This is a genomic window from Paenibacillus sp. alder61, from assembly GCF_020179875.1.
GTDB lineage: Bacteria > Bacillota > Bacilli > Paenibacillales > Paenibacillaceae > Fontibacillus > Fontibacillus faecis.
Genome location: NZ_JAIUDG010000004.1, coordinates 230,687 through 287,503 on the forward strand (window position 1 = coordinate 230,687; position 56,817 = coordinate 287,503).

Sequence of the window (56,817 nt, forward strand, 5' to 3'; positions counted from 1 at the left end):
GCCGGAACGCGGGTCGATGATATGCTGGTACAGTTTGCCGTCTTCCACGAAGAAGCGCTCGTAAATCCCGGCGGTAACGACGGTTTTGTCTTCGACCCGGACGGTACCGATCGGATTGCCCCGTTCCTGCGAAGGATCTTGAATACCGATGTTCCAGGTGGAGCCGCCCGGCTTGCTGCCCATCGCAAAAATATTGCCCCCCAGGTCGATGATCGCGCTGCTGAAACCCTGTTCCGCCAAATAGTCGTAGATGGCGTCCGCGGCGTAGCCTTTTCCGTAGGAGCCAAGGTCGAGCTGCATCCCTTTATCACGCAGGTAAATCTCGTGTTTCTCCGGGTTAAGCTCGATCCTGCGGTAATCCGTCAGCTTGCGGGCGGCTTCGATGTCCGCGGCCGGTGGGACGTGGGCTCCCTCATGGCCGATGTTCCAAAGGCTGACGAGCGGGCCGATCGACGGGTCCAGCAGGCCGTCCGTTTTCCGGGCATAGTCGACGGCGAGCTGCACGAGTTCGAACGTATCCGGCGAAACCTCCACGGGGGCGATACCCGCTTGCGCGTTTACCTTATGGATCTCGCTGTCCTCGTTCGTCCGGCTGATTTTGCGGTCGATATCTTTCATCAGAGCTTCCAGCTCTTTAAAGTTGTTGGCGGTAGCCCGGTTATCGTAAATTTTGATGTTGACGACGGTATCAAATATAAAAAAGGTCTGCGCCAAAGGCTTTACGGAGGTTCCTGACTTCGACGAATCCTTCGCGGCGGAGGCGGCCCGCACATCGGCCGGGATGTCCGCCGCCTTCACATTCGCGGAATCGCCGTTTGTACAGCCTCCAAGCAGCGTCGTAATCATGGTCAGAGCCAGCAACAGGATTGCCGTTTTGTTCTTTTTCATATGCGTAGCCTCATTTCTCCCGTTATCTCGCCTTGATTTTAGCAGAAATAAAAATGAGCTAAAAGTACTTTTATTCACAAAGTAAGAATTATTCTCATAAACCGTCTTTTAAGTGAGGATTTTGTGAAATGGGTCCTAGATTGAGACATTTATCACATGGGAGTGAGGAAAGTTACAGGTATAATGGTTTCATCTAAGATTTATATAATTAAAAAATAAGATAAAGGAGTTAGCCATGAAACGTGGAGATATCCTGCTGATCGGGCTGATCGTTGTCATTGCCGCGGCGTTCTTGGTCCCCCGCTGGTTTGCCGGGGAATCAAGTGAAAAATATCACAACGAGACTCGCATCGCTAAAATTTCTGTAAACGGCAAACTGTTGCGCACGGTGGAGTTAACCGGAGAGGAACAGGAGATCGAGATTAAAACGGAGTACGGGTACAACCTCTTGAAGGTTCACGATTACGGGATTGAAATGATCGATGCGGACTGCCCGGATAAAGTGTGTTATACGTTTGGATTCATTGAGCGCAACGGCGGGACCATCGTTTGTTTGCCGAATAAGCTGCTCGTGGAAATCGAAGGGGCGCCCGGAGAAGGAGATGAGGTCGATGCCGTCGTTAAATGAACAATCCCATCTGGCCTTAAAAAGAACGGTCATCGTCGCCATTTTTGCCGCGGTAGCGGTTGTGCTCAGCCTGGTGGAAAGCGTGATCCCCGTGAATATGAGCATCCCCGGCGCCAAACTGGGGTTGGCCAACATCATGGTGCTGACGTGCCTTTATTTTCTCCGGGCAAGGGACGCCCTGATGATGGTGCTGTTAAAAACGCTGCTGACGGCTTTTATTTTCGGCACGTTTTCCAGCTTTTTATTCAGTATTATGGGGGCGCTGTTCAGCTTCGCGGCGATGTGGTTCCTGCTGCTGGTTGGACGCAAACGGCTTAGCGTCATCGGAATCAGCATCGTGGGGGGGATCGCCCATAACATCGGCCAGCTGACCACGGCGGCGCTGTACTTCAAAACGTCGAATATATTCTACTACTTGCCGATGCTGCTTCTCATGGGGGTATTGACCGGCATCGCGGTCGGTATCGCGGTTCGCTATCTGATCCCGTCTTTGTCCAAACTCGCGCTGTTCGACGGATTTTTGACCGAGAACGCCTAGCCAATTTATGGCCGGAGATCGGCCGGAAAGGGGAATGACGATGAATTCTACCGGGCTCGCGTATGAACTGCAGCAGGTCTCTTTTTCTTATGACCCGGAACATCCGGTCCTCAGCGATTTGTCCTTCTCCATCCCGCAGGGAAGCTGGGTTTCCCTCGTCGGTCCGAACGGCTGCGGCAAATCGACGCTGGCAAGGCTGCTCGGGGGGCTTCTGGCCGCCAACGCCGGCACCATTATAGTAGAAGGAACGCCTCTGCTTAAGGAGACCGTTCAGCAAATCCGGCCGCGAATCGGGATGGTGTTTCAGAACCCGGATAACCAGTTTATCGGGGCCACCGTCGAGGAAGATATCGCCTTCGGCCTGGAAGGGAGATGCCTGCCGCGCGAGGAGATGGTCGAGCGGGTTCACCGTTACGCGGAAAAGCTGGAAATCGGCCATCTGCTGTCCAAACACCCCTCCGAGCTGTCCGGAGGGCAGAAACAGCGGGTCGCTATCGCGGCGATTTTGGCGCTTGAGCCCGGAATTCTGATTTTTGACGAAGCGTCCTCCATGCTGGACGAACGGGCCCGGGGGGAATTGCTGGCCATTTTAAAAGAAATGAAGGGTTCCGGGAGGTACACCATGATCTCGATCACGCATGATGCCGATGAAATTCTGGCCTCGGATCGGGCGATCGTGCTCCATAAGGGCGGAATGGCCGCGGATCTGACGCCGCGGGAGTTGTTCGGGGACGAAGCGCTGCTGGATGCCTGCCGTCTGATCGCGCCCTACGGAATCCGCCTTTTGAACGAACTCCGCAAGCGGGGGATCGGCCTCTCGGCCGAGTCTCCGAAGGAGGTGGCAGACGCGATATGGCCATTGTATTCGAACAGGTGAGCTTCGCCTACGACGACCGCAGCCTCTGGCGTCAAAGCGCGTTGGAGGAGATCTCCCTGACGTTGGAGGAAGGCGTGTTTGCAGCCGTGGCCGGGGCCTCGGGATCGGGGAAATCGACACTGTTGCAGCTGTTCAACGGGATTCTGAGACCGACCGGAGGAAGGGTGCGGGTGCTGGATTGGGACATTCAGGCGGGGGAGAAACCGTTGCCCCTGCGCCATCTTCGCCGGCGGGTCGGACTTGTGTTTCAGTTTCCGGAACAGCAGTTGTTCGAGGACACGGTGGAAAAAGATCTCTGCTTCGGCCCGTTGAACTTCGGCATGACGCGAGCCGAAGCGAGAGTGCGGGCGAGCCGGGCTCTGGACATGGTCGGGCTGGACGATACCCTGCTTGAGCGGAATCCGTTTCACCTCAGCGGCGGGCAGATGCGCAAAGTGGCGATCGCTTCCGTACTGGCGATGGATCCCGACGTGCTCGTCCTGGATGAGCCGACCGCCACGCTCGATCCGCAAAGCCGGGCCGAGCTGGCGCTTCTGCTGTCCCGGCTGCATCGGGAACAAGGGAAGACGGTCATCGTCGTTACGCACCGTCTGCAGGAGATGCTGCCGTACGCGGGCCTGTGGATCGTCATGAAGGAAGGCAGACTGGCCTTCCAGGGCGGTGCCGCCGAATTGGTCCGGGAGGCGGAGAGGTTGGAGCGCGATTGCGGCCTGGCCGTCCCGGCTTGCATCGCCATGTGGAACGAAGTCGCGGGCAGGCTGGGCCTGAGCGGCGAGGAGCCGTGCTTGACGCCGGAGACGCTGGCGGAGCGCCTCGCCCGTTTGCTGAACGAACCGAGCGGGCCGGGAGTTGGCCATACGGGGAGAGGGGGATAACCGTGCGCAACAAACTGCTGTTCGGCCGCCGGATCGATACCGGCTCATGGGTTCATGGCCTGGATCCGAGAGCCAAGCTTACCGGCATGCTGCTGTATCTCGCGGCGATCGTGCTCGTCGGCTCATGGCGGGCGCTTGCTTTGGCCGCGCTCTTTTCCCTGACTTACATGACGGCGACACGGATCCCGCTCAAGTATTATGTCAAGGCCGCCAAGCCGCTCTGGGCGCTGATGGTGTTTATATTCGCGGTCCAATGCCTGACGGTGGATCGGGGACAAGTGATTTGGCGCCTCGGGTCCTGGGCGTTATATACCGGGGGCCTAAGCAGCGGATTCATCGCCGCCTCGCGTATGGCGCTGCTCGTTTCGTTCACGGCGATTCTGACGTTTACGACCACCCCCGGGCTCCTGAACCAGGGGCTGGCCGGCGTGCTGGCGCCTTTTCAGAGAATCGGACTGAAACCCCAGCGCCTTACGCTGATGATGAGTATCGCGCTGCGGTTCATCCCGACGATTTTGGAGGAAACGCAAAAGATATTGAAGGCCCAGGCCGCCCGGGGCGCGGATCTGAAGGAGCTGCCTTGGCGGGAGAAAGGGAGAATGCTCGTGTCCTTGCTGGTGCCCGTAACGGTCGGCGCTTTTCGCCGCGCGGAAGAATTGGTCCTATCGATGGAATCGCGGGGATATACGATCGGCGCGCCGCGCACGGAATACCATCGGCTTGGCTGGAGCCGCCGGGATACCTGGTTTGTGTTGTCTTATGTCGCCTTGATTGCGGCGGTACTGATGTTGAGATAAATAAAAACGCGCGAACTGGACGCGGAAATCTGGAGGAGGAGAACGGGGTGGCACGTTATTTTAACGGTAGAGAGGTCGAACTGCTTGCACCGGCGGGAACGTTTGAAATTTTCAGAGAGGTGATCGAGTCGAAGTGCGATGCCGTCTATTTTGGCGGTCCCAGTTTGAATATGAGGCTGATGCGCAAAGGCTACAACTTTTCCCGGGAAGAAATCACGGAGGCGGTCAAGATCGCCCATACTTTGGGAAAAAGAGCGTACGTCACGGTCAACAACTTGTTAAACGAAGGGGAGATTGACGAGGCTGCGGAATACCTGCGGTTTCTCGAGCAGGCGCGGCCGGATGCGATTATCGTTCAGGATTTCGCCGTCTTGGCGCTGATCCGGGAATTGAAACTGACGATTCCGGTGCATTCCTCGGTCATGATGAATGTACATAACGTGGAAATGGTCAAAGCTCTGAAGGAGCTCGGAGTTACCCGGGTCGTGACGTCGCGGGAAATGGATCTGCATACGACGCGTTATCTGCAGTCGGTGACGGGGATGGAGCTGGAGTATTTTGTGCACGGGGATATGTGTTCGGTTCACGGAGCGAATTGTTACTTCAGTTCGCTGGTGTTCGGCATGAGCAGCAACCGGGGCAAGTGCCTGAAGCCGTGCCGCTGGGACTACCGGGTCAAAAAGGACGGGAGTATTTACCCAACGGAATACCCGCTCGCCGTCAAAGATATGTTCATGTACGAGCATATCCCGGAACTGATTCACGGGGGAATCACCTCGTTCAAAATCGAGGGGCGGATGCGGGACAAAGCGTTTGTCATCATGCTGGTCAACGCCTACGGCGATGCGATCGACCGGTACATCGACGATCCGGCGGGTTTTGAGCGAAGCAAGGATACGCGGCTGCTGTACGATAACCGGAAACGCGATTTTTCCACGGCTTATGCTTTCGGGCGTCCGGGCTTGTCGAACATCAACAAGCGTTACGAGGGGACGGGCAAGTTCTACAGCACGGGAAAAGTGTTCAGCACACCGACCGAGGAACGGGAATTGGGCGTAAAACGGCTGGATGAAATTCGCGGACAGTGGGCCGCGCTGGCCGGTGCCGGAGGCGGGGAAACCGAAAAAAGCCTGCCCGAGATCTCGGTGCATGTCAACAACAAGGCCCAGGCGCTGGCCGCGCTGGAGGCGGGGGCGGACCATATTTACCTGTCCGGCGACGTGTTTGAGCCGGATCGTCCGTTCACCAAAGCGGAGATCCTGGAGCTGGCGGCGGTAAAGGGACGGGCAAAGCTGTATTTGGGCCTGCCGCGGATGATGACGGAGCTGCATTTCGACATTTACGATGCGCTGCTGTCCGGGGAACGGCTGCCGATCGACGGGCTTATGGTGACGAACCTTGGAGCGATTCGCCGCTTCGCCGGCAAGGGCTATCCGCTGGTCGGAGACTTTAACCTGAACGTATACAATCGGTTGTCGGCGGAATTTTACGCCGGGCTTGGCGTCCGGCGGCTGACCGCTTCGCTGGAATTGCCGCTGCTGGACTTTACGGCGCTGCTGGCTCACGCCCCGGTGCCGCTGGAAGCGATCGTGCACGGCTCGCCGGCCTTGATGTACATGGAGCATGACCTGTATGAAAATGCGGAGGTGTTCGAGCCGATCGGGGAGGAAGACAACCGGTTCGTCGACAACAGCGTGCTCGTGCTGATGACGGACAAAGGCGAGAACCCGGTGTACCGGGACGCGCACGGCCGCAATCATTTGACCATGGCCAAGGAGCTGTGCCTCCTGCCGCTGGTCAAAGAGCTGAAGGAAGCCGGGCTGGCCGTCTTCCGCATCGAAGGGGCGACCTACCGGCTGGAGCGGCTGCGCGAGGTCGTGGCCGCCTACAGAGCCGCGCTGGCGGAGCCGGATACGGCCGCCGAGCGCTTAGCGGGCCTGCCGCCGGTTTACGCCGGCTACACGCTGGGCGCGCTGCAGTTTGACGGCGGCGCGGAGGGGACGGCGAGTGCTGAGGTGGCGGAGCCGGCCGCGGCGGCGCGGGCGTAAGGCGCACCAGACCCCGCGCGGCTCTAGCCGCGCGTTTGGAAGAGCCGCGCGGGGAAGGCCGTAGGCCGTCGCGGCGACTGGGCGCACCGCGGGAGTGCACGCTACAGGCTTGCCGGCGGCGGCCGGCAAGCACCGCTGCTCTGCCCGTTGCCCTGTTTCGGCCAACTGCGACAATTAGCTGGAAAAACTCCCGCTAATTGCGCACGTAAGCTATCCATTTACCAATTTAACAGGAAAAACTGGAGTTAATTTTGCTATTTTCGCCGACATTTACAGGTTTTCTCTAAAATAACTCCAGTTTTTCCAGTTAATTCGGCTATCACCGGAATAACGGGTGAAATAGCTGGAGTTTTTCCCGCTAATTTTGTCTTAACCGTGTCAACAGGGCACCAATTAACGAAACCAAAGGAAAGAGGGCGGTTGAAGATGAAGCAAACTTATATCGGACCGGAGGGTGTGTTGGAGAAGCGGCGGAAGTATTTCTATCCTTGTACCAGCCACTTTTACCGGAATCCGCCGCAGTTGGTCAAAGGCGAGATGCAGTATTTGTACGGGCATGACGGCACGTGCTATACGGATTTCTTCGCGGGCGTCTCCGTGGTCGCCGGCGGTCACTGCAATCCGGAAATCACCCGGCGGACCGCGGAGCAGCTGCAAACCCTTCAGCATACGTGCACGATTTATTTGACGCAGCCGAACGTGGACCTGGCCGAGCGGCTAGCGGGCGTGCTGCCGGGACGGCTCGCCCGGACGTTCTTTGTGAACAGCGGCTCGGAGGCCAACGAAGGCGCGCTGCTGCTCGCCCGTTTGCATACCGGGCGGAAAGGGTTTATCGCGCTGGAGCAGGGCTTGCACGGCCGCACGTATCTGACCATGAGCGTCACGGGCCTGGCGATGTGGCGCGCCGATCCGCAGCTCGACCATCCGCAGGCGCAGGCGGTCGAGGATGTGTCGTTCATCCCGCGCCCGTTCGAACGCGGGATGAGCCGGGAAGCGGCGGCACGCCGCTCCATCGATGCCCTGAAGGAGGTGCTCGCGGAGAAGGGCGGCGACATCGCCGCCATGATCGCGGAGCCGATCCAGGGCAATGGCGGCATTATCGTGCCGCCGGACTGGTATTTCCCTGAAGTGAAGGCGCTGCTGGAGCAGTACGGCGTACTGCTCATCGCCGATGAGATTCAGACCGGCTTCGGCCGCACGGGCCGTATGTTCGCCATGGATCGCTGGGGCGTCACGCCCGATATCGTGACCATGGCGAAGGCGCTGGGCAGCGGCGTGCCCGTGGCGGCGTTTGCCTCGACGGACGAGATCGCCGCCAGTTTCACCCGGCCTTCGGCCTCCACGTTCGGCGGCAATCCGGTCTCGTCCGCGGCCGCGTTGGCGGTGCTCGATTACATCGAGACGCACCGCCTGCCCGAGCGCGCCGAGCGCCTCGGCCGCCAGGTGCTGGACGGCCTGCGGGAGCTGGCCGGCCGGTTCCCGCGGCTCGTCTCCGACGTGCGCGGCGCGGGGCTGATGGTCGGCGCCGAGCTGTGCGCCGACGATCCGGGACGCGGAGCGCAGCTCGTTGACGAGGTGCTGGAGGAGATGAAGGACCGCGGGTATCTCATCGGCAAAAACGGGGTCGACCGGAACGTGCTGGCTTTTCAGCCGCCGTTGGTCATTACGGAGGAGGATATCGCCGAAATGCTCGCCGCTCTGGGGCAAGCCCTGCATGCCGCCGGTGAGGTAAAGGGGGAGATCGCACATGGAGTACGCCCGTAGAATCGGCTCAAAAATCAAACTCTACAGCGAATTGGTGATGTTTTCGCATACGCTGTTTTCCCTGCCTTTCGCCATCATTTCGATGGTATGGGCCGCGGAAGGATTTCCTTCCTGGCGGGTCATGCTGTGGGGGCTGATCGCCCTCATCGGGGCCCGTAACGGGGCCAACGCCTTTAACCGCGTGGTGGACCGTACCTTTGACGCGCAGAACCCGCGCACGGCCCACCGGCACCTTCCGCGCATGCTGTTGGGGGAGCGGGAAGTACTGAGGTTCGTGGGGATCAATTACGCCATCTTCATCTTTGCGGCGGGGATGCTGAATCCGCTCTGCCTGATCTTGTCGCCGGTGGCTATTTTTCTGATCTCATCCTATTCTTACACGAAGCGCTTTACTTATTTGAGCCACCTGTATCTCGGCTTCACGATCGCTTCCGCTCCGATCGGAGCGTGGTTCGCCGTGACCGGCCGCTTTGCATTTACCCCGTTTATCCTGGGGACGGTCGTTATGCTGTGGATCGCCGGATTTGATATCATCTACGGATCCCAGGACATCGAATTCGATAAAAATCACGGACTGTGGTCCATTCCCAGCATCTTCGGCCTAAAAAACGGCTTGCGCATCGCCGCCGGACTCCATCTGATTATGGTGCTGCTGCTGATCGCGCTAATTCCGATTCGGCAACTGGGCTGGCTCTATATCACGGGGATCGTGATCTCCATCTTCCTGCTGATGACGGAACATAAAATCATTACGCCGTCAAACCGCAAGGTCATGAAGGTGGCGTCCTACAATCTAAACCAGGTGATCAGCATGGTGATCCTGTTCTTTACGCTCGGGGATTATTTCCTCACCTAAAAAAATACGGGCTGCCAAGTGGTTTTTCCACAAGGCAGCCCGTATTTTTTTGTCTCAGGGCGGTGCGGTCCGCTTCCTTGGAACCTGGCCGATGAATAGGGGCCGTATGGGGCGCTATTTTGTCGAATTCGGCTTAGCGGAGGGAAATAGCGGCGTTTTGGGGTCTTATTTTGGGGAAAAACGTCCCAAATGGTGTTTTTGGGGTCCATTCCCGTGAAATAAGGCCCTTTTTGGCCGCTATTTTTCCCGAACACGCAAATCGGGTCGAAATAACGGCCCAAAAGGCCGTTATTCGGCGGGCGGCTGAAGAAGCTGCGGGTACCGGACCCAGTTCGCCACGCCGCCGCTAAAATTGGCCCATAAATCTCATAAAGGCTGGCAAGGTAAGCACCCATATCGGTTTTAATGCGACGCTAGGGCTTGTTTGACAGCTACTATCCCCGTAAAGGCGATTCTGGCCGAAATAACGCCCAAAATGGCCGCTAATGTGCCGGACATCGGTGCGTAATGTGCCGAAAAGCTGGTGCACTAATCTACCCGACAGTTGATGCGCCAATGTCATGGACAACTGGTGCGCCAATGTGGCGGACAGCAAGTGCGCTATTGTGACAGACAGTTGGTGCGTTTATAAGGCGTACCGCCGGAGAACCCGCTCAGCAACGAATCGCCGGTGCTGCCTCGGCCAGTAAGCGAGAGCACCGGCGCCGGTAAGCAGTGCTGCCCTCGTCTAGGAAGCGTGGCACCAGCGGCAGTTGCGCAGTGCTGCCTCAGGCGGGCAGAGGCTAAACCGGCGCCGTAACACTGCTGCGGTCCAGCTCCGGGGGGATGGGGGATCAGCTTTCCCGCCCGCCAAAATAGTGCAGCAGCGTCTGCAAGTCCCGGTGAGCCGGGAAGGTTCTCAGCCGGTTGATGATGGACTCGGCCTCGTCCAGATAACGGCGGCCGAGGCGTTCGCTTTCGTCCAACGCCCCCGACTGCTGTATTTTCCCGATGACCGCATCGGTAACTTCCGCAGGCGTGTCCGGGCCTATCGCCCGGATTGCGGGAGCCAGCCGTTTGTCCCGCAGCGCGAACAGCACCGGCAGCGTAACCTGCCCCTTGCGCAGGTCGCTGCCCGCCGGTTTGCCGAGCTGTTCCGCGGACTGCGTAAAATCGAGAAGATCGTCGCGGATTTGGAAGGCCATGCCGAGCTTTTCCCCGAAGCTGTATAGCAGCTCCGCGATGTTCTCCTCGGCGCCGGCGGATTGCGCGCCTATTTTCAAACAGGTCGCCATCAACTGGGCCGTCTTGTTTCTCGATTTCTCCAGATACTCGTCAATGGTGACGTCGTAATCAAAAAGATGCGAGAGCTGTTGATACTCGCCAAGACAGAGCTGGGTGGTCGCCAGGGAGGACAGGTCGTAAACGTACCGTTCCCGTTCGGCGGAGTATACGGACAGAAGCTCGATGACCCGGGCGGACATGTAGTTGCCGACATGAAGCGCTCCGCTTACGCCGAGCTTGATATGCATGGCCGGCTGCCCCCGGCGGACCGGAGAGTCGTCGATGATATCGTCATGGATGAGGGAGGCGGCGTGGATAAATTCGGCCGCTGCCGCGAGCCGCCAAACTTTACGCCTGTCAGGCGACGGGCCGAAGCGGCTGCCGACGATCACCATGAGCGGGCGGACTCTTTTGCCGCCGGAACGGACCAATTCCACGATACTCTTACCGAGTGCGGAAGAACGGGGAATGTCTTTGTCGTACTTCACCATGTTTTCAATTTCACGGTCCACCGAGCGGAGTGAAATATCGAGCGCTTCGTCAAGCGTAAGTTGTGGCTTCATGCGAAGACCCCTCCTTAGGGTACTGTTCGTTTGAGTTTAAATCGCCCGCCGGATATGGTGATTTTCCAACTGCACATATTGTTCGAGGCTTGTTAGCAGGCGGTCGTCCTCCGCCCGGCCTTCCGCGCGTTGGATCTGGATCTGTTTAATAACGGGAGCGAGTTTGGCGAGCAGATCGATCTCGCTCCATTTCAGGCAGAGCTGTACATATAAGCTGTATAGGTAGTCGCCGTCCAGCACTTTGCGGACAAGGGCTTCCCCGCCGCCGGTGCCTTCACATTCCCCATGACGCTGGAGGGCGAGCTTGATTGCGATATAAATGGACAACAGGCGCTGACGGCGAAGCGCAGGCATATCGGATTGCTCCAAGAGCAGGGCGTAAGGCTGAATGTCTGCGATCGGCAAGTCAAGCTCTATGCCGGCTTCGGGCGACAGTTCGCCCCGTAACAAGTGGCTAGCGTTCTGGATGAGCTCAACATTCATAAGGGCACACTCCTCGGCTGAATACCGCGATAGTTAAAATCTTAGGTATTGGATTAAAAATTAGAGTAATGTGCGCGTACGCACATTACTCTCCGTGAAATAAGTTAAAATGCTTAAATAGTTCATTTCATTACTTGATTAATCCGTGTACAAATACCATCTTCGTACGAGCGGAATCTTCTTCCATTGTTTCTTCAGCCAAGGGAGGACGTAGTAATCGAGGCCGAAGGTGCTTCCGGAGCCGCCGATCAAGGCTACCCCTGCGGTCATATACCAGAGCATTTCGGTCGAAGCCATGCTGGACGACCAGATCATGATTCCCAAGGCGACCGTGACAGCCGAAGCAACCGCCGTGAACAAACCGACGATGATCAGGATGCCGAGTGCGATCTCCATGAATACCATGAAGAATTGGAATACGGTAGCAAGCGCCGTGTAGCCTCCGTCCGAGGTGTAGAAGAAAATATCCATAAACCAATTGACGATGGACTTGATGAATCCCGGTACCGGCAGGGCGGTGACCGCCGTCGAGGCGCTCTCGACCGCGGAAGCGGCCGCCTGGGCGTCTACGGTTTCAGTAACTTTGCTGGCCGCTTCACTCGCGGCGGATACGGCGTCACCCGCATGTGGAGAAGCCGGAATCAGGAAGATGTTGTTCGGATCCTTCAGGATCTTCGGAAGCTTGTCGAGCCCTTCTTCCAGCCACTTGTAACCGACGAATAACCGCAGCGGAACGAGCCAGAAATTCGGGGAACGCTTGGCGAAATGACCGCCGACAAAGCTTCTGCGATTATTGACATGGAAGAACTCGTGCATCATATAAGTCCAGACTTTATTGAATCCGGCGACGGTGAACAAGTAATACATGTTAATCAAGTGCTTGCTGAACATCGCCATGAAGCCGGTAAGCATGAACATTTTATTTGGAAGCCCTACGTTCGCTACGCCATAGCGGCTGCCGATGCAGACCATCGTTCCGTGGAAGCCGGGCTTATAAGATTTCTTCGGCTTGTTATGCACATCGGCGTGGATGTTATGGGCGATCAGCGGACCGGCCTGTTCGGCGTTTTCGACCATCTGCGGCACCGGACGGGTCTCGCCTTCCGGAATGTAGAAGATGTTGTCGCCGACGACGTAGACATCTTCATGATCGATGCTTTGCAGCTTGTCGTTGGTGACGATCCGTTTGCGGCCTTCCTGCTTCACATCCAGCTTGCCGACGAGCTCCGAGCCTTCGACTCCAGCGGTCCATACCACCGTGTCCGCCTCGAGTTCTCTGTCGCCAAGGACGACGCCGCCGGGGGTAACACCGGTGATTTTGGCGCTGGTGACGATTTCGACGTTCATCTTATGCAGGCGTTTTGCCGCCTTATCGATCAGCTTGTCGGGCAGGATCGGCAAAATTTTCGGCGCCATATCCGCCACGACGAGACGAACCTCGTCCGGTTCAATATAGAATTCCTTACATAACTCATCGCGGAATTCCGCCAATTCGCCGACCAGTTCGACCCCGGTAAAGCCGGCGCCGACCACGACGAAGGACAGCTTCTTCCGGCGTTTGACCGGATTGGTCTCCTTGGCGGCTTCGCTGAATTTGCGCCGCACTTGTTCTTTCAGACGGACGGCGTCTTCAAAGGACCAAAGGGTCAAGGAATGTTCCTCGGCACCCGGAATTCCGAAGAAGGTAGGTTTACAACCGGTACCGATCACCAGGTAGTCGTATTTGTAAGTGTTTTTCTCGGAGCGGAGCTCCTTGGAAGCAAAATCGATGTGGTCGATGGAATCGAGCACCACATCCACCTTTTGTCCGGCAAAAATCTTTTTAAGTTCGATTTTGACGGAATCCTCCGGCGCGCGATTGGCGGCCACTTCGTGGAGTTCGGTCAGCAGGGTGTGGTAAGGATTGCGGTCGATCAGCTTGATCTCGACATCCTTGTCTTTTTTGAACAATTTGGCCAGATGTTTGGAAGTCACCACGCCGCCGTAACCGCCGCCCAGAACGACTATCTTTTTCAAGAGACTCACCTTCTTGTTATAGAGTGGAAATCATGGAGCCACAGGCTTTATTTCGCTTGTTCCAGCGCTTTGGTTACCAGGTCGAAGTAGGACTTCAAGCTGATCGATACGCCGGAAATCGCGTCGGTTTTGCCTTCTTCGTTAAAAGTAAGGGAAGCCGGATCCTGCTTTTCAACCAGATAGGCTTCGGCTTTGGCGGCTTCTTCATGCCACTCGGCTTGCGCACCGCCGGCTTTCATGCCGTACTTGCCGTCGATCGAGTTCTGCTTCTTGTCTTCACCGGCTTGGTTTACGCCGCTGAAGTTGACCTTGATAATCTTGCCAGCGGCGATGACCACATCCGCGGTTTCCTTCCAGCCGCTCTTCTCGTCGAACTTATCCCCTTCGGCGTGATAGGTTCCGTCTTTGTACGGGCCGACTTCTACCGGACCTGCCGTCAGAGCTTGATCCGCCAGGTTAAAGAATTCGTCGACGTGTACGGATACACCGGCAATGGCGTCGGTTTTGCCCTCTTCATTCAGTGTGATCGCTTTCGGATCTTGCTTCTCGATCAGGTACTGCTCCGCTTTCTCGGCCTGCTCATGCCATTCGGATTGAGCTCCGCCCGCCTTCATGCCGTACTTGCCTTCTTTGGAGTAGGTTACTTTGTCTACACCGACATTCGCGTTGGTCGCGTTCCACTTGGCTTCCGTAATCTTTCCATCGGAAACCGTCAGCGTAACGTAGTATTGCCAGCCGGTTTTGGCGTCGGCTTCCCCTTGGGCGAAGTAAACGCCGTCTTTATATTTGCCTTGTTCGGTTCCGGCGTTGGCGTCGTTCGTCCCCGTTTTGGCGCTGTTCTCCGCCGGGGTATTGTTGGCCGGAGCGGCCCCTTTCCCTTCGCCGTTGGAACCGCAACCGGCGAGAACGCCAAGCAGAAGGGCACTGCACAAAAGAATGGAAAATTTCTTCATAAATAATGACCTCCAATTTGGAATATATATATTAAAATGTACGGACATTTTAATAACGACATAAGAGGGCGGAATTCGCGCCATTGCTGGGTTTCTAGGACTATTAGGGGAGTCCCAAAACCTTTGTTCGATGGCATTTTAGCATATCTGGATGGGGGTTAATGTGAAAAATATCACTTAGTATGTGATAAAAAACAACCCCGAAAAACGCCGTAAGCAAGGCACCGCTTAGGGTTTCGGGGTTGAGAGGAGAGGCTTACCTTCAAAAATATTTTTTTAAAATTTTATTTATCCGGAGGAAAGGGCTTGTCTATCTCCTTCTCGTCCACATCGCCCGGAATCAGCTCCGGAGTAGGCGCGACCGGGACGTGCGGCGATTCCCGGAAACTAAAAATTTCTTTGATTTTTTCGCGTTGGGCCTTTGGTCCGAGGATGTAAAGCGTGTCTCCTTCCCGGATCACGGTATTCCCCCGAGGGGTGACGATTTGCTCCCCGCGAATCACCGCCGTCACGAGTACTTCTTCGGGCAGATTCAGCTCCTGCAGTTCCTTGCCGATAATCTTCATTCCCGCATGGATATGGAGGTGGTTGATCTCCGATTTGGTCTTGCCCAAAGCGACCAGTTCCAGCAGGGAATGCTGCCCCGAAGCGCTTTCGCCAGCCAGGCCGAGCTTCACCGCCAAGGGGGAGATCGTGGCTCCCTGAATGACCGCCGAAGTCAGGATAATAAAAAAGACGACATTAAAGAAAAGGGGCCCGTTCGGTAAACCGCTCATCAGCGGGTAGGTCGCCAGTACAATGGGAACGGCGCCGCGGAGGCCCGCCCAGGAGATCAGCACCTTTTCCGGAAAGGAGAATTTGGAGAACATCGTACTGAAAAACACGCCGACAGGACGCGCCACAAGCATCAAGAGAAGCGACAACGCCAAGCCGGGCAGCATAATTCCCGGCAGTTCGGCGGGGAAGACGAGCAGGCCGAGCAACGTAAACATCGTGATTTGCATGATCCAGCCAAAACCTTTGTTGAACTGGAGAATCGACTGACGGTAGGTCAGATCCGAATTGCCCAACACGAGGGCCATCACATATACCGCAAGCAGCCCGCTGCCGTGCAAGGCGGAGACGACGCCGTAGGACAATATGGCAAAAGCTATGGCCATAACGGGGTATAAGCCCGAGGAATCAAAATTCATACTGTTGATCACTTTGACCGCCAGCCAGCCGAAGCCCAACCCCAGCAGCAGGCCTAAGCCCATTTCGAGAAAAAAGGAAAGCGCGAGCGAGACAAGATCATGTTCTGGATGCTGAATCCACTCGATCAGCGTGACGGTTAGGAAGACCGCCATCGGGTCATTGCTGCCCGATTCGGCTTCCAGGGTTGCCGTAAGGCGCTCCTTTATATTTTTTCCCCCGAGCACGGAAAAGACCGCGGAGGCATCCGTACTTCCGACAATGGCTCCGAACAGCAGGCCCTCTTCCAGGGAAATACCCAATATGTAGGTCGCGCTGATGCCGATGATGACCGTGGTAATCAGAACTCCGATCGTGGCGAGCGAGAGAGCGCTGGAGATGACGGGCCGAATCGTCGTGTACTTGGTTTGCATGCCCCCCTCGAACAGGATGACAATTAAAGCGAAGGTGCCGACCAATTGGGCGAGAAAGGCATTGTCAAAATAAACAAAGCGGCTGAGCACCATGCCCGCGGCGATGAAAAACACGAGAGCCGGCAGCCCGAAACGGCTGGAAAACTTGGTGGCGAATACGCCGATCAGAAGCAAGCTGGCCAGCAATATAATGATCGAATCCGTGAGTGCGGTAAGGTCCATAGCCTGCCTCCCTTCTAAGTAGTTCTAACATTCATTAATCATGAAATCCGGATATGAAGCTGCCGTTCCCGCTTCTTATGAAAACTTTTCTCGCTTCTGCCGATAATGATGTAAGAAGCGTTTTGTTCCGCGAAGCGGTACGGAAGGAAGGACGGGCGATTCCTTGACGGTATATAACACTTTTATTTCTCGTTTGAAGCTCAATTATGCAGCCGGTACGCTTCTGGCGATCACAGCGGCCGGCAGCCTGATCCTATTTGCCCCTTTGAACCTTCCGAGCGAAGAGTATTATTGGCTGTCGGGGGTGCTGTTTTTTTCGATCTGCGTGATGTTTGCGTTGGAATGGTCTGTGTTTACAATGCAGGTTAAACCGATCCGCAACTGCTTCGCGAAGGAAGGCGGCAGCTATTCCGGCCTGCAAACGGTTTACATACGGACGCATCGGCTGCCCGTTCTGGCCGTCAAACGGATTCTCGGCCCCCATCTGTTCGGCCTGCTGCTGCCGGCTGCCGGGTTGACGCTATGGCTGATTTACATCGGTAAGTTATCGATTCCTTACTATTATGTCCTGCTCGCTTCGATCGGAGTAATTATCGTGGCCGGGATGCATGCGCTCCTCGAATTTTATTTAACCTCCTATACTATTCGTCCGGTTTTAATGGAGCTCTCTTCCCGGTCGCTCCGGCTATACGGCAAAGAACTTTCGCTCGGGGGCAGGGTCCTCTTGTCGATACGCCGCAAGTTGAGATGGAGCTTTTTTATGATCGGGGCGTTCCCTCTCCTGCTATTCAGCCTTTCCGTGCAATTTCGCATGGGGGGGAAGTGGATGGACATCGATTCTTCCTATTGGCAATGGGCCGTCTACATTCTAGCGGTCGGTTTCGGCTTCGCCTTTATCGGCTCCAGGCTGCTGACCCGGGAAATCGTGCTGCCGATCCAGCATCTTTACGAAAAGATGGCCGAGGTCAAGGTCGGGCAGATCCGGTCGGGGGCAAGCGACCTGTTCTCCGACGAGTTTTCGCGGCTGGTATCGGGGTTTAATCATATGCTGCGCGGGATCAAGGTTCAGGCCGAGCGCAACAACCAGCTGTTGGAGAGCTATTTTGCGACGCTGGCGGCCGCCCTGGATGCCCGCGATCGATACACGGCCGGCCACTCTCTGCGGGTCGCGGAATATGCGGTCGAAATCGGCAGGCTCGCCGGTCTTTCCGATGAGGAACTGCAGGACTTGAGAAAAACGGCGCTTCTGCACGATATCGGAAAAATGGGCATCCCCGATTCGGTCCTTTTAAAGGAAGGCCAATTGAGCGATGAGGAATGGGAACGAATCAAGCAGCATCCCGTACTTGGCGAAGCGATTTTAAAACGGATCGAACCGGCCGACGCGATGGAACCTTTTCTGCCCGGCGTAAGGTCGCATCATGAGCGGTACGACGGCGCGGGCTACCCCGACGGGTTGAAAGGGGACCAAATTCCGCTGTTCGGCCGGATCATCGCGGTGGCGGATGCTTTTGACGCCATGACTTCCGATCGGCCTTACCGGAAGGGACTGGACGAGGATAAAGCGATAGCGATTTTGGAAGAAGGCCGCGGGACCCAGTGGGATCCTTATTTTGCGGAGCTTTTTATCGAGGCCTATCGCAATAAGCGAGTGAAGAAACAAGCCCAATAATCTCATTGGGTTTGTTTCTTTTTTAAGGCCGCAAGAGGAGGATCCAGGTTCAAAGCCATAGTCTGCGGGTATTAACAACATATACGGAAAGTTCCCATGCTCATTCTGCTTTGTTACAAATCGGACAAGGAGTTGATCTGAGATGGACGAGAACGTATTCAAGGGAAAATGGAACCAGTTCAAGGGTGAAGCCAAGAAGCAGTGGGGCAAGCTCACGGATGACGATCTGGATATCATCGCCGGTGAAAAGGATAAGCTTGTGGGCAAACTCCAAGAACGTTACGGACATACCAAGGATGCAGCCGAGCGGGAGTACGAAGACTGGGCCCGTGCCCGTAAGTAGACTCGCGGCTTGAGCCTGAACTGTCGGAGGCGAGAAGATGTACGTATCCCGCGTAATTACCGGAAAAATCATCGAGATGCGGGGAGACAGCGTGGTGACGGTCCAGGGGGATACAGTCAGCACTTATCATCTCCGTTATTATTCTTTGCGGGAAGTGGAAGTTGAACCGCAGCTTCAGCCCGAAGTCGAGCCTTTGCCCGAACGGGGCGGACTTCGTGGCCTGTGGGCCGGCCTGCTGAAGCGAGGGGCTGACCGCAGCCCGCTGCCGCTTCCGCTATTCTGGAAAAAGGGCGCGAATCGAATCTGATTTGCGCTCTTTTTGTATGGGGTTAATTCCATTTAATCAAACATTTGTAAATCAACTCATCTCCTTCCTGTATCTCAGGATGTGATAAGATGGAAGAGCCTCACTGGAGGAATAGATGTCGGGAGTGAGCTTATGGGTTTTGGCAAGATGTTTCTGCTTAATCTCGGGATGCTGGTCACATTTGCTTACCTGGTAAACGTGGTCTACAAATATGCATTGTCGAAAATCAACCCTAAACTAAATTATGTGTTATCCGTGCTGATCTTCGTTTTTTCCGGGTGGGTCTGCATGGAGTTCGGATTTCAGCTTAGCGAAAACGTGATCTTTGACCTCCGCCTGGTCCCCTTGATCATCGCCTCGGCCGTCTACAAGAAGCCTTTGCCGCTGGTTTTGATCGGCCTCGGCATCGGGTTGGCCAGGCTGACGTTCGGGGTAAACGATGCGGCTATAGCCGGGCTGATCAATATGTCGATTATGGGCGCGATATGCGCCTTGCTTAACATTTGGATGCGGCGTACCGACTATCGCTTGGTGATTAAGGCTCTGTTTACCATCCTGGTCGCGAACGTCTTCAATACGATTAACATCGGCGTGTTCGGCGTGATTCCCGCCAGGCAGTATTTGCTGGAGATCGCGCCCGTTACGTTTCCGTTAACCGTGGGGATGAGTATCGCGTTTGCGCTGATCCTATGGGATTTTCAGCTGGGGCGCAAACATACGCAGGAACTCAGCTATGCCAACAATCTGCTGCAAAAGCAGACGGAAGAACTGCGAATGGCCAAGCTGGCTTTGGAAGAACGCGCGGAGCAATTGGCGATGGCTTCGCAGTATAAGTCGGAGTTTTTGGCGAATATGTCTCACGAACTGAGAACACCGTTAAACAGCATCATTAACTTGGCACAGATTTTGGCGGAATCCGAAGAGGGGGAAGACCAAGGGAAGGGCGGCGATGACAGCCCCAATTTCGGAACAATCATTTACAAATCGGGACAAGACCTGCTCGGCATTATAAATGATATTTTGGATTTATCCAAGGTGGAAGCGGGACATATGGAAATCGTGCGGGAACCGGTGGGGCTGAGGGAGATGGCCGACTCGCTGGAGATGCATTTTGCACATATCGCCAGGCAAAAAAATATCCGGTTCGAGGTCCGCATTGAGGAAGGCCTGCCGGGCACGATAGTGTCCGATGCCCAGCGGGTCAAGCAAATCATGCGGAATTTGCTGTCCAACGCCTTTAAATTCACCCATCACGGACAAGTGAAGCTGGAGATCCGCAAGCCGTCGGGGGATGATGGGCTGCCCGGAGAGTGGATTGTGTTCGCGGTCACGGATACCGGGATAGGAATCCCGAAATCCAAGCAGGAGGCCGTTTTCGAAGCGTTCCGCCAGGCGGACGGTTCCATCAGCCGGAGATACGGGGGAACCGGCTTGGGGCTCTCGATCAGCAAAAACCTGGCCCAACTGTTAGGAGGACATATCCGTCTGCAGAGCCAGGAGGGGGCCGGGAGCACGTTTTCCTTGTACCTGCCGATTACGTAGTTCACACCCCACACCTCCGTCAGCGGTTGCGTTTGGAGCCCAAACCTGTCTACAATATAAGAAATTTAAAAAAGAGGGATGAGCGATGAATAAACAAGTCATATCCACAACAGCGGCCCCGGGGGCTATCGGGCCTTATTCGCAAGCCGTTCAGATCGGAGAGCATGTGTTCACCTCCGGTCAGCTTGGATTGAACCCGGAGACCGGTGAATTGGCCGCCGGGATCGAGGCGCAAACCGAACAGGCGCTGCGCAATCTAGGCGCGATTTTGGAGGCGGCGGGCACCGGACTGGACAAAGTCGTGAAGACGACGGTTTTCCTGAAGGATATGAACGATTTCGCCACGGTGAATGCCATCTACGGGCGGTTCTTCAGCGAGCCGTACCCGGCGCGCAGCGCCATCGAGGTAGCCCGTCTGCCGAAGGACGGACTTGTGGAGATCGAGGCGATCGCTTTCAAATAAGCGATCCCTGGGAATTTGGGACGGTTCCTTGGCGGGCCCGTCTCGGTTGAAGAGGCTTTGCCGGTCGATAAGACCCGGCGGGAGCCTCTTTTTTATCGAATAGAGATCAACTGCAAAAAACCGCCTTCCTCAGTCCCTCTCCCGAGCGCGAATGAACAACAGGGAGGCGGAGAGAAGGAACAGTAAGGCCGCGGCCAAGCCCGCCGTCACAAACAGCAGGCGTTCGTCCGAATGCTTGTCCGCGATGGCGGCAAACCCCCAGGCCATCGGCAGAGGGAGCACCGCGTCGCGGGTGCGGCTGACGAGCAGGAAAACGACGGCGGCTCCGACAATCAGCAGCCCGGCAGCCGGAACATCCGCCGGAAGCCCGGGCAACAAGCGGGTAGAAACGGCGTGCTGCATCAGGATCTGCAGATGGATCAGCGTCGCTGTCAGCACCCACCCCAAGTACAGACTAAAGGGCAGACGGACGAACCAGATTTCCCCCAAATCCGGGCGAAGCGCGCTGCGGGTATGCCGGTGGAGCAGGAAGAGGGATAATAAGAGCAGCAGCAAAGCTCCGAAGGAAAGCGGCAGGTATTCATAGCGCCATAACAGCAGCCAGCTAATATGGAATAGACAGGACAGTCCGAACCGAACGGTAAAAGTCCGCATCCACCGGCTATCGTGCTTTTTTTGCCGCCAAAGATAGACAACCGCGCATCCGATCAGCAAATAAACGATATTCCAAATGATGAAGGCGTACCCTTCCGGGGTAAGTCGGGAAAAATACCGATTGGACAGTTCCCCGGCTTTTGCGCCCCCTAAAGGAAACGCCTCCGCCATAATAGTAACCGCCATCAGGACGAGAAAGAATAATACGTTCCACCAGCGGCAAGCCTTGCTATTGAACATGGAAGGGCCCCCTTCATCCGGTTATAAGTTGCTCCATTGCGTTTACTATATGAATATACCCATTCCCGGGAAAACAATTATAGGTTGAACTAAAGGATTGGCGTTGGGGAAGGATATGAAAATAGGTTTCGGAGATACGTTGCCGACATTCAGCATTGAAGATTAAGATCCTTACCGTCGGGGCTACATCATTAACGGGAAAATCTCCCGTTAAAGTACCGTTCTTGGCGCTTCTATCGAATTTAGCTGGAAAAACTCCATCTATTTTGCAGCCTTTTTGCCGATATACACATTTTCAGGCGAATTAGCGGGAGATTCTCCAGCTAATTCGCCTCTGCAGCCGCATACGCACCAAATTAACAGGAAGAATTCCCTTTAATCTAGATGAGTTGCAGGCGGAGGGAAGGGGAGACTGTGGGAAAAGTCGGAATGAAGAGCGGTTTTATATAGGAAAGGTTTCGTATAAGATAGAACTAGTGTGTTTCAAGGGAACAAGAATTGGGAACGACAGGAGATCACCATGAATCAACGCCTTTATGGAATATGGCTTGGGGATGTGTTTTTTTGCTTCTCGGGCGAAATATCGGAGAGCAAAGTGGATGCCTGGACCGCGGCGGTACGGCCTTTGGAGCCGGTGCCGGGATTGCGTCCGTTTCAGCATGCGGCCCTTCGCCTTGCCGAAGTAAGATATCCCGTCGCCCCGGGGAGAAGATCTGCGGGGGGAGGGGAGCGAAAAGGGCTGATCGGCCGGACGCTGGAAGGCCTGGCTCTCCCCGTGCCGGATGCCTGGCAGCTTCTTCTGAACTGGGACGAAGGATATTACGCATCCAGAGGCGTGCAGCCCGGACCGGAGTTCTCCTACTGGAGCACGGCGGCCCGCTTTGCCCTCGACCTTCTGCGTCGGGGGAAAATCGTGCCGGGGCTGAGGGCGGCGACGGGTCCGCTGAGCCGACGCCGCGGAACCCAAGCTTCGGCTGGGGCCGTCTGGGGGCCGCTGCTTGACCGCGAGGAGGACGCCGGGCGGTTCCGGCGGCTGGCCGAGGCGATGCCGCCGCTGGGGCTGGCCGCCATGCAGCAGCCTCCCGAAGCCGCGGAATGCGGAACGATCGCCGGTCGGCAGAACGCGCTGCTGCACTCCTTCCTGACGGCCATGGTGGATCATGAAGTCCGAAAAGCCGTACAGGACCTTGGCCGGAAGCTGAATCCTTCACGCGCGGATTACCGCAGAGGGAGCTCGCCGCTCGCCGAGCTGTGGTGGAATGGCCTGCTGAGCGCCGGAACGCCGCCGGACCTTACAGGCCACACGGCGGAGGTGGAACAGCTGGCGGAGGAGATTGCCAAAGCCGGCGGGGGACGCCTATGCGCCGAGGACGAAGAGCAGGGGAGGCAAGCGGCGGGGACGCTTCGGCTTTGCCTGCGGATCGAGCCGCTGCCTTCCGGAGGCGGCGAGCCGGAGTCCCGGTTGGCCTGGCGCCTTTCGTTCTGGGGCGAAGGGGCCGAGGATCCGGCCGTGCTTCTCCCTGCCGGATTGGTATGGAGCTACCCGCATGCCGATATGGAAATCCGCGGACGGAAGTACGGCAAGGTGCGCGAAAGTCTGCTGCTTCGCTTGAAGAAAGCGGCGGAACTGTCGCCCGAGGTGGCGAGGGGGCTGGAAGCGTCCCGGCCGGAGGCGGTTCTACTGGAACCGGCGGAGATGGTGGCTTTTTTGAGCCGGTCCGTGGCGCTTCTCCGCAAACAGGGGGTGACGGTGCAGATGCCGTCCCGCTGGACCCGGGAAGGGCGCCGCCCCGCCGGGGTGAAGATCAAGGCATCGGGCTGGGGGGCCAAGTCCGAAAGCAAAGGAACGGAAGCCGGACTCGGCGTCCAGCAGTTGATCGCCTTCGAGGCGGGCGCCGTACTGAACGGAGAGGAATTGAGCCAAGAGGAACTTGCCCGGCTGGCGGCCTCCAAGTCGCCGCTCGTCCTGTTCCGCGGGGAATGGATTGAAATCGACGTCAAGGAGCTCCGCCAGGTGCTGAAGTTTATGAAGCGGCAGGAAAGCGGTATGCTGACCTTCCGCGACCTGATGTACCTGGCTTCCGGGGCGGACGAGGATCATCGGTTTGAGGGATTCCAGGTAGAACGCGTGGAGACGGAGGGGCTGCTGGCCGTGCTGATGAACGGCGAGCTGCTGCGGAACGCGCAGCCGCGCCCGGTGCCCGAAGCGCTGCACGGCACGCTCCGGCCTTATCAGGAAAGAGGTTTCCAATGGTTGGCGGCCATGCGTCAACTGGGATTCGGCGCTCTGCTGGCCGACGATATGGGGCTCGGCAAAACGGTCCAGGTCATTACGGAGCTGCTGGACGGCCTGGCCGATTCGCCCGGAACCAGCTTGATCGTCTGCCCCACTTCGCTGCTGGGAAACTGGCAGAGGGAGCTGGACCGCTTCGCTCCGCAGCTGCGCCTGTACGTTCACCATGGAAGCGACCGGCTGCATGGGGACCGGCTGGCTTGGGAATGCCGGAACAGCGACGTGGTGCTCACGACCTATCAATTGGCGGGGCGCGACGGCAAAGAGCTGCGGGAATTGGAATGGAAGACGATCGTGCTGGACGAAGCGCAGTATATTAAAAACTTCGGCACGAAGCAGGCTCAGAGCGTCATGAAATTGAGCGCGCCGCAGCGCATCGCCATGACCGGCACCCCGGTGGAGAATCGGCTGAGTGAGTTGTGGTCGATTTTTCAATTCCTTAACCCGGGATACTTGGGAACGCAAGCTTCTTTCCGGGCCAAATACACCGGGGGCGGCGATCCCCAAACCGCCGAGCTGGGAAGGCTGCGCAAGCTGGTTGCTCCGTTTTTGCTGCGCCGGCTGAAGAGCGACCCGGATATCCGTAAGGATCTGCCCGAGAAGATCGAGCTGAAATCTTACTGCTCGCTTACGGCGGAGCAGGCTAGACTGTATGAGGCCGTTACTGCCGATCTCATGACGAGAATCGGCGGTAGCGGAGGAATGGCCCGCAAAGGCCTGGTGCTGTCGTCGCTAACCCGGCTGAAGCAGATTTGCGACCACCCGCGGCTTGGAGCGAAGGGAGCCTTCGCCCCCGGGGCCGACCTGGAACGATCGGGCAAGCTGGAACGGCTGACCGAGCTGCTCGACCTCATCATGGATAACGGGGAGGCCGCTCTTATTTTCACGCAGTATGTACAGATGGGGGAGATTCTTCAGAAAAAGCTTGGCGAACGCTACGGGCAAACACCGTTTTTCCTGCACGGGGGCGTCGCCAAGCCGGAAAGGGACGCGATGGTCCGCGCCTTCCAGGAGGGGGCGGGAACACCGATCTTCGTCCTGTCGCTGAAAGCCGGGGGCGTGGGACTTAATCTCACGCGGGCCAATCATGTCATACATTATGACCGTTGGTGGAATCCGGCCGTGGAGAACCAGGCCACGGACCGGGTATTCCGGATCGGGCAGCAAAAAAACGTGGAGGTGCACAAGCTCATCTGCCAGGGGACCCTGGAGGAACGGATCGATGAACTGATCGAACGGAAAAAGACGCTTTCCGAGCAGGTCGTCGGATCGGGTGAGCAGTGGCTAACGGAAATGTCCGACGAAGAGCTGCGCGGTCTGGTGATGCTGCAGGGTGCGGGAAGTATCATCGAGGAGGATGCGAGATGAGCCGGAGAACGGATCTCCCCGATCAGGGGAAGCTGAAAATGGAGCCTGTGCCGGGGGCGTTGCGCGTGCTGTTTCCGGAAGAGCGGCCCGAAGGAAGCGGGACGGGCTGGAGCAAGCGCGATCGAGAGGGAACCGGGGCGGGAAAAGCCGCCGCCAAGGCGGCCGATGGAGCGGGGGGCACCGGAACTGCCGGGGCCGCCAAGGCCTCCAAGGCCTCCAAGGCCGCTAAGGCCGACGGGGACGTCGCGGCCGCCTCCCCGCCGCTGTGCGTCGTCGAGCTGCCGGTTCCCGCGCCGGCCGGCGCCGATGGCGACCGCTTGGTGCGGCAGCTCGAGGGCCGGCCGCTGCTCGTCGCCGGCCTGCTGGAGGAGGGGGCGGCGGCGCTGACCGCCCTCCTCCCCGAGCTGCCGCCGTGGCGGCGGGAGCCGGACGCCGCCGCTGCGGCGCCCGCGTGCAACTGCGTCGCGGCCGGCTGCGGCCACGTGCCGCAGGCCCTGGCCGCCGCCGACGCGGCCTGGGCGGCCGACCCCGGCCTGCGGCTCGCGCTGCTCGGCTGGACGCCGGAGGCGCTGGCCGCGGCCGTGCTGGAGCGCTGGGCCGCGGCCCGGCCGCTGCCGGCGCCGGAGGAGGCCCTCCGCCAAGCGGCGGGCGGGCCGGAAGCCCAGCGCTCCGCGGCGGGCGACGGGCCGAACGTCGCCGAGTGGCTCGCGGAGCTGGCCGCCGAGGGGCGGCTGCACCTGCCCGGCCCGCAGCTCCACGACGTGGAGGCGGAGCTGCGAGAGCTTGCGCCTCCGCACGTGGAACCGGGGCGCGAGCCCGGCCCCGATCCCGCTCCGTGGGCCGGCCTCCTGCCCGGTGTCTCCGGCGCGGCCCGGGGCCTTGCTCTGGTCGCCGGCCGGGTGATGGAGCGCGCCGCGGACCTTCAAGCTGCGCATCCGCCCCAAAAGCCGCGTTAGCTCCCCGGCACGCTCGCAATTGCACAAAAAGCTGTCCCTCACCGTTGAACACGGCGGGGGACAGCTTTTTTTTGGAAGCGGGGGGCGTCTATTTCGGCAGGGGTTCGGTTTCGGTCCGCCGGGCGGGGATTTCCGAGGCCCCCATGATCTCGCGCCGCAGCCCGTGCATTTTTTTGTCCAGGGCGTCGGCCGCTTTGGCCGCCTCCGTCAGCTCGCGGATGACATGAGAGGGCACCTGTTTATCATACTTATAGAACAGGATGTGTTCCATGCTGGCCCAAAAATCCATCGCCAACGTACGCATTTGGATTTCCACCTTCATCCACCGCTGCCCTTCGAACAGGGTCAAAGGGACCGCCACGATGACATGCAGGCTCTGGTAGCCGTTCGGCTTCGGCTGCTCGATGTAGTCCTTGATTTCAATGATGTTGATATCCTCGCGCTGCCGAAGATGGTCCAGCAGGCTATAAATGTCCTGGGCGAAGGAAAAGACGATCCGCATGCCCGCGATATCGTGGATTTGATTCACCATATTGTCGACCGTCAACGCGAAGCCTTTGCGTTCCAGTTTTTCCAAAATGCTTCTCGGTTCCTTGATCCGGGTCTTGATGTGTTCGATCGGGCTGTACCCGTTATGGATCTTCCACTCCGTCTGGATCAGCTTGATCTTGTTCTTCAGTTCATCCAGAGCGAGCTGGTACAGCGTGGGTAGCTTCTTCCATTCCTCCAGCTTCCGCAGCGCGTCATCCTTGATTTCCCATTGGTACAGTTCGCGAAGGTCCAACTGGTTCAGCAGGCCGTCTTTGTTACTCGGGTTGGATATACTCAGTCTAATCTACTCCCATTTCTTCTGAAGTTCTTACGTTTATTTTACCTTGAATAGGCCTGGAATTTCAAAAGAAATGCAGAGTGGTTCCAATCCCGGAATTCAGGCGTCCTGGTCTACCTGTTTAGCGGGGAGCCGCCGTTATATCCCGGATGATCGTAGTCCGTGTTCGACAGATTGCTGAGCACGCCCATATTCATGATCGCTTCCCGGGTCTTCTCGGTTCCGTTGCGGTACAGCAGCACGTAGATCTCGGTCAGCCGGCGGTTGAACCGATCGGACGCCTCGTCATGATCGGCCGATTTATAGGGTACGGGCGCGCGCTTCAACGTATACTCATCCTCTTTGGCCAGCTCACCGATTTTGTCGCGGAGCATCGAGAGATCCTCTTCATCGAGCACAACCTCGAATTCGGTGGACTCGTTCGGCACCTCCTGAACGAGGCGGTGCGTCACGGAAATATAGTAGTTTTTTTTCGGGGATGTCAATTCGCCATTCCTCCTCTCCTAATAGGGAGCGTTTGTGATCTACACATTAATACACGGGGGCCATTCCAATGAATCAACGGGCGGATTTTCACCGCGGCCCCAAATCTGGTATGATAACTTCTAGAAATTTATATCATAGGCATGATTAAGAGGCTCTAAGTGCATAGAAAGCTTTTCCGGTTGCTTTTTTTCGGGGAAGCCATGGAATGGGAGGATTGCATTCATGAATTTTTTACAGAGGATTAAAGACGGTGCTGGAAAAGTAACCGACCGCGCGCAAAACGCCGTGGAAATCGGGAGGCTGAACACACAGATTTCGAATATTGAGCGGGAGATGGGGCTTTATTTCCAAAGAATGGGCGAAGTTTTCTATGAGGGTTATTCCCGCAAAGATATGTCCAATGCGGAAAAAGAGATGATCGAGCTGGCCAAAACCTGCGATCTGTTATCGGAAGAGCGGGACGAAGTCCGCGCGAAAATCGCCGAGTTGAAGAATGAACGGCTGTGCGGCGCTTGCGGGAGAGCGGTCGCCGAGGACGCCATGTTCTGTCAGTACTGCGGACATAAGCTGGATAAGGCCAAGACGGCCGTCGGCAGGAAAAACGCCGCCAAGGAGTCGGAGGAGATTCGAAGCTACGGAAGTCACGGAAGCCATGACCTTAAAGATCCGTTGTCCTTGTTCGAAGAACCGGTTTCGGACGAAACGATCATTTATAAAGAGCCGGCGGCCACGATGTCCCCCGTGGTCCAAGAGGAGCGGGATCCCGACGAATTCCGCCGCATACGGGATCTGGAGCGCGAGCGCGAGCGGCAGGAGGAATTGGACCGCCGGATTCGTACCTGGAAGGAAAATGTCGATCCGCCGAAGAAACAGGTTTCCTCCGCGCTGGAAACGGGGATTCCGACAGTAAGCTGCCAAATCTGTGCTTCGGTGCTCGTCAAAGGGACCAAATGGTGTCCTCACTGCGGATCCGAGCAAATTTAAGTCTGGCTTTGGCTAATTCACCAATTTGTAAAAAGTGGGGCCCGAAATACGGATATCTTATCCGTAGTAGAAGGAGAGGCGCCCGCTGCTTGACGGCACGGATTCGGGAGAGAAGGCTCTCCCTGAGCCGTGCCGCTTGCGTTTCGGTCAGCGGACTTTCGGTTCGCGTCGGGATGAAAACGCAGAGCCGGGGGAACGCTTAACATCAGTGCGGATCGTCATTTACTTAGTGAAAGGAGCATGAAGCGCATGGAGTGCATCGTACATTTTGACGTCCATCATAAGAATGAGGTGAAAGAATTAAGGGGCCTAATCTTCTTGGAAAAAGGAAAGGTTCCTTCCGAGCAGGATTTTCTTTCTATGTTTGGGGAGATGGGTTACAAACTGCGGCTGGAGGACAAACAAAATTTGGTCTTTAAGCCGACGGACCCGGGAGCGGACTATTCGCAGATCAAAATCCGCCGTCTGGACACGGGAGATAAAAGCTACAAAGAAGATACGGAGCTGCGCTCCCTCTTGAATCATCTTATTCCCGGTGAGTCCCGTCCTATCTAGGACGTCGAGCCGGTCATAAAATTTCCTCTTTATTTCTTCGCCGGGTTTGCGTTATACTTCTAACATTGCATGAAAATCGACATTTTTTTTCATATATTTTCTCGTATATGTGCAGGAATCGGCCTGCATGTCTCTACCCGATCACCGGAATGGTCGGACTACGGGGAATACCGCGGGTTGAAGAGAACCGCGGCGCTTGGGAGGGATCCCGAGCCGCCGGAGGTTCTGCTCTGAACCCCGGTTTTTCCCTTGCTCTAGTCCATATTCCGGTCGGTCCGGGATATGGGCTTTTTTTTCATGCTTGGCGTTAGGTACGGCAGAAGTTTGAGTTTGCAAGGACGAACGATATCAAGGGGGAGACGCGGAATGAAGCTGTTAAAAGATAAGGTCATGGCGGAAGGAATTGTCCTGGGGGAAAACGTTCTTAAGGTGGATTCGTTTCTGAACCACCAGATGGACCCTGTCCTGATGAGAGAGGTGGGGAGCGAATTCGCCCGCAGATTTGCCGGCGAAGGAATTACGAAGGTGCTGACGATCGAGTCGTCCGGCATTGCTCCCGCGATTATGACCTCGCTGGAATTGGGCGTACCGATGATCTTTGCCCGCAAGCATAAATCGCTGACGCTTAAGGATGATATCTTGGTGGAGAAAGTTTATTCTTTCACCAAGCGGGAGAGCAACGAGATCACGGTATCGCGGAAATTTCTGCACCCCGAGGACCGGGTGCTGATCATCGACGACTTTTTGGCAAACGGGGAAGCGGCGTTCGGTCTGGCCCGCATTGTGGAGCAGGTCGGCGCATCCGTGGTCGGGGTTGGCATCGTTATCGAAAAATCGTTCCAGCCTGGCGCCAGACTGCTGGAAGAGGCGGGGTACAGAGTCGAATCGCTCGTCCGGATCGCCTCCTTGGAGAACGGGACGGTTGCCTTTGTGGAAGACGTACACGAGGTCTGATCGAAAGGAATATAGCATAACCGGAACAACTCCGGGTACCAAGGAGAGGAGCTTTCATATTCATGGAACGTGAAGTTATTTTTCAAAGGAACCGCCATCCGCTCAAAACGCTGTCGCTTGGGATTCAGCATGTGCTGGCTATGTATGCCGGCGCGGTGATCGTTCCGCTCATCGTGGGCGGGGCGCTGAACCTGTCCCATGAGGCGTTGACTTATCTGATTTGTATCGATTTGCTGGCCTGCGGAGTGGCTACGCTGCTTCAGGTATGGGGGAACCGGTTGTTCGGCATCGGACTTCCCGTTATGCTCGGCTGCGCCTTCCAGGCCGTATCTCCGATGATCGCCATCGGACTTACGGACGGCATGGGCGTCAGCGCCATCTACGGAGCGATCATCGCTTCAGGGCTGTTCGTCTTCTTGTTCTCCGGTTTGTTCGGAAAACTGATCGCCTTGTTTCCGCCGGTCGTCACCGGTTCGGTCGTTACCATTATCGGAGTAACCCTGATTCCCGTTGCCCTGACCGACTTGGGCGGCGGTGACGTGTCCAAGCCCGGCTTCGGGAGTCCGGCCAACCTGGCGCTCGGCTTCGGCGTCCTGTTGTTCGTGGTATTGATGAACCGGTTTGCCAAAGGCTTTCTGCGCTCCATCTCCGTCCTGATCGGTCTGATTGTCGGGACCTTAGCCGCGGCGCTGCTCGGCAAAGTCGATTTGACGCCTCTAAAGGAGGCGAGCTGGTTTCATATGGTGCAGCCGTTTTACTTCGGGACGCCGACCTTCCACGCTTCGGCGATCCTGACGATGATTCTCGTCGCGATTGTCAGCGTGGCGGAATCGACCGGCGTCTTTATGGCGCTCGGCAAAATCGTGGACAAAGACATTACGTCCAAAGATCTGGCCCGGGGTTACCGCGCCGAAGGCCTGGCGATCATGTTGGGCGGTATTTTTAACTCATTCCCTTATACGACTTATTCCCAAAACGTGGGACTTGTACAGATGAGCCGGGTCAAAACTCGCGATGTTATCGTGGTCGCCGGCGGCCTATTGATCCTGATCGGTTTCGTGCCGAAAATCGCGGCGTTGACGCAGCTGGTGCCTACCTCCGTACTCGGGGGAGCCATGATCGCCCTGTTCGGGCTTGTTCTGTCTTCGGGAATTCGGATGCTGGGCGATCAGGTGGATCTCAACCGGCACGAAAATCTGCTGATTATCGCTTGTTCGGTGGGCATGGGTCTCGGGGTGACGGTCGTGCCTGAAGTCTTCGCCAGCCTGCCGTCCTGGCTGCGTATTCTGGTGGATAACGGCATTGTGGCAGGCAGCTTTACGGCTATTGTGATGAACCTTTTGTTTAACGGTCTCGGCCGGAAAAGCACGCCGGTTCCCGCAAAGGAGCAGCTTTGATCGCTTTGCGGGAACCGGGGGGCCTTACGGAGGAGGATAAAGGGTTACATGCGGTTTAATTGCTTTTCCGCGATCTCGCCGATCCACGGCAGCTTCAGCCATTTTCCTTGGAGTGTAGCCAGCATGAGGACCAGCCAGAGGACCAGCCCGACTATCGAGAGGAGCAGTCCAACGACGGCCCCGATAATCGGCAGAAAGCCGGCCAGCGCGTGAAATACCATGAGTCCGCCGAACAATATAACGGACTGCAGGGCGTGGAACAACACGAAGCGGCTTCTCCGTTCCACGGCTAGAAACACGATTCCGCCGACGAAGGCGAAAAGATAGCAAAGAAAACCGGCTACATTCTCGTACAGGCCTGTTGAAGATTTGAAAGGGGACAAGGAATCACCTGCTTTCTAAATACGGTTGCCTACCCAGTACTCAATGTATGACGAGCCTGGGGGGAGCAGAACCGATTTGCGCAGTGACCGGCTTGCGGGAAGCAGACTGAAACCATTGCTCCAGTATATCGTTGACTATGACCTCCGCGGCCATCGGCTTGCGGAGGTTTTCCATATTGGCCATAACGGTGGACAATTGCCCGCCGTCCTGCAGCAAGGCATCGATTTCGGCCCGCAGGGAGACGGGATCCGCGGCGATGCGGGCGATTCCTTTCTTTTCGAGGTAGCGGGCATTGTTCAGTTCTTGGCCGGGAACCGGGCGGTACAGGAAGAGGGGCAGACGGCAAGCGAGCGCTTCCGACAGCGTGATCCCGCCCGGCTTGGTGATCATGCAGTCGCTCGCCAGCATAAATTCGGCCACCTCATCGACAAAGCCGAACAAGTGGATGTCCGGATGGTCCCCGAAATCGGAGGCAAGTCCCTGATACAGCTCTTGATTTCGGCCGCACACGGCGAGGATCTGGTAGTCCCCCCCGGCAAGCAGAGCTTCGCAGATCTCCCGGTTTCCCTGCATTACGCCGTATGCGCCGGCCATCAGCAGGATTGTTTTTTTTCCGGGATTCAAAGTGAGGCCAATCCCCGAATCGGCGGGGGGCTGTTCGTCGCGCCCGAAATCCGGGCGGAGGGGGATCCCGCTCACCAGAATGCGTTCGGCCGGGACGCCGCGCTCGATCATTTCCCGCTTCATATCTTCGGTGGCCACATAGTACCGGTGGACTCCCGAATGCAGCCATCTCGCGTGCACGTCAAAATCGGTAATGACGTTGACCATCGGCAGGGATAGGGAGGCTCGTTTGCTCAATTCCGGCAGGATCAGTTGAGGAAAGGTGTGGATCACCAGATCGGGCTCGTGCTGGCGGATCGCTTTCTTCAATGTCCCCGTACCGATGGCGTTGACCGCTCGCAGCAAGGCGGACTCGATTCGCAAATCTTTGGTGGCGTTATAGATCCAGCCGTATAAAAAAGGGAGCGCCTGGAAACTGGTTAAGTATATAAATTTTGTGAATTCGTTAAGTCTTGGATGGGATTCCGCCATCAGGTCCAGCAGCACGACATCGTGAATCCCCTTGCTGCGAAAGCAAGCCTCGATCGCTTTGGAGGCGCGGTAATGCCCGTCCCCGTAGCTGGCGTAAAGTATCATGATTTTTGGCGATTTCACGTTCAAGGACCTTCACCCCTTAATGATGTCGATTGAAGAGCGGGCAAAATGTGATGTTCCAGAAGAACTTTAGGGTTTTTATAGCGTCTGACCTTGCTGTCCGAAGCGATCGCAACCACCGCCTCCAGATCGGGAATCACATAGATTTGCTGTCCCCCGTGCCCATGGGCATAACTGTAACGGATGCCCGAGGATTCGTCGTTCCACCAATGATAGCCATAACGGCCATAGGTGTGAAACGGCGGACATTGCGGTGAACACGCGAGGCCGATCCATTCCGGCGAAACCAGGGCCCGGCCTTCCCATTTGCCTTTTTGGAGGCACAGGATGCCTATTTTCAGCATATGTTCAGCGGTCATATGGAGCCCGACATGTCCGCCCGAATAGCCTTCCGGGCTAGCTTCCCAGCGGACGCCGGCGATATTTAACGGCTGGAACAAATGGCGGGACGCATAGTCCAAAGCGGTGCACCCCGTCCATTTGGACAGCAGCACGGACAACAAATGCGAGCATGGGCTGCAGTACATAAATGCGCCGCGCCGCTCCGGAACGACGGGAAGCCGCAGGATGAAATTCCTCCAGTTCCGGCTGCGGTGAAACCGGTGGATATACCGCTCCCCCAGCTTGGGCCCGGTCTGCCAGTAGAGTCCGCTCGTCATCGAGAGCAATTCATGCAAAGTCAACTCGGACCATGCGGGATCGGGCCTTGCCGGCGCGTGGTCTTTAACGTCGTCCCAAACCGGCTGATCCAGGCCGGGAAGTTCGCCCCGGCGGTGGGCGATGCCGAGCAGGAGGGACAGTACGCTTTTTGTCGCGGACCGAAGATCGTGTAGGTGTGAAGCATCGTAACCGTTGTAATACGCCTCAAATCTGGGCGTCCCGCTCTGCCATACCAGCAAGCTGCGGATTTTGGGGTAAGCCCTTCGCACATTTTGGTCGATAGGGGTCCAGCGGCTTGGATCGGCGGACTGTTTTAACATATATGTCCTCCTGTTTGAGAATACAACAGTATGATTAACGCGGCGTTAACTCCCCGAAGGTTCGAAATGCGTCTAACCATATCTTAACCAACGGCGCGGGATTCAAATAAAGCGAATGGGGAGAAGCAAAAAATGGGTGAATGGAAGAAAGCTGTAACTGCCTGCTGAATATGTTACAATAGGGGACATAAAGGTCTTTCCTTGATTTGCTAAGACCGGTAAACATGCAAGACGCTGTTCTCGCGTGCCTGATTCATCGGGAAGTGGTTCGGGTATGTATAGTGTCATGCGCCAGCTGAATAAGTTAAACCGTAAGCTGACTTCATGAAGTACTGCTTGTTACGCATTCTCGAGATCGGAGCATTGAACTAGAAACGTTCTGGGAGGGAATTTGGTATGGCAACGAAAGGTCACAATGAAGTGAAGGAAAGTTTGCGGGAGATGACCCGGATATTCAAGCCGAAAGACCCGAAGAAGTTCGTAAAGGAATATGTCCGCAAATACCGGATTACTGGCGGTTATGAGGAAGAACTGACCCTTTTGGTAGAGACGGAAATGGGGAAGTTGAATTCGTCGGTTTCCTGAAGTCTGTCGTTCATAAATTTGAACCCAATACCTATAGGCTAATTACCGTCCCGGCCAAAGCCGGGGCGTTTTTTCTTTGTTTTTAACATATAATGAAATACCCAAGAGGTTATGTGTAGTCAGGGACAAACAGCTTAGTGCCGCGAAAGGGGATTCCTAGATTGAAACCAAACTTGAAGTCAAAAGAAGAGGTTGCCCGAATCCGCGAAGCCGGAGCGATATTGGCCGAGTGTCATCGGGAGATCGGCAAGATGATGGCTCCCGGCATCACCACGGCGGAGATCGACGGGTTCGTGGAATCGTTTCTTGCCAAGCGGGGCGCGAAACCGGAACAGAAGGGATATCGAGGCTTCCCTTATGCGACCTGCGCTTCGATTAATGAAGTGGTATGCCACGGGTTTCCGGGGCCGCAGCGGTTAAACGCCGGCGACATCGTCACGATTGATATGGTCGTGAACAAGAACGGATGGCTGGCGGACTCGGCGTGGTCTTACCGCGTTGGGGACGTGAATCCCGAGGCGGACCGGCTGCTGAAAACTACGGAAAAAGCTCTTTATGCCGGCATCGACTCGGCGAAACCCGGGAATCGGATCGGCGACATCGGTTACGCCGTGCAGCGGGTGGCCATGGAGGCCGGCGTCGGCATCGTTAAGCCCTTGATCGGGCACGGCATCGGTCGCCAGATGCACGAACCGCCGGACGTGCCGAATTTCGGCCGCCCCCGCAGCGGCGTGAAGCTGCTTGCCGGCATGGTCATCACGATCGAGCCGATTTTTACGTTGGGCGAAACGGGCGCGGTGCTGTGGGACAACGACGGCTGGACGATTCGTTCGGCGGACGGAAGCCTGGGCGCCCATTACGAGCATACGCTGGCGATCACGGAGGATGGCCCGGTCATTTTGACGATATAAAAAATGGAGGAGAGCGCAAGCTCTCTTTTTTTGGTAAAAAATTTGGCGGCATCTTCTTTGCTCGTTTGAATCGCGGCGGCGGGCAGCGGGTAGTGAACGGCTGGCAGCGAGAACGGAGAGCGGGGGAACGGCGAACGGCGGGCGCTAAGCCATTTCCTGGGCGGATCGGCAAAATAACCGCCTTTTGGGCCGCTATTTCGGGCAAAATCGGCTCCGAGGGGAGAATAGGGGTCAAAAAAGGCCTTATTTTCTTGTTCAGGGCCCAGAAATCGGGTTTTGGCCCGGTATTTCCAAAAATAAGGCCTCCAAAGACCGCTATTTCATGCCGATGAGCCAAATTCGACAAAATAGCGGCCTATTCGGCGGTTATTACCTTCCTAGAAGGGAGAGGATTGGCCTCTTTCTCCGGCAGACGGGGTCACATGTGTCAGACTGTATCCTCTGCACACGATTATCTATAGATTTTTTATAAATATCTAAATAAAGTTCTGGGAAATGTCAAAAATGAAAATAAGGATTTAAAGCGGGAAAACTGACATAACCTAGTAAGGTTCAGGAGAGTTTTCAGAGGGACATGCCAGGTTGAAAACGTTCGCAAATCCACTTATGACGCGCTATTTCGGCTTTTTGAACAATTTGTGAACTCGCCGCCGATCATTGACAAAACAAGGGTTCGATCATATATTTAATAGGTGATTGTTGTAATTGACAGAAGTGCAGTTTCCGTGATAAGACAGGTAGTTTTATGAGTGCTGGATGCCTGTACATAACCGGGAAGAAAACGGAAAAGTGGGGTAGATCAATGATGAAACCGTGGAAGGCTGGAAAGCGGCTCGTACCTCTGTTTGCCGGGCTACCGCTTTTGTTGTCCGCATGCGGCCGCGAGGACTTGTCGGTACTCAGACCACAGGGAACGGTAGCCGAAGGACAATTGGGCTTGATCAAGCTTTCGGTGACGATCATGGTGGCGGTCATGGTAATCGTGTTTGCGATTGCGGCGTACGTGTGGATCAAGTACCGCCGGAGACCGGGGCAAAATGAGGTTCCGAAACAGGTGGAGGGCAACTTTAAGCTGGAAATTATCTGGACGGCTATTCCGCTCGTACTGGTATTGATTCTGGCCGTGGCCACCGTTCAAAAAGTATTTGCGTATGGAGAAGATTATTCAAAAGACAAAGACGCGGTAAAGGTGAAGGTGACATCCCATTTATTCTGGTGGGAGTTCAATTACCCGGATTACGGTATTACGACCGCTCAGGATTTGATCATTCCTACGGGCAAGAAAATCGCGTTGGAGCTGAAAACGGCGGATGTGCTCCACTCGTTCTGGGTGCCTTCGCTGGCCGGGAAAACCGATACCAACACGGACGGTACGGTCAACAAGGCTTGGCTCGAAGCGGACAAGGAAGGCGTTTACCTGGGGAAATGCGCGGAGCTTTGCGGTCCGTCCCACGCCTTTATGGAATTTAAAGTGAAGGCGGTCAGCGACGATTCCTTCAAAAAATGGGTCGATGCCATGAAAGCGCCTGCGGTATTGCCGGAGGATCCGGCCGTGGCCGAGGTCTTCAAGAAGCAGTGCTTGACTTGCCATGCTGTCGGCGACCAGGGGGGACCTAGCGGTCCGAACCTCACCGGCATAGGCGGCAGGGAAAGCGTCGCAAGCATCCTGCTGAATGAAGAAGGCTCGGGGAAACCGGCGAACAGCAAGCCTGTGAAGGACAACTTGGTGGAATGGCTGCAGGACCCGCAAAAGGTGAAGCCGGGCAACAAAATGCCGCAGCCGAAGGAAGATTTGGGCCTGAGCGATGAGGAAATCGACGCGATTGCCCAGTATCTGGCCGATTACAAATTATCGTATTGATCTTTGGTGCCTCTGGCGGCATTGAGGTTATAGGAACTCTAAAGGGGGTACAAAACCTTGGCTCACGCTCACAGTGTCAAGCGGTACAAGGGTTTGATGGACTGGTTGACGACAGTCGACCACAAGAAAATCGCTATCCTGTATTTGATAGCGGGCGGTCTGTTCTTCGGCATCGGCGGGATTGAAGCGCTGCTGATCCGCGTTCAACTGGCCAAACCGATGAATGATTTCGTAACTGCCCAGCAATTTAACGAATTGATTACGATGCACGGAACAACCATGATTTTCCTCGGCGTGATGCCGATTATTTTCGCGCTGATGAACGCGGTCATTCCGCTGCAAATCGGCGCCCGCGACGTGGCGTTTCCGTTTCTGAACTCGCTCGGCTTCTGGACCTTCCTGTTCGGCGGTCTGCTGTTGAACCTGAGCTGGATTATGGGCGGGGCGCCGGATGCCGGATGGACCTCCTATACGCCGCTGTCTTCCACGGATTACAGCACGACGCACGGGGTCGATTTTTACACGATCGGTTTGCAGATCGCCGGCCTTGGTACGCTGATCGGTGGCATTAACTTCCTGGCCACGATCATCACGATGCGCGCGCCGGGGATGTCGTTCATGCGCATGCCGATGTTTACCTGGACCACCTTTGTCACTTCGACGATGATCCTGTTCGCTTTCCCTGCGATCACGGTAGGTCTGGTGCTGCTGTCCTTTGACCGGATTTTGGGCGCGAATTTCTTCAATCCGTCCATGGGCGGGAACCCGGTGCTCTGGCAGCATATCTTCTGGATCTTCGGGCACCCTGAAGTTTATATTTTGATTTTGCCGGCGTTCGGGATTATCTCCGAGGTGGTCAGCACCTTCTCCCGGAAACGGCTGTTCGGTTACAGCTCGATGGTATTCGCGACGATTCTGATCGCCTTCCTCGGCTTCATGGTTTGGGCGCACCATATGTTTACCACGGGAATGGGGCCGGTCGCCAACGCGCTCTTCTCGATTGCGACCATGCTGATCGCCGTTCCGACGGGGATCAAAATCTTCAACTGGCTGTTCACGATGTGGGGCGGGCAAATCCGCTTTACGACGGCCAACCTGTTCGCTTCCGGCTTTATCCCGACCTTTGTAATGGGCGGGGTGACGGGGGTTATGCTGGCCTCTGCTCCGGCGGATTACCAGTATCATGATACTTACTTTGTCGTAGCGCATTTCCACTATGTTATCGTCGGCGGTCTCGTGCTGGGGCTGTTCGCGGGGCTTCATTACTGGTGGCCGAAAATGTTCGGGCGCGTGCTGAACGAAAAGCTCGGCAAGCTCGAATTCTGGACGTTTATCATCGGCTTCCATTTGACCTTCTTCGTGCAGCATTTCCTCGGGCTTCTCGGGATGCAGCGCCGGGTATTCACGTACCTGCCGAACCAAGGTTTTGACCTGTTGAACCTGGTGAGTACGGTCGGGGCCTTCCTGATGGGCGTCGGCGTTATCGTCTTCTTGATCAATGTGGTCATTTCGTTCAAACAGCCGAAAGGCGTTGACGGGGACGTGTGGGAAGACGGACGTACGCTGGAGTGGGCGATTCCTTCGCCGCCGCCGGAGTACAACTTCAAGCAAACTCCGCTTGTGCGCGGCATCGACGCTTTCTGGAAAGAAAAGATGGCCGGCAACAAAGAGATGACGCCTGCCGAACCGGTGGGACCGATCCATATGCCGTCGCCGACCATCCTTCCGTTTGTCATGTCGGTCGGGCTGTTTATCGCAGGGCTTGGCTTTATGTTTACGAAGGACGACTTCGGCAACGGCCTGCTGAATTTCCTGTTCAGCAACTATATCATCACGGGAATCGGCCTGGCCATTACGTTCGGCTCCATGCTGCTTCGCTCGCTCTTCGACGATCACGGCTGGCATATTGAACCGGATGAATTGAACGACAAGGGGGTAAAAGCATGACGACACCTCATGCACAGCAGGTTTCGGGCGAACTTCCCCATGAGCCGGAAAAGGCGACGCTGGAAGGCCGCAACAAAGTACTGGGCTTCTGGCTTTTCCTCGGGGGCGAAGCGGTTTTGTTCGGGACCTTGTTCGCCACCTTCTTGACGCTGCGAAACCAGGTGGCCGACGGTCCGTCCGCCAGTGAACTGTTCAGTTTGCCGATTACGGCGGCGGCTACGTTTATTCTCCTGGTCAGCAGTTTGACGAGTGTTTTCGCGATTCAGGCGATGCACCGGGGGAACCGCAAATCGTTGGCGAATTGGCTGGCGGTAACGGTAGTGCTCGGTCTGGCGTTTCTGGTGCTTGAAATTTACGAGTTTGCGGAGTATATGATCCACGAAGACTACGGGATGACCACCAGCGCATTCAGTTCCGCTTTCTATACGCTGGTCGGCTTTCACGGAGCGCACGTTCTGTTCGGCATTCTATGGATTTCCATTCTGATCGGACAGCTGTTCAAAAAAGGCCTGAACGTCGTGACGGCTCCGAAAGTCTATGTGGCCGCTATGTACTGGCACTTTATCGACGTCGTGTGGGTGTTTATCTTCACCGTAGTTTACCTGCTCGGAAAGGTGGTAGGTTAACATGACCAGTCACGATTCGAACGGAGGAGCGGTGAAGCACCGCCACCGTCAAGAGGGACCGCAGAAGCATATCGTCGCCTTCATCTTCTCGATCATTTTGACGCTGATCGCGTTTGCGGCGGTGGCGGCCGGAGGCGTGAATACCGCCTTTACAGTGCTGCTTCTGCTGGTAATGGCCGTGCTGCAGGTTCTTGTTCAGCTCGGCTACTGGATGCATATGAAGGATAAAGGCCATATGATTCCGATCGTATTTATGGCCGGCGGATTTTTCGTCGCCGGAACGGCGATCATAGCGGCACTATACTGGATGTGGTGGTAAAATACAAAGAGGTGGGCTTGAATTCAAGCCGCCTCTTTCATGTTATTGAAGGGATTGTTTCGTTCACAAAATCGACAGAAAGAACCAGGCGGGAAGGGAGGGTTCAGCGTGCTGGGGTTAGAATATTTTAAATTTGCGGAAGTTTGGAGTCCTGTATTTTTGGCGGTTATGCTGCTCATCACGGCAGGGTATCTTGTATTGACTGGACCGGTCAATGAAAAATGGGGACAACCCGCGGTAACCGCAGGCCGCAAAAGTTTGTTCTTCCTGGGGATGACCGTGTTGTATTTGGCCCAGGGCGGCCCGGTCGAATTGCTCGGCCATATGATGTTCAGCTTTCATATGGTGAGCATGGCGTTATCCTATCTGGTGGCTCCCCCGCTTTTGATGCTCGGCCTTCCCGCCTGGGTATGGCGGTCGGTCGCGTCGTTCCTAGGCCGCGGTCCGCTGCGCCGGCTGGGGTTCTTGACGCATCCGGTGGTGGCGGCGGTGGTGTTTAACGGCCTCTTTTCCATCTACCATCTTCCGGTCGTTCATGACTATGTCATGCTTCACTTTGGCGTTCACCGCTTGTATTATTTTATTTTGTTCCTCGCCTCGGTGCTGATGTGGTGGACGCTCGTCAAACCGCTGCCTGAACAGGCGGGGGCCCACGGGTTGAAGAAGATGGGCTTCATCTTCCTCAACATGGTGCTGCTGACGCCGGCCTGCGGCCTGATTATTTTTGCGCCGGAGCCGCTTTATGCGACCTACAGCGATCCCGAAGTCTGGGCCAAAGCGATGGGATACTGCGTATCGGGAGACCCGGCCATGCTGCTCAGCCGATTCGGAGGGCCGGAATACTTCGGTTATCTCGAACCTCGGGTGGATCAGCAGGTCGGAGGGATATTGATGAAATTCATTCAGGAGATCATCTTTGCCTCGATGCTCGCCTATGTATTTTTTCAATGGTATCGGCAGGAGAATCGTGAGGATAAGGAAGAGATGGGGCCGGAGGATTTCAAGCTGAACCGGGTTTAGATTGACGCGTTGACAGGAGGATTCTCATGGATTTATTCACCTTGTTCCCTACGATCAGTACATCGTTCATTGTGATCAGCGCCGTGCTGGTGGCGATCGGTTGGAATCTGATCATTAAGGGAAAACGGGAAGCGCACAAGAAGACGATGATCGCCGCCGCTGTGGCCGCGTTGCTCTTCTTCATCATCTATATGTCGCGGACCGTATTTATCGGCAATACATCTTGGGGCGGGCCGGATGATTTGAAAATCTACTATCAGATCTTCCTGGTGTTTCACATCGTGCTGGCCACGGTGGCCGCCGTATTCGGGATCACCACGCTGGTTCTGGGCTTCAAGGAGAAATACGCGAAGCACCGGAAATGGGGGCGGACCACTTCCGTGATCTGGTTTTTTACGGCAATCACGGGTGTGGCGGTGTATGTCCTTCTGTATGTGTTGTATCCCGGCGGACATACGAAGCCGGTGTGGGAAGTTATTTTTGGGCTGTAAAGAAACGATGGCGTGAAACCGCCGGAGCAGATTGCTCCGGCGGTTTTTTTGCGCGGTTATAGCGAGTCAAAATAAAAAGACGGGTTGACGTCATCATAAGCACAGTATATAGTGTGTATAAAGATATAAACAGTAAGCACAGTTCAGTTAGGGGGATCCAAGTTGAAAACCTGGAAGGATGCCTGGTTTATTTTTAGGAAAGACCTGCGAGCAGACCGCCTGTATCTGATTTGGAACGTCGTCTTTATGGTATATTCCGGCGTCATGATCAGTTTCCTGTTCCAGTCCGGTGAAAAGGCCGCGGTGGAAAGGCTTCTCACTCCAATGGCTGACTTTATGGCGCTCATGCTGATTCCGATGATCGGCTTTTATTTTTCGCGGCGGTCCTTTAGTTACATTAAAGAGGATTCCTACACGCAGATGCTGCTCTATTACAGAACGCTGCCGATCCCGAGCCGGACGATTATGAGAAGCCGACTCATCCAGCTGGTAACGGCCGTGGTGTTTAACGGGGTCATCTTCTTTACCGCATTGTATACGATGCTTTACTTTATGGGTGAGGAAATCGCGGGCGTCCAGTACATCTCCTTTGCGCTGACCTGGATGGGGTACGCCTTGGCGATGAACGGTCCTTTTATCTTTTTGGAGCTTATGACAAAAGGCCGCACTTATCTGTGGATGACATTTGTCTTCATGTTTGTGGTCGGCATTCTGGCCTTCGTCATTTCCTGGTTTAACGGCAGTTTGCTCGATTTTACATTAAACCAATCCGGACGTTTCGGATTATTGTCTCCGGTGATGTGGGGATGTTTGGCTGGAGGCGCGTTACTTCTCTTCCTATTCAGCAGAATCACGTTTCGGCAATTGGGCAGGAGGGATCTGGCAAGATGATGAACGTCAAAGCTCTGCCCGGAACCGGAGGTGAACCGGAAGGTGTGGATTCCTATTCAGATCAACGAAAATAGCGCCGAACCCCTGTATCACCAAATCGAGACCCAGCTCAGGTCCCTGATCGTCAGCGGGCAGATTGAGGAGGGTACTTTGCTCCCGTCGATCCGCGAGTTTGCCGGCAGTTTAAACTGCAGTGTCATCACCGTCCGGAGGGTGTATCAGGATCTGGAGAACGAGGGGCTGCTTCGTACGAAGCAGGGGACGGGAACGTTTGTGGCCAGCGTCGGGGCCGGGGAACGCGACGCTTACCGGAGGACCGTGGTTCAGGAAGCGGTGGAAGCGGCCGTGGACACCGGGATTTCGGTCCAGTACAAGGAAGATGAGCTGAAGAATTTGTTCTTGCAGATTTTGAAACAGAAATACGGGGACGCGAAAAGCAAGGGGGAATTCAAGTGACGTGGGCTGCGGAGCAAATAAATGCGATTGAAATGAAAGGCGTCGTAAAAGAAGGACGAAGAAAAACGATCGGACCGTTGGATCTCCGCATTCCGCAGGGTTATGTGGTCGCCTTGGTCGGTCCGAACGGGTCCGGGAAGAGCACGATCATGAACCTCATGCTGCAGACGATCCATCCCGATGCGGGGGAGATCTCCTGGTACGGGGGGCCGGCCAATCAGGCACTGCCGCTGGACTTAAAGCAGCGGATCGGGTATGTTCCCGAAAACCCGGCCCTGGAGGAGAACTTTCTGACGGCGAGGGAAGCGGCGGAATTTCGTTCCCACTGGTATCCAACCTGGAATCAGCAGCGTTTTGAAGCTTTGGTGTCCCGCTTCGAAATCCCCTGCGGAGAGCGCTTGAACAGAATGTCCAAAGGAGAACGGCGAAAATTCGAAATCGCTGCGGTGTTGGCGGCCGGCTCCAAACTGCTGCTGCTGGACGAACCGTCGTCGGGTCTCGATCCGTTCGCCTGGAAAGATATGATCGAACAGCTTCGCGCTTGCCTGGATCAGGAGGATGTTACGATCGTCATCTCCACCCATGTCGTGGAGGAAGTGAAGCGCCTCGCCGACTTCATCGTTCTCGTCCATCGAGGGCGGATCTGGGGCATGGCCGAGAAGGACGCCTTGTTCAGCATTTGGAAAGAAGTTTGGGTCCGCGGCGCGGAGCCGGAGGAGCTTGCCGAGGTGCCGGGCGTCCTGAGCTGCGTCCCTGATGGACCGTCCGTTGTCCGCGTCCTGGCCAAGAACGCCGCCGGGCTGGAAACGGAAGAACGGGCAGGCGCGATTCAAATTCTCAAAAGCCGGAGCCTGGAGCTCGATGAAATTTTGGAACTGTGGATTCAGGGGCATCCGCCCGAAGAACTCATTTCATAGGAAAAGAGGGAGTTTCATGTCTAAACCATTGGTATTGGAAAAGGTAGTCAAGCAATTCGGCGATAAAACCGCCGTGAACGAAATATCGCTGCAGGTCGAGGAAGGAGAAATTTACGGGCTGCTCGGGGCCAACGGGGCCGGCAAAACGACGACCATGCGGATGGTGCTGGGTCTGATTTACCCGGACGGGGGGCGGATTCTGTACAACGGGAAGCCTTACGGCTCCGAACTCCAGCATTTGATGGGGTATTTGCCGGAAGAGCGCGGGTTGTACCCCAAGGTCAAGGTCAGCGACCAGATCATATATCTGGCCCGCCTGCGGGGCATGTCCGCTTCCGAAGCCGACAAGAGTCTGAAATATTGGCTGGAACGGTTCGAGGTTCCGGAATACTACGACAAGAAAATCGAGGAGTTGTCCAAAGGGAACCAGCAAAAGATGGGCTTCATCGCCGCCGTCGTTCACAAGCCAAAAATCGTCATTATGGACGAAGCTTTCAGCGGTCTCGACCCGGTTAACGTCGAGCTGCTTAAAGCGACGGTCAAGGAACTGCGGGACAGCGGGACCAGCATCCTGTTCTCGACGCACCGGATGGAGCATGTCGAGGAGTTGTGCCGCAACATCACGATCCTGCACCGCTCCAGAACCGTGCTTCAGGGCAGCTTGCGCGAGATCAAGAAACAGTACCCGAGAGAGGAAGTTCTGCTTCATACCGCTTCGGAAGTTTCGGGGCTGGAAGGGATCGCCGGCGTGACCGGTGTGGAACGCAAGGAACGGGGATATCTGATCCGCATCTCCGATGTGGGAGCGGCCAAAGCCATTTTGCGCACGGCGATGGATCAGAGCGAAGTGGAGCATTTTGAAATCAAAGAACCGACTCTGAATCAAATATTCATTAAAGAAGTGGGTGAATCGCATGAATAAAATGACCACCGTTATCGGGTTTACGTTTCTTAATAAGGTCAAAGCCAAATCGTTTTTGATCACGACGCTGGTGTTGGCGCTGCTAGTGACTATCGGCATGAACGTGCCTTATTTTATCGCCAAATTTACCGGCGGGGACGACGGGCTGGCGTCGATTGGGTTAGCCCGGGGCACGCAACCGGAAATCGTGCAGTCCTTTAAAGCTTACTATGAAAAACAGGAGACGCCGGGGTTCACGCTCGCGGAGTACGAGCAAACGGATGAGGCGGCCTTAAAAAAGGATCTCGAAGCCGGGAAAATTGATGGTTACCTCCAATTCGGCGCAAGTACAGCCGGGGAATTTCCGGGCGTGACCTATGTGTCCAAGAAAGACAGCGTGCCGCAAGACATTCAGGCCTCTTTGCAAGCGGTGCTGCAGAGCGTCAAGGCCGAATATATCACCAAGGGGACGCTCAACGAGGAGCAAATTGCAGCCCTGACGGCTCCGGTTCAGATCGAAGCGCAGAAACAGGCGGCTGCGGGAGAGGCGGGAACGGGGGAAGGCAAGACGGAAAAAGCCGCACTTATTAATTATGTGATCGTGTACGTTTTGGTCATTCTCTTCTTCATGACGATTATGATGACGGGCAATATGATCGCCGCGGAAGTGACGGCGGAAAAGAGTTCGCGCATCATGGAAATTCTGATTACGAGCGTATCGCCGCTAGCGCAAATGTTCGGCAAAATCATCGGCATGTTCCTGATCGGGTTGTTCCAGATCTTCATTTTTGCGGCCGTGATCGCCATTAACGTGGCGCTTCCGCATAACCAGCCGATCCTGTCCGAATTGAATCTGGATCTGTCCCAAATCAGCGTGGAAGTGCTTGTGTTCGGCTTCATTCTGTACATTCTCGGTTATTTCCTGTACGCCACCTTGTTTGCCGCCATCGGTTCGCTCGTTAGCCGTACGGAAGAGTTGGGGCAGGCGATCATGCCGATCACGATGCTGTCGCTGGCCGCTTTTTATATCGGAATCTTCAGCCTTTCCGCCCCCGATTCAACCTTGCTGAAGGTAAGCACGTATATTCCGTTCTTCTCGCCGGTTTCCATGATCGTCCGGATCGGTCTGGGGGATACGCCGATGTGGGAAATCCTCGCTTCGCTGGCCGTACTGCTTGCCGCCATCTTCCTGTTCGGTTGGCTTTCCGCGAAAATTTACCGTACGGGCGTGCTGCTTTACGGCAAACGTCCGACCCTTAAAGAGCTGCAAAAAGCGATGCGGGCTTATAAAATCTAAGGGAAACCTGAAACCTAGATTCCTCAAGAGGATCTAGGTTTTTTCAGGTGATGTAAAATCGTTCAAAAATTGTAGAAACACCTGGTTAAATGCCGAAGGATTATCTTGATTTGAACAATGGCTTGCCTTAGGGATTTCAACTAATGTGCAATAGGGTTCGTTTAATGCCCAGGAGGGAGCAATTTTTTTGATATTCCCTGTATGATCTTTCTCCCCGTAGACAAGGAGGAGTGGCTTGTTAATCTGATAATTCTGTTCGTAGTGCAGGCAAAAAGTGGTCGCCAGGAATATCTTCACAAAATCTTTTTTTCCTATCCGCTTAAATGAATTTCTTAAATACTCTTGTACATGGGGGCTTAATGCACTTGCTTTAACACTTGCATTGACCAATTGCTTCCAAGGAATCAAACGAATCAAAACAGGAGTTATTTTCAAATAACAAGTTTCCAAGCGGGTCAACTTCCTTGTATTGCAGGTACAATCGATCAATACCAGCTTCTCAATTTTATCCGGATAATAAAAGGCAAGTTCTTGTGCGATGTTTCCCCCCATAGATTGGCCGATAAGCGTAGCACGCTGAATACGTTCGGTATTCATGATCTTAACGAGATCTTCCACAATCATTTTAATACTAAAATGCTTCCCCATGGGTCTGGATTGACCGTGCCCCCGCGCATCCCAAAGTAAGATATTAAATTCGTTAGTTACAGACTCTAACTGTTCAGTAAACATTTCATGGTCGGCACCTGCGCCGTGTAAAAAAATGAGCCAGGGGGAATCCCCGCGATTTGAAATCCAGTAGTGAATGTCACAATCCGCATGGGTCAGCACTTTGTTAATGAGTATATCCTTCATAGATAAGATCCTCCATGTTCGTTATTCCATTTAAATGTGATCTCTCTAATTTTAGTTTACATTAAAAAGGGTGGCTTTTTAATGTAGTGACAAATATCAGCGGAACCTGATAGATTAGAGGAAAAACGGAGGATTATCATGAATGAACAAAATCGGCTATCCGAAGTCCCGTATTACGCCGTTATTTTTTCGAGCAAAAGAACGGCCGGCGATCACGGGTATGCGGAAATGGACCAAAAGCTGGACGAGCTGGTGGTGAATCAGCCGGGCTATCTGGGAGCGGAAAGCGTCCGCAACGATGAGGGGAAGGGAATTACCATTTCGTATTGGGCCAGCCTTGAAGATATCAGGAACTGGAAGCAAAACGAACTGCACAAAACGGCCCAGCAGCAGGGGCGGCAGGTTTGGTACGAGAATTACACCGTTCGGATTTGCAAGGTGGAGCGGGAGTATTCGTTCGGCGAGATTTAAAAGAGGATAGACGGGTCCCTAACCGAAACCGGCGGAGATTTGGGGTTATAATCTTGAAAATAGCGCATAATACGGATGATTTTAGGCCGAGGCCATAGCGATTAGGAGGTTGCAAGGCATGAATCATCTCATTGTGTACGCCCACCCCAACGAGGACAGCTTGAACCACAAAATCCTGCAAACGGCGGTGGATGCCCTGAAAGCGGGCGGTCACGAGGTCGTAATCCGCGATCTTTACAAAATGGGCTTCAACCCCGTATTATCCCTGGAGGATACAAAAGCCTTGAAGCAAGGAAACCTGCCGGAGGACATTCGAACGGAGCAAAACCACTTGACCGGGGCGGACGTCATTACTTTGATTTACCCGATTTGGTGGGCGGGTCTTCCCGCGATTCTTAAGGGATATATCGACCGGGTTTTTGCATACAAGTTTGCGTATACTTACAACGGTGAAGGCACGGTGGACAAACTGTTAACGGGAAAAAAAGGGGTGATTATCAGCACCTACGGAACGTCCGAGGACTATTACGAAGCGATCGGCATGGAAGAGGCGCTGAAGCAAACTTCAGGCGAGGGCATCTTTGAATTTTGCGGCGTCGAAGTCGCGGAACAGCTGTTGTTCGGCGGGGTCAACAAGTCCGTAACGGAACAGGAGCGCCGGGAAATGCTTGAACGGGTAAGGAGCCTGTTCAGCTCATTCTAGGATTTTCTTTTCCGGAAAAGGCCGCGAACGAACGCGGCTTTTTCTGTGCCGCGGAACACCCGCACGCAAGGGCTTGTCCGATGGCGGGACTTATAGTACGATCTGACAAGAGGTGAATAACATGAACGAAAACCGCAAAATCGGCGTGCTTTTTGTATGTCTGGGGAATATTTGCCGTTCCCCGATGGCGGAGGCGGTCTTTCGGCATCGGGTCGCTGAAGAGAAGCTTACGGAGCAATTCCTGATCGATTCCGCCGGAACCGGCAACTGGCATATCGGCAAGCCGCCGCACGAGGGAACCCGGGCGATCCTGGATCAATACGGCATCTCCTACGAAGGACTGCTGGCGCGGCAGGTCGGGGTGGAGGATTTTACCCGGTTCGACTATATCGTCGCGATGGACAACCAGAATGAACGCGACCTGAAGGCTTTGGCCCGGCAGGCGAATGCCCAAATCGTCAAGCTGCTCGACCTGGTGCCCGATTCCAAGGTGAGGGAAGTGCCGGACCCTTATTTTACCGGCAATTTTGAGGAAGTCTATGAAATGGTCGTTGAAGGATGCAACGCCCTGCTGGAGAAGATCAAGCGGGAAGCGTTGTAATGTTGTCATTGTATCTGTGGAGCCTGTCCCATCTATGGGGCAGGTTGTTTTTTTAGCATCCGGGTGCCCATCAGACATCGTAGTAGGAGTTTTTAGACACTGCGCCTCGTCGTAGCGGGCTTCATTCTGCATGTCCCCGCCACAATTTCTCTAGGCCCCGCTTTCGCTGCAATAGCGGCCTTTTGGGCCGTTATTCCGGCCCGATTCGCCTCCACCGAGAAAATAGCGGTCAAAAACGATCTTATTTCCCGCCGCGGGGCACTAAAGTTGCATTAACCCAAGGGGGCTAATGGCCGTAACCGCCTCCCTTTGAAGCCGGGCGGGTGGATAACGGCCTTTTGCGGCGCTATTTTGTCGAATTCGGCCCTTTGGTGTGAAATAGAGGTCATTTGGGGCACTCGCGTTGCATTAATTCGAAGGGTCTAATGGCCGTAACCGTCTCCCTTAGAAGCCGGGCGGGTGGATAAGGGCTTTTTGAGGCGTTATTTTGTCGAATTTGGCCCTTCGAGGTGAAATAGAGGTCATTTGGGGCCTTATTTTAGAGAAAGTCGGGCAAAAACCGGATTTTTGAGCTCGCACCAGAGAAATAGGGCCCCTTTTGACCGCTATTCTTCCCGAAAAAGCGAATCTGGGCGAAATAGCGGCCCAAAACGCCGCTATTATGACGGGCGGCAAGAGAGAGTGCGGACAGGCAGCATCATATCAGTTTTAATGCAACGCTAGTGCATTTGGGCACTAGCGTTGCATTAAGTAATTTGATTATGAATAATTCCCCTAAATTTACTTTTAATCAATATTTTTACATTATGTTTTTCTTGGTTAAACAAAAAAAGCTAAGGGGGAAAAGGCCCTACGCATTATCCTTTTTTTTGAAAATTACTATTCCTGTTCATTTGTCATTAGCGTATGATCAGTCTCGGCTCCATTGACTTCTTTGCTTTTTTTGGTGGCCTGCCATTTCGCTTGGTTCGCCCCTTCGAGGTTCGTGTTGGCTTGCGGTAGAGGGCTTTCATCAGATCTTCCCACGGCTTTTCCGCATAGATACGAATCAGTTGAAGAAGATCCCACATCGATTTTTTACAGTCCAGGGTCAACTTGACGAGCAAGCATAAAGCATAGGCGATTAAAGCGATATACATTTGGTTCCAGATGACTTCTGGCGTATATCCATGTGGTTTAACTAATCGAATATGCTGTTTGACCCACTTAAAAAACAACTCGATGTGCCAACGATTTCGGTAAATCTCAGCGATTTGGTGTGCAGACAAGTCAAAACGGTTCGTTACAAGGCGATAAGTACGCTTCTGGTCATCATAAAACTCAATTAGGCGAAAAACCCCAGGCAAGCCCGGAAGCTTCACATCAGCATCACGGATGAAACCCTTCTGTCTTTTGGGCAGTTCCCTTTCCCGGATGATCGTTAGCCGGCTATTTTCCTTGACGCGACATACAAATTTGATCTTGTCCTCTAGCCATTGTTGAAAATGCTCGTACACTTGGTAACCACGATCCATCACATAAGTCGCGTCTTTGTCGACCGTGAATTCAAGAGCCACTTCATGGTCCGCGATATCCTTGGTGGAGGCGATGATTTTACCCGGATACATGGTTTTGGAGTCCACCACGACCAAGGAGGTGTGCATCTTCGCGCCGTGATTGGTTTCTGAACAGTAGCACCATTTTGCGAGAATAGGTGGCAGAGTAACTCCCGTCGAATCTAAGAGATTTAGTTTACCAATACCCGGAGTAATTCCCTTCAAGTTCTTCGTTTGCTGCTTGATTCGTTCCATGATCGAGAAAAAGAGCGTTTGAAGATTTGCCATAGGCAGTTGCTTCATTTTTCGTGATAACTGGGCAGCACTGATACTTTCGAGTTGAAGGAATTTCTGAAAATCGCGATTGGCGGCTAAATGCTCTGCTATCACTTTATAGGAACCGCGCTGGTGCAACTGAGCCTCAATAAACAGAAGAGTCGCAGAACCGACAAAAAATTTCCGGGCACGATAATCCAAAGATGTATTACGAGAAGGGTCCACATTTAATAACTTTAGACATTGACAAATGACAGTTTGATTAGGTACGTTATCCATAGTCATCTCCTTATTGTTGAGGCGTTTTTATGGATAACGCGAGGGTAACTCAACAATAGGAGATGTCTTCTTTTTTGTCTGCGAAATTTAATGCAACGCTAGTGGCATTTGGGGTCTTATTTTTAGGAAAAGCGGGTAAAAACCGGGTTTTTGGACTCGTAGCAGAGAAATAAGGTCCATTTTAGCCGCTATTTTTCCCGAAAAAGCATATCTGGGCGAAATAGCAGCCCAAAATGCCGCTATCATAACGTGCGGTAAGTGAGATTGCGGGGTCGGCAGCACCATGCCAGGTTTAATGCAGCGCCAGTGGCCGTGGGGTCCAGAAATCAAGTTTTGGCCCGCTTTCTCCTGAAATAGGGCCCTAAAAAGCCGCTATTTCCCGGCGTCTAAGCCGAATTCGACAAAATAGGGGTGTAAAAAGCTCTTATCACGATCCACCAACCTAGCTTTCAAAGGGAAAACGGGGCTCCGCCGAATAGGATAAGGTGTTGGACTAGAATTCCTGCAAATCTGCATGTTTTTTTTCTTGTTTGGCACAAGAATTTCAAAATGCCTGCAAATCTGCAGGAATTTTCGACGAAACCGGCTCGTTTCTCTAAAATCGCTAGAAATGCCTTCAGATTTGCATCCTTTTTCGCATACGGGCGTAAATCGGCCTAAATACCTGCAGATATGCATCTTTTAGAGCTGGAAGGGTTGGAAAGTGCGCTAGGCACCCTGATCGCAGAGGCCCCAAACGATTTGGATATCTATGGGCGTGAGAATGTACCCTCAATTCCCCCTACTACGAAGTCTGATGGGGCGCTAGTCCTGTCGCGGGTTGGAAGGAATGCGTTTGACATACGGGGAAGGCTTCACTATTATTATACCCATAGGGGTATGTTCGACCCCGAGATGGAGGGATTCCGATGGAAACTTATTCGGAAGATTTAAAACGGCGCCTGAAGCGGATCGAAGGTCAGGTTCGCGGCGTTCTCCGGCTGATGGACGAAGGGAAGTCCTGCAAGGAAGTCGTCAGTCAATTGTCCGCCGTGCGCAATGCGTCGGATAAAGCGATCGCCCAGATCGTGGCGGACCATCTGCAGCACTGCCTGCTGCAGGAAACCGACGGAATAAGCGCGGATCAACGCGTCAAGGAAGCCGTCGAACTGCTGGTCAAGAGCCGGTAAACGGCGATGAAGATAAGGAGATGAGGATGAAGATGAGTTTCCAAGCGAATAAGGAGATTACGGCCGATGAGCTGGCACAGCGGCTGGAGCGTGGAGAGGATTTGAATATTGTGGACGTGCGCGAGCCCGTCGAATGGGAGGAAGCTCATATCCCCGGCTCCAAGCATATCCCGCTGGGGCAGCTGCCGGAAAGATTCGAGGAACTGGACCGGGAGAAGGAATGGTTCGTCGTCTGCCGCAGCGGAGGCCGCAGCGGACTTGCCTGCGAGCTGCTGACGGAGAAGGGGTATGATGCGGTGAACATGACCGGCGGGCTTTTGGCCTGGAGAAGCGAGCTGGTTTAAGGGATGATGGCCGTAACAGCGATCGTTTTATTGGCTCTGGCGGGCTGGACGGTTTACCGTCTACGGCCCGTAAAGGGGCTTGCTTTTGTGGAGCCCGGCCAGCTCCGCGAATCGGCGAATCTGAAGGGTGAGGCCAAGCTGGTGGATATCCGCGATGCGGTTTATTATGAACAAGGCCATGTTCAGGGCGCGATCAATATTTCCCTTGGACGGCTGCCGTTCGTGTGGAGCAAGGAATTATCGCCGGATGAGCCCGTCATCATCCTATCCTGCAGTTTGTATCAGAGCAAACGCGCGGCCAGGATGCTGAAAAACCGCGGCTTTCGCCAGATTTACGCGGTACGTGGCGGATTTTGCGCTTGATTGGATATGCCGGTTCAAAGCACGGGTTCGGCGTTGAGGCGAATCCGTGCTTTTTTTGATGTATAAATTATTCATGGCGAGTGAAACTTTCTGTCTTCGGCAGACGTTTACTTGGAGAGTAGAAAACAAGGAGTCAGGAGAACAGAGAACTATGCAAACCATGCAGCCTTCATCGCTGCCTAGCCGGTCGTCCGTTCGGCGGGGAAAAGGCACGCCAAAGCGAAAAAGCTCGAAAAAGAAGAAAAAAAGAGGCTTTTTCCGCTTTATCGGCAGATTGATTATGGTCATGATGTTTTTGGGAGCGGTCGCCGGGATCTGGCTGTTTTTTACGCCCTCGGGGAACGATGTCCGCTATTTGATGGCGGATACGCTCATAACGACGCAGCATCGGCATTGGGCCAAATATATTATCGGACAAGCCGAATTGGATAAAAGGGTAGCGGCTTATCAAGAGAAGTTTGAACAGATGGGCGAAGAGAGGGACACCCATACCATTGACCTGCCTTCGGAAAAAAACGAAACCGAGGCTGAGAAGCCGTTGATCGAAACGGAGGAAATTTCGGGCGATGGCTATCACGGTTATGTGCTGACCGTGAACGATCCGACGAAAATTCGGCTCGGGGTTCCGGCCAAACGCGGCCGAGGCGAGAAGGTATCCAGCATGGTTGCCCGAACCGGGGCTCTCGCCGGCGTTAACGGCGGCGGCTTTGCCGACCCGAACTGGAAGGGGAACGGATTCAAGCCGATCGGAGTCGTGATTTCACGGGGCAAGCTGTACTACAACGGCATCGGCTCCAAGGCTTCAACCCAAATCGTCGGAATCGATAAGAAGGGCAAAATGATTGCCGGCAGGTATACCCTTAAAGAGCTCGATGAGCTGGGCATTCAGGAAGCCGTAACGTTCCAGCCGCGGATTATCGTCAACGGCAAGGGACAGATCCGCAGCCAGAAGGACGGCTGGGGAATCGCCCCGCGGACCGCGATGGGACAAAGGGAAGACGGCGCGATCCTCTTCGTCGTCATCGACGGCCGTCAGCCGGGATACAGCATCGGCGCGAGCCTCTACGACGTCCAGAATATACTGCTGGAACGCGGTGCGGTTATCGCGGCCAATTTGGATGGCGGTTCCTCCACGGTGCTGATCTCGAAGGGCGGGGAGATCGTGAACAAGCCATCGTCCCAATACGGAGAGCGTTATCTGCCGACGGCCTTTCTGGTGTTCGACGATCCGGATCAAGCGGACATTCCAAACATTTGGGAGGGGCTGCGGCCGCAGGATATCGATCCGGGCAAAAAATAACGCAGCGTGTTCCGAACAAGAAAAGGCGCCTGTATCCAACCATCTTCGGGTGTTGGGCACAGCGCCTTTTTTGCTTATTTGATAAATACCCCGCCGAACGGGATCGCCTCGCGCAAAAACCGTTTGACGATGCCGTCGTTATTGTCGAGATCGCGCTCGAGTTCCCGGCCTCCGCCGCCGGCCTGAATCAGTACGGTGCCGTGCCCGGTGATTTTCCACTGGTATTTCATATGCTGGCTGGCCAGATGGTTGCCGTAGACGGACAGCTCCAGCTTGGCGTTCTCGGGGTAGGCGATGACGCAGCCGGCCTCTACGTATAACGGTTCCTCCGGCAACAGCGGCAGCTCCAGGACCTGGCCCTGCGTCAGGATGCCGATCTGCCCTTCGCCGGAAAATTTCATTTTGATGGCGTCACGGGTAATCATCATGTTCTTCATGCTCAGCATCCGTGTTTCCATGCGCACGCCATCCGTATAGAAGAACAGATGCTTGAAATCGTAAAGCAGGTCGCTTCCGTCGGACAGGTTAATCGACTTCAGGGTCACGGAAGGGGGCATGGCGGCTACAAATTCGCACGGACCGGCGAGATCAGCACGAATGAACTTTCTCTTTCGGTAGATCCCCTTCATATTCATCAGCCGGTCCGTCCGGCTTCCGGCATGCCCGCGAAACGCGATAATTTGCGCCGGGTGCAGCACGTGGAGCAGTTCGCCCTCCCCGATCCGGAAAGTAACGGCTTGTCCGCCAAAACCGGACGGATCGCTTTCGTACACCAGTTTCATTCCTCAGTTCTCCTCGTCAGCCCAAAGTCTAGTCGCTAACTTTTATCTATTTACCGCCGCAGCAGCAGCCGGATCACCCGCAGCAATAGAAAATAACCGGCAAGCAGAGCGATCCCCGTCAAAATAAGGATGCGGGTCTTCCGTGCGTTGGCCTCGCGTTTCTGCTGGGCTTCGGTCAGAGCCGTCACGGACGCGGCCAGTTCGCGGTTTTGTTCCATCAGAGCCTCATTCTGCTCACGGTAGGATTCCAGGGTCGATTCCGCTTCCGACAGCTTGTCCAGCGTCATTTCATAGTTGGCTTTCAGCTCGTTGACCTCTCCCGGAAGTTCGGACAGCTCTTTAGCTCCCTGGTAGAAATCGCTGAAAATGCCGGCATGCGCGGTGGAGGCCATAGGCAGAAGCGGGCCGAATAGCAGCCCTGCGCCGATCGGCAGGACTAATGCGGTTTTGGTTAAAGCGGAGCGCAGGCGCATCCTTCACCACCTCCGTCGAATACAAGTTCTCTTCAACTATTACGATCCATCCCGTCAAAAAGTTTCCTCACGTATCATTACACGCTGAAGACCGTACATTACACATCCTAAGCAGAAGAAGCCCGTCCCCATTCGGACGAGCCCCCGGAAACCGTTCAAAACCGGTTAGGTTACATACTGTAGCCCGGCCGGCGTAAATACATGATCGCTACGGTGCGGGGACCGCAGTGGCAGGAAATCGCGCAGCCCCCTTCGATAACGGCCACGTCGCGAATGTCGGCTTTTTCGAGCAGGGTCGTCTTGATGTAATCGGCCGCTTTCTCCGCAAGCGTTTGGGCTACGATCACGAGATCCCGGTCAACCTTGTGAATATTTTCCGTAAAATGATGGACCATTCGCTCCACGGCTTTTTCGGTCTTTCCTCTATATTTATCGGCGGAAATGACGAGTCCTTCCTTTATGCGAAGGACGGGGCGGATTTTAAGCAGGCTTCCGATCATATGCTGTACACTGGACACCCGTCCGCCCTTGTGAAGATAATCGAGGCTGTCGACCAGCACTTCAATCTCCACCCGGTCGCGGAGTTCCTCCAGCATGGCCGCGATACCCTCGGCGTTTACTCCAGCCTCCGCCGCTTGGGCGGCTTTCAGCGCCAGGAGGGCGATTCCGCCCGACACATTCAGTGAATCCACGACGATAACGCGGCCTTCCGGCAGTTCCTCCGCGGCGATCAACGCGTTTTGACAGGTTGAAGAGAGCCGGGAAGACATGCTGATAAATACAATCGTATCGCCCTTCTCGATCCAGGGCGAAAAGGCCGCGATAAAATCGGCGGGAGACGGCGCCGACGTCCGGGGCAACTCCCCGGTTTCGTCGACCCGCCGGTAAATATCGGTTGTGGTGATCTCAAGTTTGTCTTTGTAGGCCGTTTCACCGAACACGACATAAAGCGGAACGATCCCGATGCCGTACCGGGTCATCCAGGACTCGGGGATATCGGAGATACTGTCCGCGAATATTTTCACTTGTGTCAACGCATTTCCTCCAATTAGGTATTTATTTGATAAGAACAGGAGCTTTCTTTGATTATAGTGGGCGGCGATGCATAAAGCAAAGAAGTTACCTAGGCCCTAATTATATGGCGGCAATCCGCGCCATATGTTCAGCTTTTGTTATACGCGAAGCGCTGCCGGTATTTGCGTGGCGACATCCCCTCAAAACGCGAAAAGCTTGCCGTAAAATAGGCGGCCTGATTGAAGCCGACCTCCTCCGCGACCCGCTCGACCGGCAAATCCGTTTGCAGCAGAAGCAGCTTCGATTGGTCGATCCGCAGCCGCAGCAAATAAACGGACGGCGAGCAGCCGAACATTTTTTGCATGCAGCGGGCGATGTATACGGGGTGAAAATTAATCGCTTTCCCCAGTTTCTTGGCGGAGAACGGCTC

Annotated in this window: 57 protein-coding genes and 1 riboswitch (2 of these 58 only partly in view); of the genes, 39 read left to right on the forward strand and 18 right to left on the reverse strand. The window is 55.0% G+C overall.

Going from position 1 to position 56,817, the window contains the following annotated elements; genetic code table 11:
- Positions 1-888 carry the 5' portion of an FAD:protein FMN transferase gene (locus LBW89_RS05915; RefSeq protein WP_148455599.1) on the reverse strand. It extends 234 nt beyond the left edge of the window, so the window shows 888 of its 1,122 coding nt (coding positions 1-888); the start codon lies at positions 886-888; its stop codon lies beyond the left edge, outside the window.
- Between the two features lie 235 nt (positions 889-1,123).
- Here LBW89_RS05915 and LBW89_RS05920 point away from each other — a divergent pair, with 235 nt between their 5' ends.
- From LBW89_RS05920 to LBW89_RS05955, 8 genes are all read left to right on the forward strand, one after another.
- Positions 1,124-1,516 (forward strand): NusG domain II-containing protein, encoded by a 393-nt coding sequence (locus tag LBW89_RS05920; RefSeq protein ID WP_148455601.1) that lies wholly within the window; start codon positions 1,124-1,126, stop codon positions 1,514-1,516.
- Positions 1,500-2,054: a Gx transporter family protein gene (locus LBW89_RS05925; protein WP_148455603.1), complete on the forward strand. Its 555-nt coding sequence runs from the start codon at positions 1,500-1,502 to the stop codon at positions 2,052-2,054. The genes LBW89_RS05920 and LBW89_RS05925 overlap by 17 nt, the downstream gene beginning before the upstream one ends.
- A 40-nt stretch (positions 2,055-2,094) precedes the next feature.
- On the forward strand, positions 2,095-2,931 hold the full coding sequence (locus tag LBW89_RS05930; protein ID WP_225038763.1) for an ATP-binding cassette domain-containing protein: 837 nt from the start codon (positions 2,095-2,097) through the stop codon (positions 2,929-2,931).
- Positions 2,907-3,806, forward strand: a complete 900-nt coding sequence (locus LBW89_RS05935) for an ATP-binding cassette domain-containing protein (protein WP_225038764.1) — start codon at positions 2,907-2,909, stop codon at positions 3,804-3,806. Before LBW89_RS05930 ends, LBW89_RS05935 begins: the two co-directional genes overlap by 25 nt.
- A gap of 2 nt (positions 3,807-3,808) precedes the next feature.
- The gene (locus LBW89_RS05940; RefSeq protein ID WP_148455609.1) at positions 3,809-4,603 is read left to right on the forward strand and encodes an energy-coupling factor transporter transmembrane component T family protein; all 795 of its coding nucleotides are present in this window, start codon (positions 3,809-3,811) and stop codon (positions 4,601-4,603) included.
- A gap of 47 nt (positions 4,604-4,650) precedes the next feature.
- Positions 4,651-6,651 (forward strand): peptidase U32 family protein, encoded by a 2,001-nt coding sequence (locus LBW89_RS05945; RefSeq protein ID WP_148455611.1) that lies wholly within the window; start codon positions 4,651-4,653, stop codon positions 6,649-6,651.
- Positions 6,652-7,077: 426 nt separating this feature from the next.
- Positions 7,078-8,415, forward strand: coding sequence for an aspartate aminotransferase family protein (locus LBW89_RS05950; RefSeq protein WP_148455952.1), 1,338 nt, complete (start codon positions 7,078-7,080; stop codon positions 8,413-8,415).
- Positions 8,399-9,271: a UbiA-like polyprenyltransferase gene (locus tag LBW89_RS05955; RefSeq protein ID WP_148455613.1), complete on the forward strand. Its 873-nt coding sequence runs from the start codon at positions 8,399-8,401 to the stop codon at positions 9,269-9,271. Before LBW89_RS05950 ends, LBW89_RS05955 begins: the two co-directional genes overlap by 17 nt.
- Positions 9,272-10,104: 833 nt before the next feature.
- On the opposite strand, the gene LBW89_RS05960 is transcribed toward LBW89_RS05955, so the two are convergent.
- The 5 genes from LBW89_RS05960 to LBW89_RS05980 all read right to left on the reverse strand — a co-directional run bounded on the left by LBW89_RS05960 (position 10,105) and on the right by LBW89_RS05980 (position 16,375).
- Entirely contained in the window at positions 10,105-11,097 is a 993-nt protein-coding gene (locus tag LBW89_RS05960; protein WP_148455615.1) for a polyprenyl synthetase family protein, read from the reverse strand.
- Positions 11,098-11,133: 36 nt separating this feature from the next.
- Positions 11,134-11,580: a hypothetical protein gene (locus LBW89_RS05965; RefSeq protein ID WP_148455617.1), complete on the reverse strand. Its 447-nt coding sequence runs from the start codon at positions 11,578-11,580 to the stop codon at positions 11,134-11,136.
- Between the two features lie 138 nt (positions 11,581-11,718).
- A complete protein-coding gene (locus tag LBW89_RS05970; RefSeq protein ID WP_148455619.1) occupies positions 11,719-13,596 on the reverse strand; it encodes an FAD-dependent oxidoreductase in 1,878 nt (625 codons plus the stop codon).
- A 47-nt stretch (positions 13,597-13,643) separates the two neighbouring features.
- Positions 13,644-14,549: an FMN-binding protein gene (locus LBW89_RS05975; RefSeq protein WP_148455621.1), complete on the reverse strand. Its 906-nt coding sequence runs from the start codon at positions 14,547-14,549 to the stop codon at positions 13,644-13,646.
- 284 nt (positions 14,550-14,833) lie between these two features.
- Positions 14,834-16,375, reverse strand: a complete 1,542-nt coding sequence (locus LBW89_RS05980) for a potassium/proton antiporter (RefSeq protein WP_148455623.1) — start codon at positions 16,373-16,375, stop codon at positions 14,834-14,836.
- A gap of 163 nt (positions 16,376-16,538) precedes the next feature.
- On the opposite strand from LBW89_RS05980, the gene LBW89_RS05985 reads away from it, so the two are divergent.
- The 5 genes from LBW89_RS05985 to LBW89_RS06005 all read left to right on the forward strand — a co-directional run bounded on the left by LBW89_RS05985 (position 16,539) and on the right by LBW89_RS06005 (position 20,702).
- On the forward strand, positions 16,539-18,047 hold the full coding sequence (locus LBW89_RS05985; RefSeq protein ID WP_148455625.1) for an HD-GYP domain-containing protein: 1,509 nt from the start codon (positions 16,539-16,541) through the stop codon (positions 18,045-18,047).
- 142 nt (positions 18,048-18,189) lie between these two features.
- Positions 18,190-18,390 (forward strand): CsbD family protein, encoded by a 201-nt coding sequence (locus LBW89_RS05990; RefSeq protein WP_148455627.1) that lies wholly within the window; start codon positions 18,190-18,192, stop codon positions 18,388-18,390.
- Positions 18,391-18,427: 37 nt separating this feature from the next.
- Positions 18,428-18,697: a hypothetical protein gene (locus LBW89_RS05995; RefSeq protein WP_148455629.1), complete on the forward strand. Its 270-nt coding sequence runs from the start codon at positions 18,428-18,430 to the stop codon at positions 18,695-18,697.
- Between the two features lie 132 nt (positions 18,698-18,829).
- A complete protein-coding gene (locus LBW89_RS06000) occupies positions 18,830-20,239 on the forward strand; it encodes a sensor histidine kinase (protein WP_148455631.1) in 1,410 nt (469 codons plus the stop codon).
- A gap of 85 nt (positions 20,240-20,324) precedes the next feature.
- Positions 20,325-20,702, forward strand: a complete 378-nt coding sequence (locus LBW89_RS06005; RefSeq protein ID WP_148455633.1) for a RidA family protein — start codon at positions 20,325-20,327, stop codon at positions 20,700-20,702.
- A gap of 129 nt (positions 20,703-20,831) precedes the next feature.
- On the opposite strand, the gene LBW89_RS06010 is transcribed toward LBW89_RS06005, so the two are convergent.
- Positions 20,832-21,596 (reverse strand): tryptophan-rich sensory protein, encoded by a 765-nt coding sequence (locus LBW89_RS06010; RefSeq protein ID WP_148455635.1) that lies wholly within the window; start codon positions 21,594-21,596, stop codon positions 20,832-20,834.
- A 520-nt stretch (positions 21,597-22,116) separates the two neighbouring features.
- Here LBW89_RS06010 and LBW89_RS06015 point away from each other — a divergent pair.
- The gene (locus tag LBW89_RS06015; RefSeq protein WP_148455637.1) at positions 22,117-25,257 is read left to right on the forward strand and encodes a DEAD/DEAH box helicase; all 3,141 of its coding nucleotides are present in this window, start codon (positions 22,117-22,119) and stop codon (positions 25,255-25,257) included.
- Positions 25,254-26,213: a hypothetical protein gene (locus LBW89_RS06020; RefSeq protein WP_148455639.1), complete on the forward strand. Its 960-nt coding sequence runs from the start codon at positions 25,254-25,256 to the stop codon at positions 26,211-26,213. Before LBW89_RS06015 ends, LBW89_RS06020 begins: the two co-directional genes overlap by 4 nt.
- Before the next feature lie 88 nt (positions 26,214-26,301).
- Here LBW89_RS06020 and LBW89_RS06025 read toward each other — a convergent pair whose 3' ends face one another.
- Both LBW89_RS06025 and LBW89_RS06030 read right to left on the reverse strand, forming a co-directional pair.
- Positions 26,302-27,006, reverse strand: a complete 705-nt coding sequence (locus LBW89_RS06025) for a GTP pyrophosphokinase family protein (RefSeq protein ID WP_148455641.1) — start codon at positions 27,004-27,006, stop codon at positions 26,302-26,304.
- A gap of 149 nt (positions 27,007-27,155) precedes the next feature.
- Positions 27,156-27,527: a hypothetical protein gene (locus LBW89_RS06030; RefSeq protein WP_148455643.1), complete on the reverse strand. Its 372-nt coding sequence runs from the start codon at positions 27,525-27,527 to the stop codon at positions 27,156-27,158.
- Between the two features lie 223 nt (positions 27,528-27,750).
- On the opposite strand from LBW89_RS06030, the gene LBW89_RS06035 reads away from it, so the two are divergent.
- The 4 genes from LBW89_RS06035 to LBW89_RS06050 all read left to right on the forward strand — a co-directional run bounded on the left by LBW89_RS06035 (position 27,751) and on the right by LBW89_RS06050 (position 31,418).
- Complete coding sequence (locus LBW89_RS06035) at positions 27,751-28,512, forward strand: zinc-ribbon domain-containing protein (RefSeq protein WP_148455645.1); 762 nt, start codon at positions 27,751-27,753, stop codon at positions 28,510-28,512.
- A gap of 249 nt (positions 28,513-28,761) precedes the next feature.
- Positions 28,762-29,067 (forward strand): hypothetical protein, encoded by a 306-nt coding sequence (locus LBW89_RS06040; protein WP_170287148.1) that lies wholly within the window; start codon positions 28,762-28,764, stop codon positions 29,065-29,067.
- Between the two features lie 81 nt (positions 29,068-29,148).
- A riboswitch (purine riboswitch) is annotated at positions 29,149-29,248 on the forward strand.
- A 185-nt stretch (positions 29,249-29,433) separates the two neighbouring features.
- Positions 29,434-30,021 carry a xanthine phosphoribosyltransferase gene (locus tag LBW89_RS06045; protein WP_148455649.1) on the forward strand — a complete coding sequence of 196 codons (588 nt, stop codon included), beginning with the start codon at positions 29,434-29,436 and terminating at the stop codon, positions 30,019-30,021.
- Positions 30,022-30,083: 62 nt separating this feature from the next.
- A complete protein-coding gene (locus LBW89_RS06050; RefSeq protein ID WP_148455651.1) occupies positions 30,084-31,418 on the forward strand; it encodes a nucleobase:cation symporter-2 family protein in 1,335 nt (444 codons plus the stop codon).
- Positions 31,419-31,462: 44 nt separating this feature from the next.
- On the opposite strand, the gene LBW89_RS06055 is transcribed toward LBW89_RS06050, so the two are convergent.
- From LBW89_RS06055 to LBW89_RS06065, 3 genes are read right to left on the reverse strand one after another with little or no spacing between them, the layout of a single operon-like run.
- Positions 31,463-31,801: a DUF4870 domain-containing protein gene (locus LBW89_RS06055; RefSeq protein WP_148455653.1), complete on the reverse strand. Its 339-nt coding sequence runs from the start codon at positions 31,799-31,801 to the stop codon at positions 31,463-31,465.
- Positions 31,802-31,841: 40 nt separating this feature from the next.
- Complete coding sequence (locus LBW89_RS06060) at positions 31,842-33,020, reverse strand: MGDG synthase family glycosyltransferase (RefSeq protein WP_225038771.1); 1,179 nt, start codon at positions 33,018-33,020, stop codon at positions 31,842-31,844.
- 2 nt (positions 33,021-33,022) lie between these two features.
- Positions 33,023-34,000: a serine hydrolase domain-containing protein gene (locus LBW89_RS06065; RefSeq protein ID WP_225038765.1), complete on the reverse strand. Its 978-nt coding sequence runs from the start codon at positions 33,998-34,000 to the stop codon at positions 33,023-33,025.
- 396 nt (positions 34,001-34,396) lie between these two features.
- Here LBW89_RS06065 and LBW89_RS06070 point away from each other — a divergent pair, with 396 nt between their 5' ends.
- The 13 genes from LBW89_RS06070 to LBW89_RS06130 all read left to right on the forward strand — a co-directional run bounded on the left by LBW89_RS06070 (position 34,397) and on the right by LBW89_RS06130 (position 46,222).
- A complete protein-coding gene (locus LBW89_RS06070) occupies positions 34,397-34,585 on the forward strand; it encodes a hypothetical protein (RefSeq protein ID WP_148455660.1) in 189 nt (62 codons plus the stop codon).
- Positions 34,586-34,746: 161 nt separating this feature from the next.
- Positions 34,747-35,496: a type I methionyl aminopeptidase gene (gene map, locus LBW89_RS06075; protein WP_148455662.1), complete on the forward strand. Its 750-nt coding sequence runs from the start codon at positions 34,747-34,749 to the stop codon at positions 35,494-35,496.
- An 802-nt stretch (positions 35,497-36,298) separates the two neighbouring features.
- A complete protein-coding gene (gene coxB, locus LBW89_RS06080; RefSeq protein WP_148455664.1) occupies positions 36,299-37,357 on the forward strand; it encodes a cytochrome c oxidase subunit II in 1,059 nt (352 codons plus the stop codon).
- Between the two features lie 96 nt (positions 37,358-37,453).
- Positions 37,454-39,304 carry a cytochrome c oxidase subunit I gene (gene ctaD / locus LBW89_RS06085; protein ID WP_148455954.1) on the forward strand — a complete coding sequence of 617 codons (1,851 nt, stop codon included), beginning with the start codon at positions 37,454-37,456 and terminating at the stop codon, positions 39,302-39,304.
- Positions 39,301-39,930, forward strand: coding sequence for a cytochrome (ubi)quinol oxidase subunit III (locus LBW89_RS06090; RefSeq protein ID WP_148455666.1), 630 nt, complete (start codon positions 39,301-39,303; stop codon positions 39,928-39,930). Before ctaD ends, LBW89_RS06090 begins: the two co-directional genes overlap by 4 nt.
- Position 39,931: 1 nt before the next feature.
- A complete protein-coding gene (locus LBW89_RS06095) occupies positions 39,932-40,249 on the forward strand; it encodes a cytochrome C oxidase subunit IV family protein (RefSeq protein ID WP_148455668.1) in 318 nt (105 codons plus the stop codon).
- Positions 40,250-40,357: 108 nt separating this feature from the next.
- Positions 40,358-41,269, forward strand: a complete 912-nt coding sequence (gene ctaG / locus LBW89_RS06100) for a cytochrome c oxidase assembly factor CtaG (protein ID WP_148455669.1) — start codon at positions 40,358-40,360, stop codon at positions 41,267-41,269.
- Between the two features lie 26 nt (positions 41,270-41,295).
- Complete coding sequence (locus LBW89_RS06105) at positions 41,296-41,760, forward strand: DUF420 domain-containing protein (protein WP_148455670.1); 465 nt, start codon at positions 41,296-41,298, stop codon at positions 41,758-41,760.
- Positions 41,761-41,922: 162 nt separating this feature from the next.
- The gene (locus LBW89_RS06110) at positions 41,923-42,651 is read left to right on the forward strand and encodes a hypothetical protein (protein ID WP_148455671.1); all 729 of its coding nucleotides are present in this window, start codon (positions 41,923-41,925) and stop codon (positions 42,649-42,651) included.
- Between the two features lie 42 nt (positions 42,652-42,693).
- Entirely contained in the window at positions 42,694-43,107 is a 414-nt protein-coding gene (locus LBW89_RS06115) for a GntR family transcriptional regulator (protein WP_148455672.1), read from the forward strand.
- Entirely contained in the window at positions 43,104-44,024 is a 921-nt protein-coding gene (locus LBW89_RS06120; protein WP_225038766.1) for an ABC transporter ATP-binding protein, read from the forward strand. Before LBW89_RS06115 ends, LBW89_RS06120 begins: the two co-directional genes overlap by 4 nt.
- A gap of 16 nt (positions 44,025-44,040) precedes the next feature.
- Positions 44,041-44,946 carry an ABC transporter ATP-binding protein gene (locus LBW89_RS06125; RefSeq protein ID WP_148455673.1) on the forward strand — a complete coding sequence of 302 codons (906 nt, stop codon included), beginning with the start codon at positions 44,041-44,043 and terminating at the stop codon, positions 44,944-44,946.
- A complete protein-coding gene (locus tag LBW89_RS06130; RefSeq protein ID WP_148455674.1) occupies positions 44,939-46,222 on the forward strand; it encodes an ABC transporter permease in 1,284 nt (427 codons plus the stop codon). The genes LBW89_RS06125 and LBW89_RS06130 overlap by 8 nt, the downstream gene beginning before the upstream one ends.
- A 33-nt stretch (positions 46,223-46,255) precedes the next feature.
- Here LBW89_RS06130 and LBW89_RS06135 read toward each other — a convergent pair whose 3' ends face one another.
- Complete coding sequence (locus LBW89_RS06135) at positions 46,256-47,077, reverse strand: alpha/beta fold hydrolase (protein WP_148455676.1); 822 nt, start codon at positions 47,075-47,077, stop codon at positions 46,256-46,258.
- A gap of 138 nt (positions 47,078-47,215) precedes the next feature.
- Between LBW89_RS06135 and LBW89_RS06140 the strand changes: the two genes are divergently transcribed.
- The 3 genes from LBW89_RS06140 to LBW89_RS06150 all read left to right on the forward strand — a co-directional run bounded on the left by LBW89_RS06140 (position 47,216) and on the right by LBW89_RS06150 (position 48,852).
- Entirely contained in the window at positions 47,216-47,548 is a 333-nt protein-coding gene (locus LBW89_RS06140; protein WP_148455678.1) for an antibiotic biosynthesis monooxygenase family protein, read from the forward strand.
- 118 nt (positions 47,549-47,666) lie between these two features.
- The gene (locus LBW89_RS06145) at positions 47,667-48,251 is read left to right on the forward strand and encodes an NAD(P)H-dependent oxidoreductase (RefSeq protein ID WP_148455680.1); all 585 of its coding nucleotides are present in this window, start codon (positions 47,667-47,669) and stop codon (positions 48,249-48,251) included.
- A 121-nt stretch (positions 48,252-48,372) separates the two neighbouring features.
- On the forward strand, positions 48,373-48,852 hold the full coding sequence (locus LBW89_RS06150; RefSeq protein ID WP_148455682.1) for a low molecular weight protein-tyrosine-phosphatase: 480 nt from the start codon (positions 48,373-48,375) through the stop codon (positions 48,850-48,852).
- A gap of 899 nt (positions 48,853-49,751) precedes the next feature.
- On the opposite strand, the gene LBW89_RS06155 is transcribed toward LBW89_RS06150, so the two are convergent.
- Complete coding sequence (locus LBW89_RS06155) at positions 49,752-50,942, reverse strand: IS4 family transposase (RefSeq protein WP_170286984.1); 1,191 nt, start codon at positions 50,940-50,942, stop codon at positions 49,752-49,754.
- Between the two features lie 908 nt (positions 50,943-51,850).
- Between LBW89_RS06155 and LBW89_RS06160 the strand changes: the two genes are divergently transcribed.
- The 4 genes from LBW89_RS06160 to LBW89_RS06175 all read left to right on the forward strand — a co-directional run bounded on the left by LBW89_RS06160 (position 51,851) and on the right by LBW89_RS06175 (position 54,118).
- Positions 51,851-52,111, forward strand: coding sequence for a metal-sensitive transcriptional regulator (locus LBW89_RS06160; protein WP_148455684.1), 261 nt, complete (start codon positions 51,851-51,853; stop codon positions 52,109-52,111).
- Positions 52,112-52,143: 32 nt separating this feature from the next.
- Positions 52,144-52,455: a rhodanese-like domain-containing protein gene (locus tag LBW89_RS06165; protein WP_148455958.1), complete on the forward strand. Its 312-nt coding sequence runs from the start codon at positions 52,144-52,146 to the stop codon at positions 52,453-52,455.
- A gap of 3 nt (positions 52,456-52,458) precedes the next feature.
- Positions 52,459-52,818, forward strand: coding sequence for a rhodanese-like domain-containing protein (locus tag LBW89_RS06170; RefSeq protein ID WP_148455686.1), 360 nt, complete (start codon positions 52,459-52,461; stop codon positions 52,816-52,818).
- A gap of 160 nt (positions 52,819-52,978) precedes the next feature.
- Positions 52,979-54,118 carry a phosphodiester glycosidase family protein gene (locus LBW89_RS06175; RefSeq protein WP_148455960.1) on the forward strand — a complete coding sequence of 380 codons (1,140 nt, stop codon included), beginning with the start codon at positions 52,979-52,981 and terminating at the stop codon, positions 54,116-54,118.
- 74 nt (positions 54,119-54,192) lie between these two features.
- On the opposite strand, the gene LBW89_RS06180 is transcribed toward LBW89_RS06175, so the two are convergent.
- The 4 genes from LBW89_RS06180 to LBW89_RS06195 all read right to left on the reverse strand — a co-directional run.
- The gene (locus LBW89_RS06180) at positions 54,193-54,900 is read right to left on the reverse strand and encodes an AIM24 family protein (RefSeq protein ID WP_148455689.1); all 708 of its coding nucleotides are present in this window, start codon (positions 54,898-54,900) and stop codon (positions 54,193-54,195) included.
- A gap of 50 nt (positions 54,901-54,950) precedes the next feature.
- Positions 54,951-55,373, reverse strand: coding sequence for a hypothetical protein (locus tag LBW89_RS06185; RefSeq protein WP_148455691.1), 423 nt, complete (start codon positions 55,371-55,373; stop codon positions 54,951-54,953).
- Between the two features lie 170 nt (positions 55,374-55,543).
- Entirely contained in the window at positions 55,544-56,398 is an 855-nt protein-coding gene (locus tag LBW89_RS06190; RefSeq protein WP_306433522.1) for a DegV family protein, read from the reverse strand.
- A 137-nt stretch (positions 56,399-56,535) separates the two neighbouring features.
- Positions 56,536-56,817, reverse strand: the 3' portion of a protein-coding gene (locus tag LBW89_RS06195; protein ID WP_148455697.1) for an AraC family transcriptional regulator. The gene runs 624 nt beyond the window's last position; the window shows 282 of its 906 coding nt (coding positions 625-906); its start codon lies beyond the right edge, outside the window; it ends in the stop codon at positions 56,536-56,538.

What these genes read in the sequence shown, in the direction of transcription:
- LBW89_RS06035 (WP_148455645.1), top strand. Translation starts at nt 27,751, where the DNA reads ATGAATTTTTTACAGAGGATTAAAGACGGTGCTGGAAAAGTAACCGAC.
- LBW89_RS06170 (WP_148455686.1), top strand. Translation starts at nt 52,459, where the DNA reads ATGATGGCCGTAACAGCGATCGTTTTATTGGCTCTGGCGGGCTGGACG.
- LBW89_RS05955 (WP_148455613.1), top strand. Translation starts at nt 8,399, where the DNA reads ATGGAGTACGCCCGTAGAATCGGCTCAAAAATCAAACTCTACAGCGAA.
- LBW89_RS05950 (WP_148455952.1), top strand. Translation starts at nt 7,078, where the DNA reads ATGAAGCAAACTTATATCGGACCGGAGGGTGTGTTGGAGAAGCGGCGG.
- coxB (WP_148455664.1), top strand. Translation starts at nt 36,299, where the DNA reads ATGATGAAACCGTGGAAGGCTGGAAAGCGGCTCGTACCTCTGTTTGCC.
- LBW89_RS06125 (WP_148455673.1), top strand. Translation starts at nt 44,041, where the DNA reads ATGTCTAAACCATTGGTATTGGAAAAGGTAGTCAAGCAATTCGGCGAT.
- LBW89_RS05990 (WP_148455627.1), top strand. Translation starts at nt 18,190, where the DNA reads ATGGACGAGAACGTATTCAAGGGAAAATGGAACCAGTTCAAGGGTGAA.
- LBW89_RS06050 (WP_148455651.1), top strand. Translation starts at nt 30,084, where the DNA reads ATGGAACGTGAAGTTATTTTTCAAAGGAACCGCCATCCGCTCAAAACG.
- LBW89_RS05935 (WP_225038764.1), top strand. Translation starts at nt 2,907, where the DNA reads ATGGCCATTGTATTCGAACAGGTGAGCTTCGCCTACGACGACCGCAGC.
- LBW89_RS06020 (WP_148455639.1), top strand. Translation starts at nt 25,254, where the DNA reads ATGAGCCGGAGAACGGATCTCCCCGATCAGGGGAAGCTGAAAATGGAG.
- LBW89_RS05995 (WP_148455629.1), top strand. Translation starts at nt 18,428, where the DNA reads ATGTACGTATCCCGCGTAATTACCGGAAAAATCATCGAGATGCGGGGA.
- LBW89_RS05960 (WP_148455615.1), bottom strand. Translation starts at nt 11,097, where the DNA reads ATGAAGCCACAACTTACGCTTGACGAAGCGCTCGATATTTCACTCCGC.
- LBW89_RS06005 (WP_148455633.1), top strand. Translation starts at nt 20,325, where the DNA reads ATGAATAAACAAGTCATATCCACAACAGCGGCCCCGGGGGCTATCGGG.
- LBW89_RS06045 (WP_148455649.1), top strand. Translation starts at nt 29,434, where the DNA reads ATGAAGCTGTTAAAAGATAAGGTCATGGCGGAAGGAATTGTCCTGGGG.
- LBW89_RS05930 (WP_225038763.1), top strand. Translation starts at nt 2,095, where the DNA reads ATGAATTCTACCGGGCTCGCGTATGAACTGCAGCAGGTCTCTTTTTCT.
- LBW89_RS06155 (WP_170286984.1), bottom strand. Translation starts at nt 50,942, where the DNA reads ATGGATAACGTACCTAATCAAACTGTCATTTGTCAATGTCTAAAGTTA.
- LBW89_RS06140 (WP_148455678.1), top strand. Translation starts at nt 47,216, where the DNA reads ATGAATGAACAAAATCGGCTATCCGAAGTCCCGTATTACGCCGTTATT.
- LBW89_RS06185 (WP_148455691.1), bottom strand. Translation starts at nt 55,373, where the DNA reads ATGCGCCTGCGCTCCGCTTTAACCAAAACCGCATTAGTCCTGCCGATC.
- LBW89_RS06095 (WP_148455668.1), top strand. Translation starts at nt 39,932, where the DNA reads ATGACCAGTCACGATTCGAACGGAGGAGCGGTGAAGCACCGCCACCGT.
- LBW89_RS06150 (WP_148455682.1), top strand. Translation starts at nt 48,373, where the DNA reads ATGAACGAAAACCGCAAAATCGGCGTGCTTTTTGTATGTCTGGGGAAT.
- LBW89_RS06070 (WP_148455660.1), top strand. Translation starts at nt 34,397, where the DNA reads ATGGCAACGAAAGGTCACAATGAAGTGAAGGAAAGTTTGCGGGAGATG.
- LBW89_RS06145 (WP_148455680.1), top strand. Translation starts at nt 47,667, where the DNA reads ATGAATCATCTCATTGTGTACGCCCACCCCAACGAGGACAGCTTGAAC.
- LBW89_RS05925 (WP_148455603.1), top strand. Translation starts at nt 1,500, where the DNA reads ATGCCGTCGTTAAATGAACAATCCCATCTGGCCTTAAAAAGAACGGTC.
- LBW89_RS06175 (WP_148455960.1), top strand. Translation starts at nt 52,979, where the DNA reads ATGCAGCCTTCATCGCTGCCTAGCCGGTCGTCCGTTCGGCGGGGAAAA.
- LBW89_RS06105 (WP_148455670.1), top strand. Translation starts at nt 41,296, where the DNA reads ATGGATTTATTCACCTTGTTCCCTACGATCAGTACATCGTTCATTGTG.
- LBW89_RS06180 (WP_148455689.1), bottom strand. Translation starts at nt 54,900, where the DNA reads ATGAAACTGGTGTACGAAAGCGATCCGTCCGGTTTTGGCGGACAAGCC.
- LBW89_RS05920 (WP_148455601.1), top strand. Translation starts at nt 1,124, where the DNA reads ATGAAACGTGGAGATATCCTGCTGATCGGGCTGATCGTTGTCATTGCC.
- LBW89_RS06000 (WP_148455631.1), top strand. Translation starts at nt 18,830, where the DNA reads ATGGGTTTTGGCAAGATGTTTCTGCTTAATCTCGGGATGCTGGTCACA.
- LBW89_RS05980 (WP_148455623.1), bottom strand. Translation starts at nt 16,375, where the DNA reads ATGGACCTTACCGCACTCACGGATTCGATCATTATATTGCTGGCCAGC.
- LBW89_RS06065 (WP_225038765.1), bottom strand. Translation starts at nt 34,000, where the DNA reads ATGTTAAAACAGTCCGCCGATCCAAGCCGCTGGACCCCTATCGACCAA.
- LBW89_RS06165 (WP_148455958.1), top strand. Translation starts at nt 52,144, where the DNA reads ATGAGTTTCCAAGCGAATAAGGAGATTACGGCCGATGAGCTGGCACAG.
- LBW89_RS06090 (WP_148455666.1), top strand. Translation starts at nt 39,301, where the DNA reads ATGACGACACCTCATGCACAGCAGGTTTCGGGCGAACTTCCCCATGAG.
- LBW89_RS06010 (WP_148455635.1), bottom strand. Translation starts at nt 21,596, where the DNA reads ATGTTCAATAGCAAGGCTTGCCGCTGGTGGAACGTATTATTCTTTCTC.
- LBW89_RS06040 (WP_170287148.1), top strand. Translation starts at nt 28,762, where the DNA reads ATGGAGTGCATCGTACATTTTGACGTCCATCATAAGAATGAGGTGAAA.
- LBW89_RS06015 (WP_148455637.1), top strand. Translation starts at nt 22,117, where the DNA reads ATGAATCAACGCCTTTATGGAATATGGCTTGGGGATGTGTTTTTTTGC.
- LBW89_RS05965 (WP_148455617.1), bottom strand. Translation starts at nt 11,580, where the DNA reads ATGAATGTTGAGCTCATCCAGAACGCTAGCCACTTGTTACGGGGCGAA.
- LBW89_RS06135 (WP_148455676.1), bottom strand. Translation starts at nt 47,077, where the DNA reads ATGAAGGATATACTCATTAACAAAGTGCTGACCCATGCGGATTGTGAC.
- LBW89_RS05975 (WP_148455621.1), bottom strand. Translation starts at nt 14,549, where the DNA reads ATGAAGAAATTTTCCATTCTTTTGTGCAGTGCCCTTCTGCTTGGCGTT.
- LBW89_RS06160 (WP_148455684.1), top strand. Translation starts at nt 51,851, where the DNA reads ATGGAAACTTATTCGGAAGATTTAAAACGGCGCCTGAAGCGGATCGAA.
- ctaD (WP_148455954.1), top strand. Translation starts at nt 37,454, where the DNA reads ATGGACTGGTTGACGACAGTCGACCACAAGAAAATCGCTATCCTGTAT.
- LBW89_RS06130 (WP_148455674.1), top strand. Translation starts at nt 44,939, where the DNA reads ATGAATAAAATGACCACCGTTATCGGGTTTACGTTTCTTAATAAGGTC.